Origin of the sequence: Halorubrum distributum JCM 13561 (genome assembly GCF_000337395.1) — an archaeon.
GTDB lineage: Archaea > Halobacteriota > Halobacteria > Halobacteriales > Haloferacaceae > Halorubrum > Halorubrum distributum.
The window spans coordinates 226828-281556 of the sequence record NZ_AOJF01000057.1 but is presented as its reverse complement, the minus strand read 5'-3'; the positions used below and the strand labels follow the sequence as shown (position 1 = coordinate 281556).

Annotated in this window: 60 protein-coding genes, 2 tRNA genes and 2 pseudogenes (1 of these 64 only partly in view); 23 read left to right on the top strand and 41 right to left on the bottom strand. The window is 68.6% G+C overall.

Translation table 11 applies throughout. From position 1 onward, the window contains the following. The 4 genes from C470_RS14785 to C470_RS14770 form a co-directional block, all read right to left on the bottom strand. Positions 1–202, bottom strand: the start of a protein-coding gene (locus C470_RS14785; protein ID WP_004598467.1) for a universal stress protein. 275 nt of this gene lie to the left of the window's left edge; only the first 202 of its 477 coding nucleotides appear in the window; it begins with the start codon at positions 200–202; the stop codon falls past the left edge of the window. Positions 203–302: 100 nt separating this feature from the next. Continuing rightward, positions 303–671 (bottom strand): hypothetical protein, encoded by a 369-nt coding sequence (locus tag C470_RS14780; RefSeq protein WP_008368272.1) that lies wholly within the window; start codon positions 669–671, stop codon positions 303–305. Positions 672–728: 57 nt separating this feature from the next. Then, the gene (gene trmB / locus C470_RS14775) at positions 729–1781 is read right to left on the bottom strand and encodes an HTH-type sugar sensing transcriptional regulator TrmB (protein WP_007997289.1); all 1053 of its coding nucleotides are present in this window, start codon (positions 1779–1781) and stop codon (positions 729–731) included. Positions 1782–1878: 97 nt separating this feature from the next. Next, complete coding sequence (locus C470_RS14770) at positions 1879–2628, bottom strand: proteasome assembly chaperone family protein (RefSeq protein WP_008368270.1); 750 nt, start codon at positions 2626–2628, stop codon at positions 1879–1881. Between the two features lie 140 nt (positions 2629–2768). Here C470_RS14770 and C470_RS14765 point away from each other — a divergent pair, with 140 nt between their 5' ends. The 3 genes and pseudogenes from C470_RS14765 to C470_RS14750 all read left to right on the top strand — a co-directional run. Continuing rightward, positions 2769–3860: a mechanosensitive ion channel family protein gene (locus C470_RS14765; RefSeq protein ID WP_007346046.1), complete on the top strand. Its 1092-nt coding sequence runs from the start codon at positions 2769–2771 to the stop codon at positions 3858–3860. Positions 3861–3904: 44 nt separating this feature from the next. Continuing rightward, on the top strand, positions 3905–5560 hold the full coding sequence (locus tag C470_RS14760; protein WP_008368269.1) for an MATE family efflux transporter: 1656 nt from the start codon (positions 3905–3907) through the stop codon (positions 5558–5560). 340 nt (positions 5561–5900) lie between these two features. Further along, a pseudogene (locus tag C470_RS14750) lies at positions 5901–6185 on the top strand (HVO_A0114 family putative DNA-binding protein); the annotation flags it as partial. Positions 6186–6318: 133 nt separating this feature from the next. Here C470_RS14750 and C470_RS14745 read toward each other — a convergent pair. From C470_RS14745 to C470_RS14725, 5 genes are all read right to left on the bottom strand, one after another. Then, positions 6319–6546, bottom strand: a complete 228-nt coding sequence (locus C470_RS14745) for a DUF7385 family protein (RefSeq protein WP_008368264.1) — start codon at positions 6544–6546, stop codon at positions 6319–6321. Between the two features lie 85 nt (positions 6547–6631). Next, positions 6632–7834: a DUF418 domain-containing protein gene (locus C470_RS14740; RefSeq protein WP_008368263.1), complete on the bottom strand. Its 1203-nt coding sequence runs from the start codon at positions 7832–7834 to the stop codon at positions 6632–6634. 886 nt (positions 7835–8720) lie between these two features. After that, entirely contained in the window at positions 8721–9785 is a 1065-nt protein-coding gene (locus tag C470_RS14735; RefSeq protein ID WP_007346040.1) for a Gfo/Idh/MocA family protein, read from the bottom strand. An 80-nt stretch (positions 9786–9865) separates the two neighbouring features. Beyond that, the gene (locus C470_RS14730; protein WP_004598457.1) at positions 9866–10357 is read right to left on the bottom strand and encodes a hypothetical protein; all 492 of its coding nucleotides are present in this window, start codon (positions 10355–10357) and stop codon (positions 9866–9868) included. A gap of 70 nt (positions 10358–10427) precedes the next feature. Next, positions 10428–12191, bottom strand: coding sequence for a thiamine pyrophosphate-binding protein (locus C470_RS14725; RefSeq protein ID WP_008368260.1), 1764 nt, complete (start codon positions 12189–12191; stop codon positions 10428–10430). Positions 12192–12351: 160 nt separating this feature from the next. On the opposite strand from C470_RS14725, the gene C470_RS14720 reads away from it, so the two are divergent. Together C470_RS14720 and C470_RS14715 are read left to right on the top strand one after the other, a co-directional pair. Beyond that, complete coding sequence (locus tag C470_RS14720) at positions 12352–12636, top strand: DUF5789 family protein (protein ID WP_004598455.1); 285 nt, start codon at positions 12352–12354, stop codon at positions 12634–12636. After that, complete coding sequence (locus C470_RS14715; RefSeq protein ID WP_004598454.1) at positions 12636–13190, top strand: adenylate kinase; 555 nt, start codon at positions 12636–12638, stop codon at positions 13188–13190. Before C470_RS14720 ends, C470_RS14715 begins: the two co-directional genes overlap by 1 nt. Positions 13191–13262: 72 nt before the next feature. Here C470_RS14715 and C470_RS14710 read toward each other — a convergent pair whose 3' ends face one another. Beyond that, the gene (locus C470_RS14710) at positions 13263–15191 is read right to left on the bottom strand and encodes a DEAD/DEAH box helicase family protein (RefSeq protein WP_008368258.1); all 1929 of its coding nucleotides are present in this window, start codon (positions 15189–15191) and stop codon (positions 13263–13265) included. A 112-nt stretch (positions 15192–15303) separates the two neighbouring features. On the opposite strand from C470_RS14710, the gene C470_RS16200 reads away from it, so the two are divergent. Beyond that, positions 15304–15447 (top strand): hypothetical protein, encoded by a 144-nt coding sequence (locus tag C470_RS16200; protein ID WP_004598452.1) that lies wholly within the window; start codon positions 15304–15306, stop codon positions 15445–15447. Positions 15448–15855: 408 nt separating this feature from the next. Here C470_RS16200 and C470_RS14705 read toward each other — a convergent pair whose 3' ends face one another. The 8 genes from C470_RS14705 to C470_RS14675 all read right to left on the bottom strand — a co-directional run bounded on the left by C470_RS14705 (position 15856) and on the right by C470_RS14675 (position 20814). Next, the gene (locus tag C470_RS14705) at positions 15856–16614 is read right to left on the bottom strand and encodes a hypothetical protein (protein ID WP_008368255.1); all 759 of its coding nucleotides are present in this window, start codon (positions 16612–16614) and stop codon (positions 15856–15858) included. A gap of 33 nt (positions 16615–16647) precedes the next feature. Beyond that, positions 16648–17301 (bottom strand): thermonuclease family protein, encoded by a 654-nt coding sequence (locus tag C470_RS14700; protein WP_008368253.1) that lies wholly within the window; start codon positions 17299–17301, stop codon positions 16648–16650. Between the two features lie 325 nt (positions 17302–17626). Beyond that, positions 17627–18208, bottom strand: coding sequence for a hypothetical protein (locus C470_RS15480; protein WP_008368252.1), 582 nt, complete (start codon positions 18206–18208; stop codon positions 17627–17629). 467 nt (positions 18209–18675) lie between these two features. Beyond that, entirely contained in the window at positions 18676–18876 is a 201-nt protein-coding gene (locus C470_RS14695; RefSeq protein WP_008368250.1) for a hypothetical protein, read from the bottom strand. Positions 18877–19195: 319 nt separating this feature from the next. After that, positions 19196–19780 carry a hypothetical protein gene (locus tag C470_RS15870; RefSeq protein WP_152418692.1) on the bottom strand — a complete coding sequence of 195 codons (585 nt, stop codon included), beginning with the start codon at positions 19778–19780 and terminating at the stop codon, positions 19196–19198. Next, entirely contained in the window at positions 19781–20344 is a 564-nt protein-coding gene (locus C470_RS14685; protein ID WP_152418691.1) for a type II toxin-antitoxin system antitoxin SocA domain-containing protein, read from the bottom strand. A gap of 109 nt (positions 20345–20453) precedes the next feature. Beyond that, the gene (locus C470_RS14680; RefSeq protein WP_008368247.1) at positions 20454–20642 is read right to left on the bottom strand and encodes a hypothetical protein; all 189 of its coding nucleotides are present in this window, start codon (positions 20640–20642) and stop codon (positions 20454–20456) included. Positions 20643–20740: 98 nt separating this feature from the next. Next, positions 20741–20814, bottom strand: a tRNA-Tyr gene (locus C470_RS14675). Positions 20815–20975: 161 nt separating this feature from the next. Here C470_RS14675 and C470_RS14670 point away from each other — a divergent pair. Then, positions 20976–21794: a hypothetical protein gene (locus C470_RS14670; RefSeq protein WP_008368246.1), complete on the top strand. Its 819-nt coding sequence runs from the start codon at positions 20976–20978 to the stop codon at positions 21792–21794. Between the two features lie 111 nt (positions 21795–21905). Further along, entirely contained in the window at positions 21906–22496 is a 591-nt protein-coding gene (locus tag C470_RS14665; RefSeq protein WP_008368245.1) for an NAD(P)/FAD-dependent oxidoreductase, read from the top strand. Positions 22497–22552: 56 nt separating this feature from the next. Here the strand turns inward: C470_RS14665 and C470_RS14660 are convergent, their stop codons facing one another. Together C470_RS14660 and C470_RS14655 are read right to left on the bottom strand one after the other, a co-directional pair. Then, positions 22553–24199 (bottom strand): succinic semialdehyde dehydrogenase, encoded by a 1647-nt coding sequence (locus C470_RS14660; RefSeq protein WP_008368244.1) that lies wholly within the window; start codon positions 24197–24199, stop codon positions 22553–22555. Between the two features lie 78 nt (positions 24200–24277). Beyond that, entirely contained in the window at positions 24278–25327 is a 1050-nt protein-coding gene (locus C470_RS14655) for an AI-2E family transporter (protein WP_049908778.1), read from the bottom strand. Between the two features lie 589 nt (positions 25328–25916). Between C470_RS14655 and C470_RS14650 the strand changes: the two genes are divergently transcribed. Then, the gene (locus tag C470_RS14650) at positions 25917–27095 is read left to right on the top strand and encodes an aminotransferase class I/II-fold pyridoxal phosphate-dependent enzyme (protein ID WP_008368242.1); all 1179 of its coding nucleotides are present in this window, start codon (positions 25917–25919) and stop codon (positions 27093–27095) included. Then, entirely contained in the window at positions 27095–27379 is a 285-nt protein-coding gene (locus tag C470_RS14645; protein ID WP_008368241.1) for a hypothetical protein, read from the top strand. The genes C470_RS14650 and C470_RS14645 overlap by 1 nt, the downstream gene beginning before the upstream one ends. Positions 27380–27415: 36 nt before the next feature. Here C470_RS14645 and C470_RS14640 read toward each other — a convergent pair whose 3' ends face one another. After that, positions 27416–28108, bottom strand: a complete 693-nt coding sequence (locus tag C470_RS14640; RefSeq protein WP_008368240.1) for a hypothetical protein — start codon at positions 28106–28108, stop codon at positions 27416–27418. 169 nt (positions 28109–28277) lie between these two features. Between C470_RS14640 and C470_RS14635 the strand changes: the two genes are divergently transcribed. Beyond that, a complete protein-coding gene (locus C470_RS14635) occupies positions 28278–28655 on the top strand; it encodes a translation initiation factor IF-5A (protein WP_004598442.1) in 378 nt (125 codons plus the stop codon). A 6-nt stretch (positions 28656–28661) separates the two neighbouring features. Further along, on the top strand, positions 28662–29516 hold the full coding sequence (gene speB, locus C470_RS14630) for an agmatinase (protein ID WP_008368239.1): 855 nt from the start codon (positions 28662–28664) through the stop codon (positions 29514–29516). Between the two features lie 34 nt (positions 29517–29550). On the opposite strand, the gene C470_RS14625 is transcribed toward speB, so the two are convergent. Together C470_RS14625 and C470_RS14620 are read right to left on the bottom strand one after the other, a co-directional pair. Next, positions 29551–29802, bottom strand: a complete 252-nt coding sequence (locus tag C470_RS14625; RefSeq protein WP_004598440.1) for a hypothetical protein — start codon at positions 29800–29802, stop codon at positions 29551–29553. A 141-nt stretch (positions 29803–29943) separates the two neighbouring features. Beyond that, complete coding sequence (locus tag C470_RS14620) at positions 29944–31572, bottom strand: amidohydrolase (protein ID WP_008368238.1); 1629 nt, start codon at positions 31570–31572, stop codon at positions 29944–29946. 81 nt (positions 31573–31653) lie between these two features. Between C470_RS14620 and C470_RS14615 the strand changes: the two genes are divergently transcribed. After that, positions 31654–32103 (top strand): universal stress protein, encoded by a 450-nt coding sequence (locus C470_RS14615; RefSeq protein WP_004598438.1) that lies wholly within the window; start codon positions 31654–31656, stop codon positions 32101–32103. Between the two features lie 50 nt (positions 32104–32153). On the opposite strand, the gene C470_RS14610 is transcribed toward C470_RS14615, so the two are convergent. Beyond that, entirely contained in the window at positions 32154–33101 is a 948-nt protein-coding gene (locus C470_RS14610) for an alpha/beta hydrolase (RefSeq protein ID WP_008368237.1), read from the bottom strand. A 49-nt stretch (positions 33102–33150) separates the two neighbouring features. On the opposite strand from C470_RS14610, the gene C470_RS14605 reads away from it, so the two are divergent. Then, positions 33151–34533, top strand: a complete 1383-nt coding sequence (locus C470_RS14605; protein WP_008368236.1) for a DEAD/DEAH box helicase family protein — start codon at positions 33151–33153, stop codon at positions 34531–34533. A 15-nt stretch (positions 34534–34548) separates the two neighbouring features. On the opposite strand, the gene C470_RS14600 is transcribed toward C470_RS14605, so the two are convergent. Then, positions 34549–34944, bottom strand: coding sequence for a hypothetical protein (locus C470_RS14600; RefSeq protein ID WP_007997252.1), 396 nt, complete (start codon positions 34942–34944; stop codon positions 34549–34551). Between the two features lie 65 nt (positions 34945–35009). Further along, the gene (gene udk / locus C470_RS14595; protein ID WP_004598434.1) at positions 35010–35708 is read right to left on the bottom strand and encodes a uridine kinase; all 699 of its coding nucleotides are present in this window, start codon (positions 35706–35708) and stop codon (positions 35010–35012) included. 224 nt (positions 35709–35932) lie between these two features. Here udk and C470_RS14590 point away from each other — a divergent pair, with 224 nt between their 5' ends. The 4 genes from C470_RS14590 to C470_RS14575 all read left to right on the top strand — a co-directional run bounded on the left by C470_RS14590 (position 35933) and on the right by C470_RS14575 (position 37707). Beyond that, complete coding sequence (locus C470_RS14590) at positions 35933–36661, top strand: CBS domain-containing protein (protein ID WP_008368235.1); 729 nt, start codon at positions 35933–35935, stop codon at positions 36659–36661. Between the two features lie 66 nt (positions 36662–36727). Beyond that, positions 36728–37291, top strand: coding sequence for a GNAT family N-acetyltransferase (locus C470_RS14585; protein WP_008368234.1), 564 nt, complete (start codon positions 36728–36730; stop codon positions 37289–37291). A gap of 61 nt (positions 37292–37352) precedes the next feature. Then, a tRNA-Thr gene (locus C470_RS14580) sits at positions 37353–37426 on the top strand. A gap of 77 nt (positions 37427–37503) precedes the next feature. Beyond that, on the top strand, positions 37504–37707 hold the full coding sequence (locus C470_RS14575) for a hypothetical protein (RefSeq protein WP_008368233.1): 204 nt from the start codon (positions 37504–37506) through the stop codon (positions 37705–37707). A gap of 40 nt (positions 37708–37747) precedes the next feature. On the opposite strand, the gene C470_RS14570 is transcribed toward C470_RS14575, so the two are convergent. After that, complete coding sequence (locus C470_RS14570; protein WP_049897980.1) at positions 37748–38167, bottom strand: universal stress protein; 420 nt, start codon at positions 38165–38167, stop codon at positions 37748–37750. Positions 38168–38239: 72 nt separating this feature from the next. Then, entirely contained in the window at positions 38240–38776 is a 537-nt protein-coding gene (locus tag C470_RS14565; RefSeq protein WP_007346021.1) for a CinA family protein, read from the bottom strand. Between the two features lie 59 nt (positions 38777–38835). Between C470_RS14565 and C470_RS14560 the strand changes: the two genes are divergently transcribed. The 4 genes from C470_RS14560 (at position 38836) to C470_RS14545 (ending at position 41675) form a co-directional block, all read left to right on the top strand. Continuing rightward, positions 38836–39483, top strand: a complete 648-nt coding sequence (locus tag C470_RS14560; protein WP_004597933.1) for a class I SAM-dependent methyltransferase — start codon at positions 38836–38838, stop codon at positions 39481–39483. After that, positions 39480–40073, top strand: coding sequence for a transcriptional regulator FilR1 domain-containing protein (locus tag C470_RS14555; RefSeq protein ID WP_008368232.1), 594 nt, complete (start codon positions 39480–39482; stop codon positions 40071–40073). Before C470_RS14560 ends, C470_RS14555 begins: the two co-directional genes overlap by 4 nt. Positions 40074–40142: 69 nt before the next feature. After that, positions 40143–40415, top strand: coding sequence for a hypothetical protein (locus C470_RS14550; protein WP_008368231.1), 273 nt, complete (start codon positions 40143–40145; stop codon positions 40413–40415). A gap of 69 nt (positions 40416–40484) precedes the next feature. After that, complete coding sequence (locus tag C470_RS14545) at positions 40485–41675, top strand: PAS domain-containing response regulator (protein WP_004597939.1); 1191 nt, start codon at positions 40485–40487, stop codon at positions 41673–41675. 1 nt (position 41676) lies between these two features. Here C470_RS14545 and C470_RS14540 read toward each other — a convergent pair whose 3' ends face one another. The 5 genes from C470_RS14540 to C470_RS14520 all read right to left on the bottom strand — a co-directional run bounded on the left by C470_RS14540 (position 41677) and on the right by C470_RS14520 (position 46102). Next, positions 41677–42318: a thymidine kinase gene (locus tag C470_RS14540; protein WP_004597941.1), complete on the bottom strand. Its 642-nt coding sequence runs from the start codon at positions 42316–42318 to the stop codon at positions 41677–41679. A 45-nt stretch (positions 42319–42363) separates the two neighbouring features. Further along, the gene (locus C470_RS14535; protein ID WP_008368229.1) at positions 42364–42819 is read right to left on the bottom strand and encodes a hypothetical protein; all 456 of its coding nucleotides are present in this window, start codon (positions 42817–42819) and stop codon (positions 42364–42366) included. Positions 42820–42895: 76 nt separating this feature from the next. Further along, complete coding sequence (locus C470_RS14530; RefSeq protein ID WP_008368228.1) at positions 42896–43960, bottom strand: amidohydrolase family protein; 1065 nt, start codon at positions 43958–43960, stop codon at positions 42896–42898. A 59-nt stretch (positions 43961–44019) separates the two neighbouring features. Beyond that, positions 44020–44799, bottom strand: coding sequence for a class I SAM-dependent methyltransferase (locus C470_RS14525; RefSeq protein WP_008368227.1), 780 nt, complete (start codon positions 44797–44799; stop codon positions 44020–44022). Between the two features lie 31 nt (positions 44800–44830). Continuing rightward, positions 44831–46102, bottom strand: coding sequence for an HD domain-containing protein (locus C470_RS14520; protein WP_008368226.1), 1272 nt, complete (start codon positions 46100–46102; stop codon positions 44831–44833). Positions 46103–46266: 164 nt separating this feature from the next. On the opposite strand from C470_RS14520, the gene C470_RS14515 reads away from it, so the two are divergent. After that, positions 46267–46671: a universal stress protein gene (locus C470_RS14515; protein ID WP_004597953.1), complete on the top strand. Its 405-nt coding sequence runs from the start codon at positions 46267–46269 to the stop codon at positions 46669–46671. A gap of 47 nt (positions 46672–46718) precedes the next feature. Here the strand turns inward: C470_RS14515 and C470_RS14510 are convergent, their stop codons facing one another. From C470_RS14510 to C470_RS14470, 8 genes and pseudogenes are all read right to left on the bottom strand, one after another. Then, complete coding sequence (locus C470_RS14510) at positions 46719–47921, bottom strand: HD domain-containing protein (RefSeq protein ID WP_008368225.1); 1203 nt, start codon at positions 47919–47921, stop codon at positions 46719–46721. Between the two features lie 61 nt (positions 47922–47982). Beyond that, on the bottom strand, positions 47983–48543 hold the full coding sequence (locus tag C470_RS14505; protein WP_008368224.1) for a helix-turn-helix domain-containing protein: 561 nt from the start codon (positions 48541–48543) through the stop codon (positions 47983–47985). 100 nt (positions 48544–48643) lie between these two features. Beyond that, positions 48644–49309: pseudogene (locus C470_RS14500) on the bottom strand (phosphoribosylamine--glycine ligase); the annotation flags it as partial. Positions 49310–49600: 291 nt separating this feature from the next. Next, positions 49601–50071, bottom strand: coding sequence for a restriction endonuclease FokI C-terminal domain-containing protein (locus tag C470_RS16340; RefSeq protein WP_394295047.1), 471 nt, complete (start codon positions 50069–50071; stop codon positions 49601–49603). 476 nt (positions 50072–50547) lie between these two features. Beyond that, positions 50548–51282, bottom strand: a complete 735-nt coding sequence (locus C470_RS14485; RefSeq protein ID WP_008368220.1) for a CBS domain-containing protein — start codon at positions 51280–51282, stop codon at positions 50548–50550. A gap of 457 nt (positions 51283–51739) precedes the next feature. Beyond that, a complete protein-coding gene (locus tag C470_RS15475) occupies positions 51740–52537 on the bottom strand; it encodes a polyprenyl synthetase (RefSeq protein WP_082226709.1) in 798 nt (265 codons plus the stop codon). A gap of 5 nt (positions 52538–52542) precedes the next feature. Next, positions 52543–54042: an MATE family efflux transporter gene (locus C470_RS14475; protein WP_008368219.1), complete on the bottom strand. Its 1500-nt coding sequence runs from the start codon at positions 54040–54042 to the stop codon at positions 52543–52545. After that, on the bottom strand, positions 54042–54641 hold the full coding sequence (locus C470_RS14470; protein WP_008368218.1) for a TetR/AcrR family transcriptional regulator: 600 nt from the start codon (positions 54639–54641) through the stop codon (positions 54042–54044). Before C470_RS14470 ends, C470_RS14475 begins: the two co-directional genes overlap by 1 nt. Positions 54642–54729 lie beyond the last annotated feature (88 nt).

Here is a 54729-nt window from a genome sequence, read left to right as displayed (position 1 = left end):
GCGCGCGGTCGACCCGGCCGATCCGCTCTTCGACCGCGCGCTTGAGGTCGCTGCGCGAGACGCCCCCCGAGCGCTGGTATAAGTCGACGTGGAGGACCGTGAGGTCGGCGCCGCGCTCCTCGGCGATGCGAGCCGCCTCTCGGAGCGTCGCCGCCGAGTGCGACGAGGGGGGAAATCGGACCGGAACCACGACGAGCGTCATGTCAGTCCGGTGGGACCCCCGGCGTAAATACGCTGTCGGTGTGGCGGGCCCTCGCGAGCGCGACACGCACGGCGGGCGATTCGGGGACGGAGCCCGGCCCCTACGACCCGTCTTCCCCGTCTCCGGGTGAGACGACCTCGTCGTCGCCTCTCGGGGCTTCGATCCGAACGGGGTGGCGCGTGTGTCGCGCGTGGGTCCGCGCCCAGCGCCGCGCGGGCCGCTCCGCGAGGAACCGCTCGCCGTCGGGACAGCGGTCGCACCGGGCGACCCACGGGGTCACGCCGTCCGGGTAGTGACCGGTGTGGCGCTCGTGGTCGAGCGCGAACTGCTCGATCGCGTGGCTCCCCGGGTCGAGGTCGTCGACCTCGCGGTCGAGCTCCCACTCCCGGCCGCACCGCTCGCACGAGACGGTCGGTACCTCGCGGTCGTCCTCGGAGAACGCGTCGTCGGAAAACGGGTCGTCGGTCACGAGGTCGCTTCGGGCCGCGCGTACTTCAACGCCGACCCCGGTGGTCCGGACCCCGCCTCACAGCGCGGGCGGCTCGTCGCGGCCGATGACGATCTCCTGGCCCTCGACGTCCTCCAAGGCGGCGACCCGGCCGCCGATCTCGACCCGGCCGTTCTCGGTCTCGACGACGAGCGAGGCCACCTCCTCCGTGTCGACGAACGCGACGTCGACCACCTTCCCGCGGACCGTCACCTCCTCGCCGGTCTCGATGTCCCGCCCCTCGACGCTCGCGTAGAACTCCTCGTCGCCGAACTCGCGGACATCCTTCACCGCGCGGCGGATCGAGGCGTAGCGGCGCGGGAAGGGACGTTCCTCCCCGTCGGCGGCGAGCGTCTCGGCGGTCGTCCACAGGACCGTCCCGAAGAAGCCGGAGACGAGGAAGCCGAGCGCGGAGCGGTTGAAGATGACGCCGTAGCGCTCGCGGTCGTCACGCAGCGCGTCCTGCGTGGCGTACACGGAGTACTCGCCGTCGCCGACCGCGAGGACCGGCGTGGTGATCCCCCGGCGGGCGCGTGCGATGGTCGCGACCTCCAGGTAGTCGAACTCCGTCGGGTCGGGGGCGTTCGACGCGGGCGTGACCAGCAGTTCGACGCTGACGCCCGCCGCGACCTTCGCGGCGAGTTCGTCGCGGAACCGCCGGAGGAGGCCGGGCGTGAGCGACAGGGCGAGCTCGTACTCCGCGTTCTCGATCACCTCTTCGAGGTACCGGAGGATCGTCGAGCGCGACTTCACGAGCGACACCGCCTCGGTCTCGCGGGTCGGCGCGGTGTAGCGCGCCTCCAGCTCGTCGACCATCTCCGCGAACGACGAGCGCAAGTCGCCGAAGGCGTCGTCGGGGTCGACCGCGACGATCTTCATCGGCCGCGACTCGCGGAGCTCGACGAGCCCGCGGTCCGAGAGGCTCCGCACGGTGTCGTACACCCGCGGCTGCGGGATGTCGGTCCGGTCGGCGATGTCGCTCGCCGTCAGTTCCCCGTGCTCCAGCACCGCGAGGTACGCGTCGATCTCGTACTCGCCGAGGTTGAACCGGTCCCCGACGCGGTCGAGGGTGTCGCGGAGATCGTCTGTCATGGTCCGATGAAGGGGGGCGGGGATTATAGCTTTTTACTATGAGCCGAGTTGTACGCGTTTTCGGAGCGTGGTCCTCGCCCCGCCGACGGCCGACCGGTCACATGTACATTCGGTCGTAGCTCCCCTCCGGCTCCCGCTCTTCGATCCGCTCGGCGAGGTCCTCGTAGCGCCGTCGGATCTCCTCCGCGAACGCCTCCAGGGGGGCCGCGTCCACGCCGAGGTCGTAGGTCGCGTTCGCCGTGTCGACGAGCCGCACCGCGGCGTCGACGTCGGGCGCCTGGGCGTGGACCGGCGTGACGAGCACCCCGACGCCGAGCGGGGAGTCGATCCCGCGTTCGAGCAGGCCGGCGTTCGCCCCGTCGAGGAACCCGGACTCCATCGCGGGGACGTCCGGGCCGTCGTCGAGGCGGGCGGCGCGGTAGTCCTCGGTGGCGACGTGGAAGGTGCGGTGGGCGTCGGGACCGTGCGCCACGGGAATGCCCGCCAACACCGCGATCTCGTCGACCTCGTTCGCCTCCGTCCAGTCGAGGAGGGCGTCCGCGAGCAGTTCGCCGAGGAACGGCGGGACGAACTGCTCGGCGACCAGGACGGTGATGTCGCGGTCCGAGTCGGTGTAGAGCCGGATCGGGTGCCGCGGCGTCCCCTTCGTGAACGGCGTGATCGACGGGGCGCCGTCGATCCGGACGTGGCCGGTCTCCTCGAGGTCGAGGTCGTCGACGAGGTAGTCGACGGCGGTCAGGCCGGCGAGCCCGAACGAGGAGAAGCCGGCTATCAGGGTTCCGCCCGGCTCGGTGTCGTGTTCGACGCTGAACCTCGGTGTCGTCGGATCCGCGGGCGGTCGAGACATACCTCCCGTTCGCTCACCCGGGCCATAGTGGTTGCCCCGCGGCTCGCGCTCGGAGCGCCGTCGATCGCTGTGCCCGCGCTCTCGCGGCCGCGACCGGCACGGGGAGAAACGCTTTTTCGGATGGCCGACCGCGAGTTCCTATGGTCTTCCCGGAGGGGACGCCGATCGCGGGAGTCGTCTCGCGGCTCGCCGGCCTCGGCTCTCGCCTCGCAGATCTTCCGGGAGCCGGCGTTCTGACGGTCATCGCGTCGGTCGCGGTCGGCGTCGTCGTCGCCAACTTCGTCGTCCGACTGATCGGCCGGCCGGTCGCGCGCCGCGTGTCGCGACAGAGCGTCGCGCAGACGATCGTTCGCGGGGTCCGGGTGGGGACGATCGGCGTCGCGCTGTTCATCGGTCTCAGCGCGGCCGGGTTCCAGTTCTCGGACCTCCTCCTCGGGACGGCGGTGTTCTCGGCGGTCATCGGTATCGTCCTCGCCCCGCTCGTCGGGAACTTCATCAACGGCGTGTTCATCCTCGCCGACCAGCCGTTCGAGATCGGCGACATGATCGAGCTGGAGGACGGGACGGCGGGGTTCGTCGAGGACATCACGATCCGGTACACGAAGATATTCACCCTCGATAACACCTTCCTCGTGGTGCCGAACGGGACGATGCGCGAGCGCGACGTCACGAACCTCTCGGCCGAGGACGAGCGCACCCGGCGGTCGATCGACGTCCTCGTCACCTACGAGAGCGACATCCCGGAGGCGCGCCGCCGCATCGAGCGCGCGGCGCGCGACTGCGAGGCCGTCATCGACGGCGGCCCCGACATCCGCATCGGCGTGGCGCGGTACATGGCGGGCCCCGACTGTCGGCTCCACGAGTTCGGCGACAACGGGATCCTCCTGCGGCTCCGCTACTGGGTGAAGAAGCCGTACAAGCTGGCGAAGGTCCAGTCGGACGTGAACACGAACATCCGCCAGCGGCTCGGGGATCCGGAGGCGAACGTCACGATGGCGTACCCGCACCGGCACCTCGTCTTCGACGACACCTCCGGCGTCGCGCGCGTCGAGTCCGGGTCCGGGACGCCGAACGGCGTCGACCCCGACGCGCCCGCGGCCGCCGCCCCGGATCTCAGCGACGACGCCGCCACGGACGCGGACCGACCCGGAAGCGACGCTTCCGCGCCGTCGAGCGGCGCCGGAACCCGACGCGACCGGGACGATCGGGGCAGTGGCGCGGCGGAACAGTGACCGGATCGGAAGCCTGATAGAGCGCCACCGGCGTTTGTACGCCAGTGAGCGACGAGCCCGCTGCCGACTCGGACGACCCCTCTGACGACGGTTCGCTCGACGGCCCACCCGACGACGGTTCGCCCGACGGCCCATCCGGCAACCCGTCGGACGGTCCGGTCGCCGGTCCGTCCGGTGGCCCCGGCGACGACGACGGTCCGCTCGACGACGAGTCGATCACCGAGGGGAGCCTCCTCCGGCCGCTGTTCCGCCTCGCGTGGCCGATCGTCGTCATCCAGCTGTTACAGGTGACGTACAACATCGTCGACACCCTCTACCTCGGCCGGCTCTCGGCTGAGGCCGTCGGCGCGATCAGCCTCGCGTTCCCGCTCATCTTCCTCCTGATCGCGGTCGCCGGCGGGTTCACGACGGCGGGCGCGATCCTCGTCGCGCAGTACACCGGCGCGGACGGCGAGGGGTCCGCCGGGCTCGTGGCCGGACAGACGATCTTCACCGTCTCGGTGCTGTCGGTGCTGATCGGTGTCGGCGGCTACTTCTACACCCGGCCGGCGCTCGAGATCCTCCCGAGCGACGCGGACACCGCGGCGACGGTGATCCCGCTCGCGGCCGACTACATGGAGGTCATCTTCGCGGGTATCCCCCTGATGTTCGGCTTCTTCGTCTTCTCGGCGCTGATGCGCGGCTACGGCGACACGCGGACGCCGATGGCGGTCATGTTCGTCTCCGTCCTCCTGAACGTCCTGCTCGACCCGTTCTTCATCTTCGGGTTCGAGGGGAACCCGCTGTTCGGGTGGCTCGCCGCGGTGCCCGGCCTCGGCGCGCTCGACCCGGTCGCGCTGGAGGCGACCCTGCTCTCGGCGACGGGGATCACCGGGATCGGCATTCAGGGCGCCGCGCTCGCGACGATCCTCTCCCGGGGCGTCGCGACCGCCATCGGGCTCTGGATCCTCTTCGGGACGGGCTACGGTCCAGACGTGACGTTCGGCCACCTCGTCCCGGACCTCGATTTCATCCGCGACATCTTCCGGCTCGGGCTCCCCTCCAGCGTCGAGCAGACGACGAGCGCGATGGCGATGATCACGCTCACGGCGATGATCGTCACGTTCTCGCCGCCCGTCGTCGCGGCGTACGGGCTCGGGAACCGTCTCATCTCGCTCGTCTTCCTGCCCGCGATGGGGCTCGGCCGCGCCATCGACACGATGGTCGGGCAGAACCTCGGCGCGAACCGCGCCGACCGGGCCGCCAAGGCGGTGAAGTTCGCCGCCACGACCGGCGCGGGCGTGATGTTCCTCGTCGCGGTCGTCGCCGTCGCGTTCACCGAGCCGATCGTGGGCGCGTTCCTCGGCGACGTGCCGGACGCGCCGGCGACCATCTCCTACGCGGTCGAGTACGTCCGGATCCGGTCCGTCGAGTTCGCCTTCATCGGCGTCTCGCAGGTAATCCTCGGCGCGTTCCGCGGCGCGGGCAACACCAAGACGGCGATGGTCATCTCGATCGTCACGCTGTGGGTCGGCCGGGTCGCGAGCGTGGCGTACCTCGTGTTCGTCGCCGACTGGGGAGAGACCGGCGTCTGGGTCGGCATGGCGCTCGGAAACGTCCTCGGCGCGATCGTCGGGGTCGCGTGGTTCTCGCGGGGCACGTGGACCGAGCGGTACATCGACGACCCTGACCCCGGCGTCGACCCGGTGGGCGACGACTGACGCCCCGGATCAGTTGCGATCCGTCACAAGAGATATATTCCGGCCCAATCGCGCTCGATACAGGGGTAGTAGTCTATCGGCGCTTCAGTAGCATAGAAATGAGCATAAGCGCCGCAAAGACGATTGTGAAGCCCATCACTCCGACTCCGAAAACGTAGTACGGGTTCGTAAAATCGGGACTGTTGAGGAACAGATAGAGGCAAAAACTCGAACCCATCAAGACAATTATCGCAGACTGAATACTCGGATTATACCAGTCTTCAAGCGATTCCCGAACAGTCCCATACATATCAGAATGATAACTCCAATACAGTATATCGTTTGCGGTCGGTAAAACTCCGATAAGTTCGCACACGGTCTCACCCCGCTCCGCCTGAATCTCATCCGGGCCATCGCCGAGGAAGCTCCCGAAAGCATGCGCGAAGCGGCGCGGCTCGTCGAGAGAGACGTATCCGACGTCCACTCTGACCTGAAGCAGCTGGCAGTCCTGGGTATCCTTCCGCTCGAAGAGGGCGGCCCCGGCGGCGCGATACAACCGGTCGTCCCGTTCGACCGCATCGAAGTCCACATCGATTACCCGCTCATCGATGACGGCGATGCCGACAGCGCCCCCGCGAGTGCGTAGTCGGTTCGTCTCAAGCCGGGAGGTTTCTCAGCGATCAATTCGACTCTTCAGCGACCAGCCGTTTCGGGCGAATGTACGTCTGAAGATGGGCTTTCAACGGATCCGGCGCTCCGATAACCGATCGCCTGTGCGCTCAGTGCCTGAACAGGTACACCGCATCGTCGTCGCGGAGCAGACAGAACCGGGCGCCGTCGTTCTCGGGGAACGTCGTCCCCGCCTGTCGGGTGACGAACAGCCGCGAGAAGACGTCGTCGCACACCGGACACGCCATCTCCTCGCGGTTCTCCCAGAGGCTCGTCGCGCCCGAATGGCGGAGCTGCTTCAGTTCGTGGCGGTGGTCGTGGACGTCGAAGCCGGTCATACGGGGGGGTTCGGCGGAAGGGTGTTGAACGTGTCCACGCGAGTCTCAGTTCGGAGAACGGGCGGGACCCGAGGGGCGCGCCCGGTCAGTTCCCGAGCCGCATCGGCTGCGCCTCGCCGTAGGTGAGCGTGCGCCACACCCACTCGACGGGACCGAACCGGAAGTACCGGAGCCAGAGCACCGAGAGGACGACCTGGACCGCCCAGATCCCGACGACGATCCCCATCGCCTCGACCCGGCTGACGTAGCCGAACAGCCCGAGCCCGTGCCCGTAGAAGATCGTCGTCGCGATCACCGTCTGGAGGAGGTAGTTCGTGAACGCGGTCCGGCCGACCGCGGCGAGCGCGCGGGTGACGATCCCCTCGCCGCGCCACCGGACGAACAGGGTGATCAGTCCGACGTAGCCGCCGGCGACGAGGAGGCTCCCGACGTAGTTGAACTGCCGCCAGTACAGCGCGGCGCCCGCGCTCCAGTCGTTCGCCTCGATGTAGGCGACGCCGGCGACGACGATGCCGACGCCGACGACCCCGCCCGCGACGAGCCGCCGGTAGAACGCCGTCGATCGCTCGCCGGTCAGCACGCCGCGCTTGTACAGCGCCATGCCGAGGAGCATGACGCCGCCGACCCGCCAGAAGCTCGACCCGATGAACCCGCTCGTCTGTCGCTGGAACGAGGAGTCGACACGGTGGCTCATCTGGTCGAGCCAGCCGCCGCGGTAGGCGGCTACCTCCTGTCGGATCGCGGCCTCCGCGGGCAGCCACTGCCCGGCGAGCGCCTCGCCGCCGATCGAGACCGCGGCGAACAGCTCGATCGCGGGGATGAAGAGCAGGAATACTCCGGCGAGCCCGGCGAGCCGGCGCGCGTCGAGGTCGCGGACGAAGAGGAGGAAGATACCCGTGAACCCGTACGCGACGAGGATATCCCCGTACCAAAGCAGGTAGGCGTGGAGGAGTCCGACCGCGATCAGCACCGCGGTCCGCCGGAGGTGGAGGCGGACGGCGTCTTGTCCCTTCTCTTCTTTACTCTCGATGAACATGAGGACGCCCGCGCCGAACAGCGCCGAGAAGATGGTGATGAACTTCGACTGCGCGAACACGTGGCCGAGGAACCACGTCCAGTAGTTGAGCCCGGAGAAGTCGCCGTACACGTTGGGGTTGAGCAGGGTCTGCTCCGGCATCGAGAAGACGCGGATGTTGATGACGAGGATGCCGAGCAGCGCGAACCCCCGGAGGGCGTCGAGGCTGGTGATCCGTTCGGAGGGCGGCGTGGGGCCGGGATCGCGGGTCACGAGTTGTCCGACGGAAGAGCGCCCAGCACCGAATAGGTTCCCATCGCGGAGGGGGTCACCGGGGGTCGGGGCGGGCAGCGTCGCTGATCGGGACCGCTACCCTCGACTGGCGCGGTCGGCTCTGTCGAAATCCGATCCGTCAGACAGGTCTCAGCTGAAACAGTCGGTCGATGAACGTGCTTCCTGATCGGGTGCGGGAGTAGGTGTAGTAGGTCGTGAGTGAGTCCATTTATAAATAGAATTGCGGAGTCGCTGTCGGCTATTTATAAGCGAGTGACGCTACTGCGGCGAGTTCCTCCAAAGCCCCAGCCGGCGAGGCGCGCGGAGGCTCGCTGTGCTCCTCGTCACTCGCGTTGCTCGTTCCTGCGGTGCTTACTTCGCCTCCGCGCGCCTCGCCGGCTGCCCCTTTGATTCCCGCCCCACACCGCACAGCACCACCGGAAGACGTTCCTGCTCGCTTCGCTGCGCGGGCTGCGTCTTCCGTGCTCTCGCTCACTCCCTTCGGTCGCTCGCGGGACCGCAGCCTCACACCTCCCCAGCCTCGCGGTTCGCGCTCTCCGAGCGCTCACCGCGTCCCTCGCGGGCTGGCTCGCGGCCTCCGCTTCGCTCCGGCCGCTCGCAGGCGCGCCACCGCNGGTTCGCGCTCTCCGAGCGCTCACCGCGTCCCTCGCGGGCTGGCTCGCGGCCTCCGCTTCGCTCCGGCCGCTCGCAGGCGCGCCACCGCCGGCTATTTATAAGCGAGAGTCGGTGTCGGTCGCGTCCGTTTACGTATCAAACTACCGCGACCGATCTACAGTACTCACTCCCGCTATCGCTCATCTCTCCCCCTATATTGAACGGAACTGGCTGCGAATATATCTCTTAAAGAGGATTTCAAACGGGCCGCTCAGTCCAGCCGGACCGCCGCGCCGGTCTCCGAGGACCGGTAGATCGCGTCGATGACCCGCTGGACGCGTAACCCCTCCTCGACGGTGTTGATCGCGGGCGCCTCGCCCGCGGCGACCGCTTCGAGGAACGTCGCCTGCTCGGCGGCGTGGCCGTCGCCCTCGCGCGTCTCGACCGTCGCGTCCGTGAGGTGGTGGCCGCCGCCGACGCCCGCCTCGTGGATCGTGAGGTCGTCGCTGCCGCGGTCGAGCGTCGCGCCCGCCTCGGTGCCGCGAACGACGAACTCGTCCGTCGCCGGTCGGTTCGTCGCCCACGCGACTTCCAGCGACACCGTGGAGCCGTCGGCCGCGCGGATGAACGCCGACGCGGAGTCGTCGACGTCGAACCCCTCCGGACCGGCGTCGTCGCCCCACATGTGGACGTACGCGTAGTCGTCGCGGCCGCCGAACTCCGAGCGCGTCTCCCCCGAGACCTCCACGACCTCGGGGTGATCGAGGAAGTAGAGGGCGAGATCGATCGCGTGGACGCCGATGTCGATGAGCGCGCCGCCGCCGGCGACGTCGGCCGACGTGAACCACGACCCGCGGCCGGGGACGCCCCGCCGCCGGACGTAGTTCGCCTCGACGTGGGTCGTCTCGCCGAACCGCCCCTCGTCCTGGTAGTGTTTGATCACCCGGACCGGCTCCGCGAACCGGTTGTTGAACCCCACCATACAGAATCCCTCGGCGTCGCGTGCGGCCTCGGCGATGCGCTCGGCGCTCTCGAGCGTGTGCGCCAGCGGCTTCTCCAAGAGGACGTCGAGGCCGGCCTCCAGCGCGGAGGTCGCGTACTCCTCGTGGAAGCGGTTCGGCGTGGTGATCAACACGGCGTCGCAGTCGTCGTAGAGGGCCGCCTCGTCCTCGTAGGCCGGGATGTCGAACTCCTCGTGGAACCGCGCCCGGGCGTCCGCGTCGATGTCCATCCCGGCGACGAGGTTCGCGTCGCGTTCGACCAGCTTCGTCGCGTGGTGGGACCCGATGCCGCCGAGGCCGACGATGCCGACGGCGACGTCGTTCGGATGCGTCATGGGCTGGATTCACAACGAGTGTTGTTAAGGCTCACGTCCGCCCGAACGCCGTGAACCCGACGCGTCGACCAAAGGGTCGCTCAGGCGACCGGGACGGCGGTGGCCGCGGTCACCGCGCCGTCGGCGAGCGTCGCCGCGACGTCGAGCGTCGCGGGCGCCATCGAGTCGACGAAGTCGAAGAGGCCGCCGAGCGACTCCGCGTTCTCGACGAGGCCGTCCCGCGCGTCCAAGAGCGCCCGGAACCGCTCCGGCTCGCGGGCGATCACGAAGCGACCGACGGACGCGCCGGTCCCGAGAAGCGCGAGGAGGGCGAGCGCTCGCGAGATCGCGAGCAGTTTCAACAGGACCGGCAGCGCCAGCGCCAGCGCCAGCGCGGCGACGACACCGGTAACGACCTCCCCGAGGGATCCGCCGTCGGCCAGATCGACGACGCCCGCCCCGGAGAGCAGGACGAAGCCGCCGACGAGGAGCGCCAGCGATCCCCACATGAACGCCGCCAGCAACCGGACCGGGCCGTCGTATCCGTTCCCGGCGTTGTCCGGAACGTCGTCGTGGACCCACGGGTTTCGCATACGGAGACTTCAGAACCAGCGCTGATATAGATCGCTTCAGATCTCCGAAACGCCGGGCGTGAAACGGAAGCTACTCGCCGGGACGCGCGCCCGTCATCCACTCGCTCGCCTGCGGTTCGGCCGGGTCGGTGACGACCTCGACGAGCGCCGGCCCGTCCCGGCCCCGAGCGCGCTCAACGGCGTCTCCGACCGCGTCGCGCTCGCTGACGCGCTCGGCCGGCAGGCCCATCCCCGACGCGACCGCGACGAGGTCGAGGCCGGTCTCCGCCCAGCCGTAGGCGCCCTCGGAGAACTCGTACGAGCGCGACGCCGCCTCGCTGATAATCGCGTAGTCGTCGTTGTTGAGCGCGACGACGGTCACGTCGATCCCCGCCGCAGCGAGGGTGTGGAGCTCGTGGACGCACATCATGAGCCCCCCGTCGCCGGTGAGGGCGACCACGTCGCGGTCCGGGTTCGCCAGCTTGGCGCCGATCGCCGAGGGGAGCCCGGTCCCCATCGTCGCCCACGAGCCGGGGTTGACGTACGACCGCGGTCCCGCGGCGGGGAAAGAGACGAGCGTCCACAGCCGGAACCCGCCCGCGTCGGCGGTGACGACCGCCTCCTCCGGGACCGCGTCGCGCACCGCCGAGAGGACCTCGACGGAGCGGAGCGGGCGGGAATCGCGGTCGTCGCGGTCGTCGCCGCTGACGCCGCCGTCGCCGTCGGTCGACGCCGACAGGGCCGCGAACCGCTCGCGGTCGGCGGCGCGGACCGACTCCGCGCGCTCGGCGCCGGAACGGTCGCGAGACGGCGCGCGCTCGTCGGCGAATTCCTCGTCGAGCGCGCGGAGGAAGCGGTCCGCGTCGGCGACGACGCCGAGGTCGGTCTCGTAGCCGAATCCCACGTCGTCGCCGTCGAGCGTGACGTGGACCAGCGTCTCCGGCATCGAGACGGACCACGAGGCGGTCGCGACCGCGTCGAGGTCGGAGCCGACGACGAGGCCGACGTCGGCGTCCGCGAGGAGGTCGCGGAGCTCCGCGCTCGCGCCGCCGCAGAGGACGCCGGCGGACAGCGGGTGCGACTCGGGGAGCGTCCCTTTTCCCTTATAAGTCGTCACGACCGGCGCGTCGAGGCCCTCCGCGACCGACCGGAGCGCGTCGCTGGCGCCCGAGCGCCTGACGCCGCCGCCGGCGAGGAGGACGGGAGCGCCCGCGTCTGCGAGCAGGTCTGCGGCCTCCGTGACCCCCTCGGCGGGCGGGGACGGCGGCGGGGACGGGTCGCGCTCGCCGACCGCCGGCTGGGGCGTGCGACCCGCGAGGACGTCCTTCGGGATCCCCACGCGGACCGGTCCCTGCGGGTGTTCGCGCGCGGTGCGGATCGCCTCGACGACGGCCGGGACCGCGCCCGCCGGCGAGTCGACGAGGACGTTCTCCTTGACGACCGTGTCGTACGTCTCGGGCGGCGTCTCGTGGATGCCGTCGCCGCCGCGGACCGACCGCTCCGTCTCGACCGCGAGGTGGAGCAGGGGGACGCAGTCGTTGAGGGCGTTCTTCAGCCCGTTCATCGCGTTCGTGTCGCCCGGGCCGGGGACGACGCAGGTGGCGGCCATTTCGCCCGGCTCGCTCGTCTCGGCGTACCCCCACGCCTGGTGCGGGACGGCGGTCTCGTGGCGGGCGACGACGAACCGCGCGTCGCGGTCGGCGAGCGCTCGGTTCAGCGGGAGGGTCTGCTTCCCGGGGATGCCGAAGACGGTGTCGACGCCGCGGTCGAGCATGGCGTCGACGACCGCCTCGGCGACGGTCGGGTGCGGGACGGCGTCCCTGTCGGTCGCGGGCGAGGACTTGTCAGCGTCCATGTCGCGAAGTCACCGGAGTGTGTGTTGAAAGCTTCGCCGGACGACGGCCCGCGGTGGGGTCCGTGCTGCCGGCGGGCGCGCGAAGGCAACGGCCGGGAGGCGCGACGACGCCCCGCGGTACATACACACTTATACTCGCGTGCGTTGTCATATGGTATGGATGCGCTTACCAGAGACGCGGGACCTGTTCGCGAGGAAGCTGGAGTTTCCGGCACCCCGAAGCGAGGTGCTGGAGACGGTCGGTGACACGGAGCTGTCGCCGCCGGGCGGGGAGTCGACGACTATCCGGGCGGTCATCGACCGGTCAGAGGTCGAGACGTTCGACTCGGCGGACGACCTCTACGACACGCTGATGATGCTCGTCGGGGCCCAGTTCATCGGGCGCCGGTACTACGACGACCGCGGCGGGATGTCGGGCGACGAGGAAAACGAGGTGAGCTTCTGATGTCCGTCACGCTCGTGTCGGGGGTCAACGGCGTCGGCCTCTCCAGCGTCTGTCAGGCGGTCAGGCGCGGGCTCGGAGACGGGTACAAGCTGATCAACTTCGGCGACGTGATGCTCGAACAGGCGGCGGCGATGGGAATCACGACCGAGCGGGCCCAGCTCGGCACGCTCTCGCAGACCGAGACGCGTCGCCTCCAGCGCCGCGCGGGCGAGTTCGTCGCCGAGGAGGCGGCGACGACGAACGTGATCCTCTCGACGCACCTCGCGGTCGAGGCGCAGACCGGATACGTCCAGGGGCTGCCGGTCGAAGTGCTCCAGGACGTCTCGCCCGACGCGTTCGTCCTCGTGGAGGCGGACCCGGCGACGATCCTCGAACGGCGACGGGAGAGCGACCGCGACCTCGACGGGATCACCGAACGCCAGATCGACTTCGAGCAGGACCTCAACCGGTCCGCGGCGCTCCAGTACGCGAGAGACCAGAACGCGCCCGTTCGGTTCGTCGAGAACGAGGGGGAGATCGAAGCAGCGGCCGAACGCCTGGCGGACTCGCTCTGACCGCCCGACTCGGGCCGACCCGCACCGCGGGCAGAGGGGGTCGCGTCGGGGGCTGAGGAGTCGCGTCGCGCGTCACTCCGCGACGTTCGTCTCGCGGACGCGGACGCCCTTCCGGCCGAGGTGGCGCATCTGGCGCTGGGCGAACTCCTCCTCGCTCGACCCGCGCGTCGCGAGGACGTAGACGAGCGCGGAGCCGGTCGGGCGCATCGTCCGGCCCGCGCGCTGAGAGCCCTGTCGCCGGGAGCCGCCGAGGCCGCTCGCGACGACCGCTAGCTCGGCGTTCGGGAGGTCGATCCCCTCGTCGCCGACCCGGGAGACGACGAGGACGTCGAGGTCGTCGGTTTCGGTGTCTTCAGCGTCGACGTCCGCCGCCCGGAACCGTCGGAACAGCTCCGCGCGCTCGCGGTGCGGCGTCTCGCCGCTGATGAACGGGGCGTCGAGCGCGTCGGCGATCTCTCGGCCGTGGTCGAGGTACTCGACGAAGACGAGCGCCTTCTTGTCGCGGTGGGCCGCGAGCAGGTAGCGGATCTCCTCGACCTTCGCGGGGTTCTCGGCCGCGAGCCGTCTGCGCTCGCGGCCGTCCGCGGCGGCGTACTCGTTGCGGGCCGTCTCGTCGCGCCACGGGACGTAGCGGATCTCGACCTCCGGCTCCTGAACGAAGCCGGCCTCGAAGAGTGAGTCCCAGTCGGCGCCGATCGGCTGGCCGATCAGGGTGTAGATCTCCTCCTCGCTGCCCGTTTCGCTGACGGGGGTCGCCGAAAGCCCGAGCCGGTGTTTGCTCTGGAGCTCGGCGGTGCGGGAGTAGACGGGGGCGCTGACGTGGTGAGCCTCGTCGAAGCAGATCAGCCCCCACTCGCGGGAGTCGAAGAGGCTGCGGTGGCGGTCCATCCCGGCGATCTGGTAGGTCGCGATCGTGACGGGGCGAACGTCCTTCGTGCCCCCGTGGTACAGCCCGATGTCGGCCGGGTCGACCGTCGAGTGGTCGAGCAGTTCCTCGCGCCACTGGTCGGCGAGCTCGCGTGAGGGGACCAAGATCAGCGTTTCGCCGCCGACCGCGGCGATCGTCGCGATCGCGGCGACCGTCTTCCCGGATCCGGGCGGCCCGACGTACACCCCCGACTTGCGGTCGAGGAACGTCTCGACCCACGTCGCCTGGTAGTCGCGGAGGTCCGTCGTGAGCTCGATCTCGACCGGGTCGCCGGTTTCGAGGTCGCGGTCGTCCTCGACCGGGTAGCCGGCGTCGTAGAGCGCGCGCTTCACCGCGGCGACTGCGTCCTCGTTGACCCACGCCTCGGTGTCGGAGATGGGCGCGCGGAGGTGGTCGTCGGCGAGGTGCTGGTCGGCGACGTTGCCCATCAGGCTCTCCGAGGCGGCTTCGAGGACCACGTAGCCGTCCGCGTGGGTGTACAACCGGAAGCGGTGCGCGCGGCGCCACTGGTCGCGCACCCAGTCTTCGAGGTGTTCGAACCGTCTCGGGAGGACGGAGCGCAGCGCCTCGACGAGCGCGTCGGCGGCGTCGAACGGCGCGGCCCACACGTCCTCCTGCCGGATCCGATAGAGGTAGCCGCGCGTGCCGGGCTCCGTGCCCGTGGTGTCGACGAGGTGCGCGAACTGCGAGAGCCGTGCGCGGGTGTACTGGGTTGGCCGGTCGACGACGATCTCGCGGCGCTCCGGGAAGACGACGACGCGCTCGCGGCTCGCCAGCGCGCCCCAGTCGCGCGGGTAGAAGACGACGGGGTCGGCCTCGACGTCGAGCCGGTCCACGTCGCCGCGGTCGACGAGCGCCGAGAGGGCGTCGCGGGCCGCGGCCTGTGTGGTTCCGATTCGGCGGGCGACCTCGCTCGCGGTCGCGACCGGGCGCTCCTCGGCTTCGAGCGCCTCGTGGAAGCGATCCAAGGAGAGATTGTCGGCGTCAGAGCTGTCGGGGTCGGGAGTCGCGTCGTCGGTGGGAGCGTCGCCTCCGGAATCTTCGCCGGCGTCATCGCCGGTGTCGTCGGTCATCACCGACGCTTCGACCGCGACGCGGAAATGAATAGCGTCACCGGGTGGGCGGTCCGGTCGGCCGGCGCTCGGCACAAAGCATATAGGGCGAATTCGAAAAACGCCCGGCCCCATGCTCGACGCTGAATTCGAAGTGTGTACCGAGTGCGGAAACCTCCACATGGAGGGCGGGGCCGGTCCCCGTGATGTCGCGGAGTGCGCGGTGTGCGGCGGCCGCGTGAGCGACGTCGAACTCGACGACATCATCGGATTATAACTCTCGACGGGCGTTCGGCCGAGTCGATGGCGTGTCCGAGACGGCGGCCCGGTCAGCCGTTTATAAATAGCTGCTACCGTTGACCCGGGAAACACCGCCAAAGCCCCAGTCGGGAGGCCGGCGCAGACGACGTCAGCACCGCAGCGAGTGAGCGGAGCGAACGAGCGAGGAGCGCAACGGGTGTGCGCCGACCTCCCGACTGCCCCTTTGAGTCCCGCCCCGCACCGCCCCGCACAGCTCCTCATACCTCCCCAGCCTCGCGGTTCGCGCTCTCCGAGCGCTCACCGCGTCCCTCGCGCGTGCTGGCTCGCGGGCCGGTGGCCCGCTCGCAGGCACGCGCCACCGCACAGCCGAGCCGTTCGCGAATCGCGTGACTACTCGGGGGTCGTTTATAAATAGCGCCGCCGGCTACCGACCCGGCGACCGCTGCCGACACCGCCGCGAGGTGATCCCCTCCTTCGAGCGGAACCGGCAGCCGCAGTCGGTACAGCGCACGAACGGCTCGCCCGACTCGGTTTCGAGGCGGTGCTGGCCCACCTCGAAGGGGCGAGTCACGGTCCGGGGGCGGATCCGGTCGGGGATCGGCGTCGACGCCGACTCGCTCAGGGCGGCGCGCACGGCGATGGTGTCGACGTCGACGCCGTCCCACCGCGAGGCTTCGAGGGCGGCCTCGCGGTCCGCGACCTCGGTCCAGCCGGTCACGACCACCGGGGAGTTCGTCTCCGTGTCGCTCACGACCACGACGAACCGGACGCCGCCCTCGACCAGCGCGAACCGCCAGCCGTCGGTGCTGTTCCACCGGAGCTGTCCCTCGCGGATCGCGTCGCTCACGGTGCGCGTCGAGACGTACCGGCCCGGCTGTTCGAGCCGCTCGCGGAAGTGGTCGGTGAGCGCGTACAGGGAGGGGTCGCGCACCGGCGGGTCCTCCGGCGTCCGGGCGGCGGCCGCCCCGCCGCGGCGCGAGTCGACCGATCGATACTCCGCGCGACGGTCGAGCCGGTCGGACCGACCGGCCCGTTGTCGGCGACGCGCGGGCGACTCCGGCGGGGGCCGAGGCCGGACGTCGTCCTCGCGGGTCGCGGCGGCCGTCGTGGAAGCGGTCCGACGCTCCGTCGATCCGGGTCCGAGGGGCTCCGCGTCCCCCGACCCGCCCTGTCGGGATGCCACTACGACACCGTATCGAGCGCGCTCTTAAGTGTGTTACGGCGACACAGGGAGGGCGGCCGGGGTAACCCCGAACTCGGGGATCGATTCGCACGCCTCGCCGTCCCCGTCCGCGTCGAGGTTGTGCGGGTCGTCAGGCGACCGGTCGAGGACCGCGTTCGCCTCCGCCCGCGTGTCGAAGTCGCCGCAGTCGTAGTCGCCGTCGTCCGGGAGCGGCGGGAGATCACCGTCGTCGACCTCGCTCGCCTCGGTCGGGTAGTCGGACTCGTCGAACGCCCAGAGCCCCGCCCCGCGCTCCCGCGCGTCCGCCTCGGCCGCGGCGTACGCGTCCCGCTTCGCGAACTCGGTGTCGTACAGCCGCGCGTACCCCTCCGTGAGCAGGCGCTCGTTGAAGTCCTCGCCGTCGACGTACAGCACAGCGAGCAGGCGGCCGTAGCTCCCGCGGCGGTCGCCGCCGGTGACGACCGTGACCTCCTCGCCGGCGAGCTCCGACTCCGCGAACGTCGACGCCTCGAGGCCCCACGCCCGGAGGTGCGCCCGGCCCTCGTCGGTGTCGGGGATCCCCTCGAACTCGTCGGGTGAGGTCGACTCCGCGCTCGTCTCGGGCGTGTCGACGCCGAGGAGCCTGACGGTGTCGACCTCGCCGTTCGGGAACTCGACCTCCATCGTGTCGCCGTCGACGACGCGCACGACGGTGCCGGTCCAGGCCGTGTCGTCCGGGTCGTTTGGGTCGACGCCGTCGGGGTCGTCGGGCGGCGGCGAGTTGAGGTCGGCAGGGGGGGGAGTCGGTGCCGACGTCCGGGACCGGCGCGCCGGCGCAGCCGGCGAGCACGACGAGGAGGACGACCGCGATCGGCCGCCAGCGAACGCTCATACTCACGCGTGGCCGGGAGCCGTGAAAAGTCGGGTGGTGGCGGCCTTGCCTTCACGCTCGGCCGCGATCGAGCGGTTTCGCTGTTACTTTTCAGCGCCTAATATTCTCGGTTCTGTTGTGAACCACTTCTAGAGTTACAGTTCATTCAATCCCTAATGATGTCTCGTCGGGTTCTGATTGAGTAAATATCCACATAGCTCCTGAAGCAAACAGTCCCACATAACTCATCAGCGCAGCGCTTAGCCCGTATGTGATGAGTTCACCACCAGAAATTGGGAGTTGATAGTAGCCACCAGTCTGAAAAACACCGACGAGCGTCACAGCGGTCCCTAATATTGCGGCAAGTATGGATACAGCTGCTGTTTGGACATGTGTCTGACTTCGCCATTCGGAAAGCGTCATCTCAGACGACTTCGGTTCAACCTCAACATCTGGTGGAATAGGCCAGCTTGACTCAGGACGATCGAGCCAGTAAATCTTCCCGTTGTTGACCTCTTGAAGCTGTAGTACGTCCCTCTCATTCAGTTCTTTTAGTCGAGTCCGTACAGTGTCATCACTAACCGATCCTCCGAGGGCAGCGTGCATCTGAGAAACATTATAGAACGGTCGGTCACCAAATTCAAACTCCTCAGCAACTCGTTTCTGTGTCAGGTCTTTATTGTAATTTGGTTCCTCAATTCTGGAGGAGATCCAATCTGGTAATTCATCCTGTTCACTCTCCATAGAGCAAAAACAGCACGGGAGGTCAAAACTTTCCTCCCATTCTACATTCGTCGAAGTAGGTTCCCGAATTGTAGAACCGGATTCCTCGTTTGTCGAACTAAAGAGTTTCAGCCTGTTATAACGGCTCTTACGCCGTTGTAGGTGTTGATGCATTCCAACAGCATCAACATGAGCAGACGAAAGGTGACTAGTGATGACAATTAGTGCCGAAGCACTGCTGGGGTGTCTGGTATTCGTCCTCTTCAGCGTGCTATGGATTTACTTCCGTGGTCTGTCTCCGACAGGATTTTCGGCACAAGCGAACCTCGTAGCGTTCCTGTCGGCTTCAATCGCTGGTGTCGCTGTTTACGTCAACGCAAAATAATACTGGACAGCATACACCACATTCAAACTCTATTTATTCACTCACTTGAGATCAGATAGTTCTTTAATTGCTCAATTTCTTGCTATAATTCTTCAATTTCTCTTTAGAGCGCCTGTTGCTCCAGTTCGGCCTCGATGTACAGCGAGAGGTCCATCCCTCGCCGCGGTGACGCCGGCTCCAGATACTCAGCGGCGCCAACGTTGGCGCACATCATCCCCAGCACTTCGCCGAACGCCTGCTCCGCCTCCGGTCGAAGCATCCGCCGGAAATCCTCCAGTTCCTTCGCGCGCTGCTCAACAATCATCTGCTGCGTCCTACTTGGCGGCACACATGGACGGAGCGGGTGTTTAAATAAAGACATAAGCCATACCCGGTGAGTAAAAGTGAAACATGTCTCTCCAGTCCGCCTATCGCGAGGATCTGCGTGAATTGGTCGCCGCGATCGACGACCACGGGATCTTCCGTCCCGGTGAACGTGAAGCGTGGGACTAGGGGATCGAGCAGGCCGACGATATGAGCGAGCTGATGATGACGGGCGAGGCCCTACACGCGGCGATGGTTGACCGGGACGGCGTTGACAAGGTCGTCAGCGAGCATACTGAAGAGCGGACGCAGGCATTCGTCTAATCAAATAGTCCGTCGTCCACGATCTCCGTCTTAGCGTCTTCGGGCATCAGTTCGTTCAGGTCTTCTTCCATTGATCTAGGGATGTTTCCTTCAAGTAGAAGGTACTCGTCGCCCCACTCTTCGTTAGTGACAGCACATCCGTCTACGTCACCGACGAGATTATACACTGAGCTTTTCACACGTTCTATTTCGAATCCCTGAGCCAAGTAGGGAATCTGAATCTCGAATTTTAGATCCCTACTTGCGGGATCTCGACCACAAAGAGCTGAATCGTAATTGTCCCAGTGATCTATAAAGTGGAAGTACAACTCCTCAATACTGGATCTCTGTCCCTGATCGTTAATACCCGGCGTAAGCTCAAAACAGATAATATCCTGTGTACTACCAGATACGTGGCAAGTTTTCAACCCCTTCAGATTCTTACTCTTGTACTTGCCCTCACGGACCGGATTCTCGATTATTTTAATAATCTGTTTGCGATAGCTGTCAAAATATCCACCGCTTTTCAATTTGTCAACTTGCTCTTCGAATTTTTTGTCCCAATTGACATCCCACGGGGTGTCAGTCGGCAATTCCGACATCTAAGAGCTAAGGAGATTCTCTAAATCAGGGTCATCAACCGGGTCGCGATCGGGCTCGCCGATACGATTACGCATCTCAGGAGGCATGATGACCTCGTCGATATACTCTGCGAAGTCCATCTCCTCCTCTTGGTCAAAGTTCTGCCAAAGCCAAGAGTCCTTAGCGTGTTTGACAAGCTCGTCAGTGGACATCCGACGAGTCTCCTCATGGATGCGGCTGATGAGATATTCTTTTTTCGGCGAGAGATCTCCCCCATCCAGACTAGTGGCATACTGGCCGTCCTCCCGAATCTGGACTCTGCCCTCGGATTTCAGATCGTCCAAAGCCTTCCGCACTACCTCAGAGAACGGACCATACATATACGGGATGAAAGTAGCATCCGTCAATCGCTGGCCCGTTTTCTGAGCAGTGTATATCTCCCCGTAGAAGATTAATTTCTGTATCCGTTTCTCATAGAGTCCCTCATACCGCGAAAGGAACTCCACGATTATCTCCTTTAGCTCCTCCTGATCGTCCTCATCTAGACTCACCTGAGGATCGTCAGAGGGGTTACTGGGAGTCATGTCGTACAACACCTACTCAGCCCGGATGGGGCATAAACTTGGTGTAACTGGCCTATGAAATATCGACCGGAATAAACGCTCTAAAAACGTAATAGGGCCTATTAGCCGATCAAACCTCCAATATTCTAACAAATGAGTGTACGACACGCTTCCATAGTTGATCGAGCGGCGTCGGATACGGCGTCATATACTCGATCACGTCGTCAAGCGCGACCAGCAGACCGATGAACGCGAAGCCCGAGCCGGTCGCCGGGTAGTACGGCCAGATCGACGCGAAGCCGAACAGCGACAGCGCCACGCCCACATAGAAGTGGTTCGGCGCGACACCCGAGCTAATCTCTCGCCAGGAGTAAAGCCGCCAACCGCTCGCTGTCGCTCACAATTGTAGAAATCCAGTCCGCCCTCCCCGAATTGAACGGGGGACAAGTCGATCTACAGTCGACTGCTCTACCAAGCTGAGCTAAGGGCGGTTACCGAAACATAGCCGCCGGATTCGACTTAAGGGTTCCCTTTCAGAGCAGGTGTGATCCGCCGTACCGCGGCCCCGATCGCGGGACTCGAACGCCGCTCTCGTCGCGTCCGGACCGCCTCGCCGCGCGGCAGTTAAGTCGCTCGCGGCGGGAGCGGGGACATGGCCGACGGCGACGACAGACAGGCGACGTTCGGGTCGGACGGGAGCCTCGAAACCGAGACGACGCCGGACGCGACGGGCGAGAACGACTTCGGCGAGCAGAAGGAGGCCAACGAGACCGACGGCGGGTACAGCCGCTACGTCGTCTCCAGCCTCCTCCAGAAGGCGGTCCGGCGCTCCGACGAGGAGGTCGCCGCGTGGGCCGCGTGGGAGCTGGCCCGCTCCGGGTACGCCTGGAACCTCTGGGACCGGCTCAACCTCTACGTCGTCGAGGACCTCCGCGCCGGCGACGAGGTCGCGCTCCTGATCGAGCGCTACGAGGAGCTCGCCACCGAGCGCTGGGAGCCGGACGAATGGAAGGGGCGGCTCTGTGCGGTCCACGCCGCGCTCGCGGCGGCCCGCGCGCGCTCGACCCGCGAGGCGTCGAACGCGGACGCCTACTTCTCCGCGGTGGCCGAAATCCGGGCCGAGGCCCGCGAGCACGGCGAGGAGCCGGCACACGACTTCCCCGTCGGCGACCTCGAACCGGACGGCAAGTTCGACGCCGTCTTCGACGGCCACACCGGCGAGGGGTCGAAGCGCGGGCGCGGCACCCGCTTCTTCAAGACCCACGGCGCGCGCGTCGGCCCGGAGGGAGAAGACGAGCGGAGCGCGCGCTGGCAGCGCCTCGCGATGCTGCTCGACGAGGAGATCGAGTACGACGCCGACGAGCTCGACCGCGCCGTCGAACCGGTCGATCCCGAGGAGCCGTGGGGCGAGTCGGACGCGGACGGCGACGGGAACGACGACACCGGTTCGCTCGACGACTTCACCGAGTGACCGCGACCGACGAGGCCGGCAGCGGCCGCGACTCCAGCGTCGACGACCGCTCCGCCCTCGCCGATCCCCGCTTCCGCCAACGCTTATGAGCCGGGGCGCGTTACTTGGAATATGACAAACGTCGTAATCGTCGGCGGCGGACCCGCCGGCCTGAGCGCGGGACTGTTCGCGAGCAAGAACGGCCTCGACACCACTCTTTTCGACACGGACGGGACGTGGATGCACAAGGCGCACCTGTTCAACTATCTCGGCGTGGGCTCCGTCGGCGGCAGCGAATTCATGGCGACCGCACGCCAGCAGGTCGACGACTTCGGCGTCGACCGCCACCAGGGCGAGGAGGTCACCGGCGTCGACGCGGCCGGCGACGGCTTCACGGTCTCGACCGAGGAGGGCGAGTACGACGCCGACTACGTCGTCCTCGCGACGGGCGCGAACCGCGACCTCGCGGAGTCGCTCGGCTGCGAGTTCGACGACGACGACACCGTCAGCGTCGGCGTCTCGATGGAGACCAGCGTCGAGGGCGTCTACGCGACCGGCGCGATGGCCCGCGCCGAGGAGTGGCAAGCGGTCATCTCCGCGGGCGACGGCGCCGCCGCCGCGCTCAACATCCTCTCGAACGAGAAGGGCGAGCACTACCACGACTTCGACGTCCCCGACACCGCGGCGTCGGTGTTCGGCGACCTGATCGACGACGAGGAGTAACACCCCTTTTCGGCGCCTTCGAGGGCGCGCCGTCGGCTCGATTTTTCTTCTTCCGGTCAGCGACGCGACAGCCGGCGACGGACCGCGTCGAGGCCGCGCCGCGCCCGCCGTCCGATCCCCATCGCGGCGAACGCGGCGCGAACGAACCAGTCGGTCGGGATCCGGTCGGGGAATGTCAGCGGGCCGACCCGCGAGACCCCGACCGTTCGGGCCTCCGTGTACCGCTGAATCCCCTCACGCCCGTGTCGGCGGCCGAGCCCCGAGTCGCCGAACCCGCCCATCGGCGCGTCGTTTGCGCCCCACGTCGCGAGGAACGCGTCGTTGACGTTCACCGTGCCGCAGTCGATCTCGCGGGCGAGCTCCGCGCCGCGCTCGCGGTCCGCGGTCCAGACGCTCGCGTTGAGTCCGTACGGAGAGTCGTTGGCCGCGTCGACCGCGGCCGCCGCGTCGGGAACCGGCGTCACCGCGGCCACGGGGCCGAACGTCTCCTCGCACGCGACCGTCGCGTCCGGATCGACGCCGGTCAGGACCGTCGGCTCGTAGCAGTACGGCGCCACGTCCGGGCGGGCGCGCCCGCCGGTCTCCACGGTCGCGCCGCGCTCGCGCGCGTCCTCGACGTGCGATTCGACCCGAGCCAGCTGGTCGGCGTCGACGAGCGAGCCGAGGTCTGCGTCGTAGTCGTAGCCGGTCCCGAGCGTCAGCGCCTCGGTCTCGCGGACGAACGCGTCGAGGAACTCCTGATATGCGGACTCGACGACGTAGATCCGCTCGGCGGAGAGGCAGAGCTGGCCGGCGTTCGAGAAGCAGGCCTGGACCGCGCCGCGGGCGACCTCGTCGACGTCGGCGTCGGCGCACACGACGAGCGGGTTGTTGCCGCCGAGCTCCAGCGAGCAGCCGATCAGGTTCCGGCCCGCGCGCTCCGCGATCGTCCGCCCGACCGCCGTGCTTCCGGTGAACGCGACGTAGTCGACCGCGTCGATCAGCGGTGCCCCGATCGTCGGCCCCTCGCCGGTGACGACCTGGAAGAGGTCGTCGGGGAGGCCGGCGAGCTCCAGCAGCTCGGAGCACAGCAGCGCCCCGTACGGCGTCTTCTCGTCGGGCTTGAGCACGACCGCGTTGCCCGCGGCCAGCGCGGGGATCGCGTCGCCCATCGACAGCGTGAGCGGGTAGTTCCACGGCGAGATCACGCCGACGACGCCGACCGGCTCGCGCGTGACCGTCGCGGTCGTGATCCCGGGCGCGACGCCCCGGCGTCGCTCCTCGGCGAGCGCGTCGGGCGCCTCGCTCGCGACGTACGAGCAGCCGGTGGGCACGTCGAACAGCTCCTCGACCGCGGTCCGCCGGGACTTCCCGGTCTCGACCTGGAGGACGTCGAGCAGCTCCTCGCGGCGGTCCGCGACGAGCTCGCCGAACCGCTCGACGATCCGCGCGCGCTCCGCCGCCGGCGTCTCGGCCCACGCTTCTTGGGCCGCTCGGGCGCGCTCGACCGCGGCCGCGACGTCGTCCGCGCCGCAGGCCGGGACGCTCCCGATCCGCTCGTCTGTCGCCGGGGCGAACACGTCGATCGCGTCGGGATCGCCGCTCGGTCCGTCGCCGTCGTCCGCGGGCCGCGCTCGCGCCGCGCGGTCGGCGAGGCCGTCGAGTCGTCGCGCCGCGAGCGTCGGCGCGTCGCCGACCGCGGTGGGGGTATCCGTCGAGGACATCAGATACCGAACGGACGGTCGGCGGAGGGAAAGCGGTACCGGCGACTCGTCCCGTCGGGCCCGTTCGACGGGGCCGACTCACTCTCTGACGTCTGTTTCCCGCTCGGCGGAGACCGTCGCGACGGACTCACCCCCGACAGCCTCCGACGACGCGCCGTCCTCGGAGAGCATGTCGATCACCTCGAGCAGCAGCGACACGACGAGGGGACCGACGATGACGCCGACGGCGCCGAGCGTGAGGATGCCGCCGACGAAGCCGACGAAGTAGAGCCCGGGAGAGATCTTCCCGGCCCAGCCCGCGAGACGGGTCCGGATCACCGCGTCGGGGACGAACGCGACGACGACGAGCCCGATCACGAGCACGGCGACCGCCCGCGCGGTCTCCCCGACGAGGAGGTCGCCGGCCCCGAGCGCGACGACGAGGACGCTCGGGCCGACGACGGGGATGAACTGGAGGACCCCCGCGATGACGGCCAACAGGACCGGCGAGCCGTAGCCCAGCACCCGGAACACCGCGAGCGCCAGGACGAACGTCCCCGCCGCGGTCGCGGCCTGAAGCACGTAGATCGAGTACAGCGTCTCTCGCGTCCGCTTGTGGAGTCGAGCCGGGATGTCGTGGTACTCGGCCGGGACGACGCCGAAGACGGCCGTCCCGACCGCTCCCGGACGGTAGAGGATGCCGTACACGAGGAACGTGAACACGACGAGCTGTAAGACGAGCACCGGCGCCGCGCCGGCGACGGCGAGCGCGACGTCTCGGATGAACGCTTCGGCGGCCGCGACGAACGGCGCGATCTCGACGACCGTCTCGAAGCCGCCGAGGCTGATCGGGACGGCGTCGGGGATCCGTTCGAGGATCGCGATCAGCTGCGACCGGCGGCGGTACAGCGCGTACAGCAGCGGCGCCACGAGGAGGGTGGCGCCGAGGAAGGCGATCGCGGTGGTGGCGGCGCACGCGATCCGTCGCGAGAGCCCGTGGCTCACCAGTTGCTGGCGGACCGGGTAGAGGACGTACGCGACGGTGACCGCGAACACGACCGTCCGCAGCACCTCGGCCAGCACGGCCGCCGCGAGCGTCGCCAGAACGACGAGCAGCACCGCAAGCAGCCGTTGCCGGGTGAGAACCATGTGCCTGAGACACTATCGGCGAGCAAAGTCGTTGCGGTGGCCGCGGCGACCGCGAGTTGGTTCTTTTAAATCTCTGCGACCGGCGGCGACAATTGCTTATAAAGAACAATGCGGTCGGCGCGTGCCTCCGAGTGGCCGCCGGAGGCGGCCGCGAGGAGCACGCGCGAGGGAGTCAGTCGCCGGAGCGAAGCGGCGGCGACTGACGAGGCTGGGGAGGTGTGAGGTGCGGTGCGGGGTGGGACTCAAAGGGGCAGCCGCGAGACCACAGTAGGCGACGTAAGCACCGCAGCGAGCGGAGCGAGCGAGGAGCGCAACGAGCGTACTGTGGTCTCGCGGCTGGGGCTTTGGAGGTGTTCATCGCCGATCCGCCAGCAACTGCGTAGAACCGAGCGGTTGGGGCTTTGGAGGTGATTGCCGCCGCTCGGCGGTCAGCTATTTCTAAGCAACCCGTCGAAATTTGGAAGCGTTTCTCGGCGAAGTATCGAAGGCCCATCACGAACACGTCGATCCGCCCCGAGGTTGCCGCCAGAACCACAGCACCGTCACCAGCAACCACAGCACCTAACCTCGCGCCGGCCCGACACCGGGTATGCGCATCGACCCGTTCGGCCTCGAACGCTGGTTCGCGGAGCACGAACACGAGGCCGACATCATGCTGGCCGAAAGCGGCATCCGGTCGCTCGACGCGAGTCGGTTCGACCTCGACCCGGGGAAGCTCGGCTACGTCATCCCGACCAACGGCGACCCCGAGTTCCGGGCGTCCGTCGGCGACCGCTACGACCGGAGCGCCGACGAGGTGCTGTTCACCTGCGGGACCCAGGAGGCGAACTTCCTGACGTTCCTCTCGCTGCTCGGCGACGAGGGCGCAGTCGACGGAGAGCGGGGCGCAGACGGCGAGGGAGACTCTCCGCCGGCTGGCGTCGGCTCCGGCACCCACGCCGTCGTCGTCACCCCCACCTATCAGGCGCTCCACGCCGTGCCGGACGCGTTCGGCGACGTGACCCGCGTCGAACTGGAGCCCCCCGAGTGGGAGCTGGACCCGGACGCGATCGCCGACGCCGCCCGCGACGACACGGCCGTGATCGTCGTGAATAACCCGAACAACCCGACCGGGCAGTACCACGACGAGGCGGCGATGCGGGCCGTCTACGACGTCGCCGTCGAGCGCGACGCCTACCTGCTCTGCGACGAGGTGTACCGCCTGCTCGCCGAGGAGCCGCGGCCGCCGGTCGCGAGCTACGGCGCGCACGGTGTCTCGACGACCAGCCTCACGAAGGCGTACGGGCTCGCCGGGCTCCGGTTCGGCTGGATCGCCGGCCCGGAGCCGGTCGTCGAGCGCGCGTGGCAGTGGAAGGACTACACGACCATCTCGCCGAGCCTGTTCGGCCAGCACGTCGCGAAGCAGGCCCTGGGGCGGCGCGAGGACCGGATCCTCTCGGAGAACCGCGAGCTTGCGGCCGCCCACCGCGAGACGGTCGCGGACTGGGTCAGCGACCACGGCCTCGACTGGCTCGACCCGGTCGGCGTCAACGCGTTCGTAACTGTCCCGGAGGGCTTCGACGACGCGGAGGCGTTCTGCCGGACGGTCGTCGAGGAGGCGAGCGTCGTGCTCGCGCCCGGGGGCCTGTTCGGCTTCCCGGACCGCTTCCGGATCGGGTTCGGGCTTCCGACCGAGGAGCTGGAGGACGGCCTCGACCGCGTGAGCCGCGTGATCGAGGACCACGCGGCGGCCCCCGACTCGGCCGCGACGACCGGAGGTGACGCCTGATGGGACTGTTCGACGACCTCAAAGACGACGTGGTCGAGTTCGTCCGCGACCCCACCGACGAGCAGAAGATTCTGGTGACCGCGGCGCTGTCCATCGCCGTCGCGGACCGCTTCTTCTACGCCATCGACTTCCCGTTCGTCGTCCGGACGACGGCCGCGGTCGGCGTCGGCTTCATCGTGATGTTCGTCGTCAGCTACCTGTACACGGGACAGCTCGTCCCGCCGGACGGGAACGTCGACGACGACGAGGAGCCGGAGGAGTACGTCGACGAACTCGATCCGTAGCCGCGCTCGGTTTTCCCGAGGTCCGTCCGCTCGGCCCTACGTCGCCGCGGTGGTCGCCGCCGCGCCGGCCGTCGCGGCGGAACCGTCGCCGGTCGCGTAGCTGACCGCGTCGCCCCAGTCGACGGGCGGGACGCCGGGGTCGCCGTCGTCGCCGTCGGCCACGTCCTCGCGGAGGTCGCGGTGATCGTAGTCGCGGTCACGGAGCCGGGCCGCGATCTCGGGCGTGACCGCGACGCGTTTCACCGTCCGGCCGACGCCGCCCAGCGACCCGTCGTCGAGCCCGAACTCCACGTCGTACCCGCGGACGTGCGCGTCCTCGAACTCGTCGTGGAGCGCCGCGGCGGCGCGGGCGGCGTGGCGGTACACGCCGTCCCGCCCGGGGTCGGCGGTCGCCAGCGGAATCCGGATCACCGGGACGTACACCGGGTCGCCGTCCTCGCGTTCGGCGACCTCGTGGAGGTTCGCGGCCGACGGGACGTCCGCGCCTTCCCTGACCGGCGCGTCGGTCGGCGTGGGGAGGTCGCCGTCGAGCGCGTCCGCGACGCGGTCGACCCGCTCGTCGCCCGAGCGGTACGCCAACGCGACGATGCCGCCGATGATCATGAGGCCGCCGCCCACGAACGCGCCGGCGACGACGAGACCGCCGGCGGTCAGCGGGAGGGCGGCCCGTGTGGCGGACGGTACGATCGAGATCGGGGCGGCGAGCAGAGGGTGGACGTTCGGGGACACGGGAGACGATGCTTCCGGATCCACTTTGAGTGTTTCCCCGCTGAGCGGTTCGCCGCGCTCGCCGACCGGCCCCGCCGCCTGGTCCCGTGAGGGCGCGCGAACGCCGCCTCGAACGCCGTCCCGACGGCGTTCCAAACCGTTTATACACGCGCCGCGGGAAATACCGCTTATGCCGCGAGAGCAGAAGCAGGTTCGCGAACTCCAGGAGGGCAGCTACGTGATGATGGACGACGCGCCCTGTAAGATCAACCATTACAGCACCGCCAAACCCGGCAAACACGGCAGCGCCAAGGCCCGCGTCGAGGGGAAGGGCGTCTTCGACGACAAGAAGCGCTCGCTCTCGCAGCCGGTCGACGCGAAGGTGTGGGTCCCGATCATCCAGCGGAAGCAGGGACAGGTCGTCAACGTCAGCGGGGACGAGGTCCAGGTGATGGACCTCGACACCTACGACACGTTCACGATGCGGATCCCCGAGGGCGAGGACTTCACCTCGGACGACAACATCGAGTACCTCGACTACGAGGGCCAACGGAAGATCATCGGGTAGTCTGCGATGTTCCCCGGGGCGACGACCGACCGCGAAGCTGCTTCCTACGTGGTCGTCGGCGCTCCGCTCGACGCCACGACCACTTTTCAGCCGGGCACCCGGTTCGGACCGGACCGGGTCCGGCGATTCGCCGAGACGTACGACGACTACGACCGCCGCACCGACAGCCGGTTCTCCGCGCTGGGCGTCTGCGACGCGGGCGATGTACGCCCGTGGGACGACGTGCCGGCGTACCTCGACCACCTCGCCGCCGAGCTGCGGAGCGTCGTCTACGACGACGCGACCCCCCTCCTCCTCGGCGGCGAGCACACCGTCACGTACGCGGGCGTGGACGCCGTCAATCCCGACGTCTTGGTCGTCGCCGACGCCCACTTCGACCTCCGCGAGGCGTACGACGGGAACCCGTGGAACCACGCCTGCGTCACGCGCCGGTGTCTCGACGACCTCGGCGTCGACCGGGCCGTGATCGTCGGCGCCCGCACCGGATCCGAGGCGGAGTGGGACCGCGCGGCCGAGGCCGACGTCGAGGTCGTCGCGCCCGAAGACGCCCGCGGGTGGCTCGACGCGCTCGACGTCGAGGACGAGTTCGGGGAGGACGCCGTCTACTGCTCGGTCGACGTCGACGGCCTCGACCCCGCCTACGCGCCCGGAACCGGGACGATGGAGCCGTTCGGGCTGGAGCCGCGGGAGGTCCGCGACCTCGTCCGCGCGGTCGCGCCCCGGGCCGACGGGTTCGACGTCGTCGAGGTGAACGACCGCGACGACGGGCAGGCGGCGGCGGTGGCGGGCAAACTGCTGCGGGAGTTCGCGCACTCGCACGCGGACGCGGCAGACGACGGCCGGACCGGCGGCTCGGAGTGAGCCGGCACCGGGCTTCGGAACGGCGGGGCGAACCTTACGAGACCTCGGAGAGACGCCGCCGCGCGGCGGTCACCGCTTCCATCGAGTCGATCCACTCGCGGGGGTCGGTACACCAGATGCGGTCCCCCTCGACGCTGACACAGAAGACCGATTCGCCGGAGGGCGACAGCGTGACGCGGTCGACGTCGGGGCGGTCACCGAGGTACGCGTCGATGAGCCGTCGGGCGGTCTCCGCCTCCGACCGGAGGCGGTCCCCCGCGGCGTACTCGATGGCTATCTCTGCCATGCCGTCGAGTTAGAACTACACGATTAATAACTACTGTTTTCTGGCAGCGATTGCGGGTTCCCCGGATCTCGGCCGGGCGCGTCCCCAGATCTCGGCCGGGCGCGTCCCCGGATCTCGGCCGGGCGCGTCCGGGCAGCCGACTCACCTGTCGTCGAACACGACCTCGCCGTCGACGACCGTCAGCGCGACGTCGATCTCGTCGATCGCGTCGCCGCGCTCCCACGGCGAATCGTCGAGCGCGACGAGGTCGGCGCGCTTTCCCGCCTCGATCGTTCCGAGCCGGTCCTCGTCGAAGCCGGCGTAGGCGGCGCCGCTCGTGTACGCCCGCAGCGCCTCGGTGACGGTGAGCCGCTGCGCCGCCGCGGGGGCGGTGACCGCGTGGTGAACGCCGACGAGCGGGTCCATCGGCATCCCGTCGGAGCCGAACGCGAGCTCGACGCCCGCGTCGAGCATCTCGCGGTAGCGGTTCGTCTCCGCGGTGCGCTCGGGTCCCAGGCGCTCCTCGTAGAGGCCGCCCTCCCGAGCCCACTTCAGGAAGTTCGGCTGGACGCTCGCGACGACCCCCGTCTCCGCGAGCCGCTCGATCGCGTCGTCGTCGGCCAGTTCGACGTGTTCGATCCGGTGACGCGTCTCGCCCGGATCGGTCCGCGAGGCGTCCTCGTACGCGTCCAGCACGGCGTCGACCGCCTCGTCGCCGATGGCGTGGGCGGTGAACTGGAAGCCGGCCTCGGTCGCTTCCGCCACCGTCTCGTTCAGCTCGTCGGGGTCGACGACCCACTGGCCGGTCTCGCCCGGGGCGTCCGCGTACGGCTCCGAGAGGCGCGCGGTCCGGCCGCCGAGGCTCCCGTCCGTGTACGACTTGATCGCGCCGGTCTCGACCATCTCGCTCCCGGCGTTCGTGGCGAGGCCGACCTCCCGCGCCGCGTCGAGGTGGTCGCTCCAGTAGTTGATCCGAACGCGGGCGGTGAGCTCGCCCGCTGCGTCGAGGTCGCGGTAGACCCGGGGCGCGTGCGAGTCGCGGACCATGTCGTGGAACCGGGTGATCCCGCGGGCGGCGCAGTGCTCCAGCGCGGCCTCGACGACCGTGCGCGTCTCCGCCGGCCCCGGCTCGACGGCGCGGTAAATCGGGTCGATAGCGGCCTCGAGGAGGACGCCGGTCGGCTCGCCGTCGTCGTCGGTCGGCACCGTCTCGTCGGGGGCGTCGGCGAGCGCGTCCGCGAAGCGGTCGAGCGCGACGCCGTTGACCGCGGCGACGTGCATGTCCTCGCGGAACGCCGCGACCGGGCGCTCCGTCGAGACGCGGTCGAGGTCCGCGCGGGTCAGGTAGCGCGACTCGTCCCACGTCGACTCGTCGTAGCCGTAACCCAGCACCCAGTCCTCCGCCTCCCCGTCGCCGTCCGGCGCCTCGACGCCGCTCGCCTCGGATTCCACTTCCGCCGCGCGCTCTGCGAGCAGGTCGACGGCCGCGTCCGGGGAGTCCGCCGCGGAGAGGTCCGCGTGGACGAGGTAGCGGCCGACGGTGGTGAGGTGGGTGTGCGCGTCGATAAATCCGGGGAGGAGGACGCGCCCGTCGAGGTCGACCACGTCGGTGTCGACGCCGGCGAGCAGTTCCACGTCGTGGGTCCGGCCGGTTCGGACGATTTCGCCGTCGCGCACGGCGACGGCCTCGTGAACCGCGTCGCCGCCGTCGTCTGCGTCGCCGCCCGAACCCGGGTCCGCGAGCGTGTGTACCTCCCCGTTCACGAAGATCCGGTCCGCGGCCTCGGTCATGGAAATTCGGGGGACTCACAGCGTGTTAACCGTTCGGGAAACGGCGACCGATTTATTCGGGCGCCCGACGAACCGCCGCGTATGTACGACAACGTCCTCCTGCCCACCGACGGAAGCGTCGGCGTCGACCGCGCGATCGACCACGCGATCGACGCCGCCGACCGCTACGACGCGACGCTCCACGTCCTCTACGTCGTCGACAGCGACGTGGTGAACGCTTACTCCGGCGACGAGTTCGTCGACGGCGCCGAGGGCGCCGAGGAGACGCTCGAAGAGACCGGCCGCGAGGCGCTCGACGCCGTCGCCGAGCACGCCCGCGACGCCGGCGTGGAGGCGGTCACCGCGCTGCGGTACGGCGTCCCCCACGAGGAGATCCTCCGCTACGCCGACGAGGAGGACGTCGACCTCACGGTGATGGGCTCGAAGACGCGCTCGGGCGACTACCGCCGCATGCTCGGCTCCGTCACCGAGCGCGTCTCCCGCCAGTCGCCAGCGCCGGTGAGCATCGTGAAGACGACCGTCGAGCCCTGACCGGAACCGACGCCCGAGGCGAGCGGCCGACGCCGGCGCCTCGGGGGTGTCTATAAACGGTCTCGCACGTCCGCCGCAACCGCTGAGAGCGCCGCCTCCGCGGCGTCGACGCGATCCGCGAGGCTACAGAACCCGTGCGCCATCGCCGGGTAGTGGCGGTGTTCGACCGCGGTCCCCTCGCGCCCGAACCGCTCCGCGAGCGCGACGCCGTCGTCGCGAAGGGGGTCGAACCCGGCCGTGACGACCGTCGCGGGCGGCAGGTCGCCGAGGTCCGTCGCCCGGAGCGGGACCGCGTAGGGGTTCGCGGCGTCCACCCGACTCCGGAGGTACCGCTCGTAGAACCATCGCATGTCCTCGCGCGTCAGGAGCGGCCCGTCGGCGTTCTCGCGGTAGGAGTCCGTCTCGAAGTCGTGGCCGGCGATCGGATAGAGCAGGAACTGGCCGGCCGGCTCGGGGAGGTCGCCGACGTCGCGGGCGCGGAGCGACACCGCGACGGCGAGCGCGCCGCCAGCGCTCGTCCCCGAGACGCCGATTCGGTCAGAGTCGACGCCGAGCGAGTCGGCGGCCTCCGCGACCCACGACACCGCCGCGGCGGCCTCATCGACCGCGACAGGGAACGGGTGTTCCGGGGCGAGCCGGTAGTCGACGGAGACGACGACCGCGTCGGCGCGGGTCGCGAGCTCGCGGCAGATACCGTCGACGGAGTCGAGCGTCCCGAGCGTCCACCCGCCGCCGTGGAAGTGGACGAGGGCGCGGGATGCTGCCGAGTCATCGACGGCGCTCTCGGACCGATACACCCGGACCGGCACGTCGCCGTGCGGGCCGTCGAACGCGCGGTCGCGGACCTCGGCGACGGGCGGCTCCGGCGGCCCGGAGAACAGCTCGTCCTCCAGGCGTCGGGCGTCCTCGACGGAGAGGTCGCTCCACGCGGGCGGTCCCAGCGACTCGATCTCGTCGATCGCCGCGGCGAGGTCGGCGTCGAGTTCGGCCGCGCGCATACCGGGGCGAGGCGGTGGGCCTTTGTAAGTCGGTCGGCAACTCCGGGCGATGGACGTCCGGCTGACCTACGAGGACGGCACGATCCGAGTCGACGCGGACGCCGACCTCGGCCCGGACGCGCTCCCGCCGCTGCCCGGGGTCGAGACCGACCCGCGGACCGGGACCGGTCGGGCGCCCGCGCACCGCTACGCCGAACTCCGACGCGCGCTCCGAGTGGCGGGCGTCTCGGTCGACGACCAGGTCCTCGACGCGAGCGACCGCGCCGCGAGCGAGGCCGGGCTGGCGGACGCGCTCGCCACCGACTACGACCTCCGCGAGTACCAGCGCGAGGCGCTGGACGCGTGGCACGAGGCGGGCGAGCGCGGCGTGCTCGAACTCCCGACCGGCGCGGGCAAGACCGTGATCGCGATCCGCGCGATGGTCGAGCTGGGCGCCCCGACGCTCGTCGTCGTCCCCACGGTCGACCTGCTCGACCAGTGGCAACGGGAGTTAGAGCGCGAGTTCGACGTCCCGATCGGCCGGTTCGGCGGCGGCGAGCAGCGCCGCGAGGCGGTCACGGTGTCGACGTACGATTCGGCGTACCTGAAGGCGGACGGCGTCGGCGACGCCTTCGAGTTCGTCGTCTTCGACGAGGTCCACCACCTCGGCGGCGAGGGGTACCGCGACGCGGCCCGCCTCCTCGCGGCGCCCGCGCGGCTCGGACTCACGGCCACCTTCGAGCGCCCGGACGGCGCCCACGAGGTCGTCGCCGACCTGGTCGGCGACCGCGTCTACGCGCTCGACGTGGACGACCTCGCGGGCGACCACCTCGCGCCCTACGACATCCGTCGGATCGAAGTCGAACTGACCGACGAGGAACGCGAGCGCTACGACGAGAAGCAGGGGACGTTCGTCGAGTACGTGCGCGACGCGGGGATCACGTTCTCCAGCGGGAGCGATTACCAGGAGCTCGTCAAGCGCTCGGGCAACGACCCGGCCGCCCGCGAGGCGCTCCTCGCGAAACAGGACGCCCGCGAGATCATGATGAACGCCGACCGGAAGGTCGACCGGCTCGGCGAGATCCTCGACCGCCACCGCGACGACCGCGTGATCGTGTTCACGGCCCACACCGACCTCGTCTACCGACTCTCCGAGCGCTTCCTCCTCCCCGCGATCACCGCCGAGACGGGCGCGACGGAGCGCCGCGAGATTCTCGAACGCTTCCGCGACGGCACGTACGGGCGGGTCGTCGCCGCCAACGTCCTCGACGAGGGCGTCGACGTGCCCGACGCGAACATCGCGGTCCTGCTCTCCGGCTCGGGCAGCGAGCGCGAGTTCACTCAGCGGCTCGGTCGCGTGCTCCGCCCGAAGGAGGACGGCGGGCGGGCGACCCTGTACGAGCTCGTCAGCGCCGAGACGGCCGAAGAGCGGGTGGCGAGCCGGCGGCGATAGCCGACCGTCGCCGGCTCACTCCGCGTCGCGGTCCCGCCGAAGCTCCCTGACGCCCAACAGCACGTACGCCGCGCCGACGAGCCGGAGGAACGTATCGAACCCCGGCCGCCACTCGACCGCGTCCGGGTCCTCGTAGAGGAGCCGCGGCGCGATCGCGCGGTACGCCCGCGGAACGACGAGGAGGACGGTTCCGAAGGCGCTGGTGACGTACATCGCCAGGGCGTAGGCCCGGCCGCCGATCAGGGCGAGCGCGACGACGGCAACGCCTTCGGCCCGCAGCGTCGGGCGCGTTCCCCGTCTCGGTTCGACGTCGTCCGGGTTCTCGACGGCGACGCGTTCGAAGGCGGCGACGATACGGTCCGGGACCAGCACCGTGAGCGCACCGAGCGCGCCGATAATTGCTCGGATCATGGTCGGAAATACGCGACGGGGCTCATTAGTCGCCCCCACGGTTCTCTCGCTTTGAGAAGGTCGGTTCAGTCGTCGCCGTCCATGTCGAGCGAGCGCTTCTCGCCCAGCTCCGATTCGAGGCTGCCGCGCTCCCAACTCCTGACCGCGTCGCCCTCGACCTCGGCGCGCAGTTTCTCCTCTAAGAGGTTCACCGCGACGCTGTTGGCGCCCTCCGGGATGATCACGTCGGCGTGTTTCTTCGAGGGCTCGATGAACTGCTCGTGCATCGGCTTCACCGTCGAGAGGTACTGGTCGATGACGCCCTCCAGGTCGCGGCCGCGCTCGATCACGTCCCGGCGGATCCGGCGCAGGATCCGCACGTCGGCGTCCGTCTCGACGAACAGCCGGAGGTCCATCATGTCGTTTATCTCCTCGTCGTACAGCGCGAGGATGCCCTCTAACACGATCACGTCCGTCGGCTCGACCGTGACGCGCTCGTCCTCGCGGTTGTGGATCTCGAAGTCGTACTGGGGCATCTCGACGGACTGGCCCTCCAAGAGGGCCTCCAAGTGCTCCCGGAGGAGCTCCCACTCGAACGCCGAGGGGTGGTCGTAGTTGACCTCCTGGCGCTCTTCGAACTCGAGGTGCGAGAGGTCCTCGTAGTAGTTGTCCAGCGGGATCCGGGTGACGCTGTCGCCGAGGTCGCGGGTGACGAGCCGGGAGACCGTCGTCTTCCCGGCGCCCGTCCCCCCCGCGATCCCGATCACGAACGAGGGAATGGCCATATCGCAGTTCGAACGTCGGAGGGTTTGAACGCTCTCTTTTCCTCGCCGCGTGCGGTCCTCGTCACCGCCGCGCACGTTTCGGCTTCGCCGCCGCGGACGCGACGCGTCTCCCCACCGCACGCCCCGTTTCCGTCCTGCGTGCGAACCGATCGCATGTCTACGACCGGCGCGGATAAAACGCTACCGGGGGCACCTTTTAGCCGGTTGGAGCGGATCCGAGTCGTATGCGAACAGACACCACGGTCCGCGACGTGATGCACCGCGAGTTCCTCGGCGTCAGCGAGTCTGACTCGCTCCCGGAGGCGGCCGAACTGCTGGTCGACGAGGAAACGAACTGCTTGGTCGTCGTGCGCGGCGGCGAGCCGGTCGGGCGGTTGGAGTCCCGCGACGCGCTCGACGCGCTGCTGGACGCGATCGGCGTCTCCGACGAATCGGCGGCGGCGTCCTCTGAACACCTCACCGTCGGCGACGTAATGGGCCCGCCGCTGCCGGCGGTGTCGCCGGACGACTCGCTGGCGGCCGTCGAGGAGCGGCTCGTCTCGGAGGGGGCGGACCGCGTCGTCGCGGTCGACGACGGGGAGGCGGTCGGCGTGGTCACGGACGGCGACGCGCTCGCCGCGGGCGCCCCGCGGACCGGCGCCGGCGCCGAGGGGTTCGGTGACGAGAGCGCGGCCGGCACCCCCCGATCGGAGGGGGCGGTGCTGTCGACCGCGGCCGCCGCGGACTCCGACGCGGAGCGCGGCGCCGAGGCGACGATGGACCCGGAGGCCGCGGAGCGCGCCGCGGCCGCGTCGCGTGACGAGGCCGCCGGCACCGACGGCGGGGCCGACTCGGTCGCGGGCGCGCCGAGCGGGACCCCGACGCAGGGGGTCTGCGAGAACTGCGGCGCGCTCGTCCCCGACCTCGTCACTGCGAACGGGCAGGCGGTCTGCCCGAACTGCCGCGAGATCTGAGCTGGCCTCGAAGCGCCCGGTTCGCCGGCCGGCAGCCTCAACAGGCCCCGAGCCGAAGGCGATCGCATGGGCGAGACGGACGCGCGGATCGAGCCGGCGACCGCCGACGACGTCGACGCGGTCACCGACATGTGGGTGGCGCTCGCGGCCGGCCAGCGCGAGCACGGCGCCACGCTCCGCGCCGAGGCGAACCGCGCGACGGTCCGCAAGTGGGTCGCGCAGTCGGTCGTCACGGGCGACCTGCTCGTCGCTCGCGATCCGAACCCAGCGGTGGAGGCGGACGGCGAGGGCGACCGGGAGCCCCGGCCGGTCGGCTTCGTCGGCTTCTCGCTGGAACGCGGCGACTACGAGCGCGACGCCGTCCGCGGGACCGTCAGCAACCTGTTCGTACTCCCGGAGCGGCGCGGGGAGGGCGTCGGCGCGGCGCTGCTCGACGCGGCCGAGCGCGCGCTCGACGAGGCGGGCGCCGACCGCGTTGCGCTGGAGGCGCTCGCCGACAACGACCGCGCCCGAGAATTTTACGCGGAGCACGGCTACGACCGCCACCGCGTCGAACTCACGAAGTCGCTGGGCGACGAGGGCAGCGAGGAGAGCGGAGAGGACCCCGAACCCGCGGCCGAAAGCGACTGACGCCGGCCGGGTTCGCGGAAAGCGACACGCACACATAGGAGGACCGAGTACGACCGCACGCGCCAGGGGAGCATGGGTGGTTCATGCACTCGACTTGTAATCGAGACTTCCGGGGTTCAAATCCCTGCCCTGGCTTCCCGCGGAGGGGCAGAATCCGATTGCGGAACCGTTCCTCGGACATTTCTTAAGTAGCCCCGACGCCCACGTCGGGTATGGACTCGTCGGACCGCGCGCTGCTCGGCGTCGCCGGAATCGTCGGCGCGCTCGTGATCGCGGTCGCGGTCGCCGGCGGTGCCCTCTTCGGCTTCGACGAGTCGGTCGCGCGCCCCCTCCGCCTCCTCGCGGTCGAGCCGCTCACGTGGATCGTGATCGCGGCCCTGCTCGTCGCCGTCGTGGGGAACGCCTACATCGAGTAGCGACCTGAGCGCACGCGCCGACTCCGAGCGGGAACCCGCCTCAGCGCACGACCGTGACCGGCACCGGCGACCGCTGGAACACCGTCTTGGCCACGTTGCCGACGAGCAGGCGGTCCGCGAGCGACCCGCTGTGGGTGCCCAACACGACGACGTCGAACTCCTCGGCGTGCTCGATGATCTGGCGCGCGGGCCGTCCCGCCTCCACGATCGTCTCGATCGCCGCGTCGTACTCGGCGGCGATCTCGCGGGCCCGCTCGAACACCGGCTCGGCGGCCTCGCGGATCCCCTCCTCGCCGTCGTCCGACAGGGCGATCCCCACCGCCTGTCCCATCATCGGCGACGCGCCGCCGACGACGTTCAACACGGTGATCTCGGCGTCGGGGTGGCCGTCGAGCGCGTACCGGAGCGCGCGCTCGGAGAGGTCGGAACCGTCCATCGCCACGAGTACGCGCTCTATCATACTGGCAATAGGCGCGGGCAGCAGATAAACGCACGTGGTGGTGTGGGCCGAGCGCCTCGGGCGACCCCGCGCTCACCCGTCCGCGTCCTCGACGCGCTCACCGCCGACGTCCTCGATCGCTCGGACGAGCGCGTCGAGCGCGCGCTCGGCCGCGCACCGCTTCACCGCGTCGCGGTCGCCGTCGAGGACGGCCCGCTCGGCTCGGACGAACGACTCCTCGGTGCCCCACGGCGCGGCGTGCGCGACGCCGAACCAGACGAGCCCGACAGGCTTCTCGTCGGTGCCCCCGGTCGGGCCCGCGATCCCCGTGGTCGCGACCGCCCAGTCCGCGTCGGCTCGGTCCCGCGCGCCAGCCGCCATCTCGCGGACCACGGGCTCGCTCACGGCGCCGTGAGCGTCGAGCGACTCGCGGGAGACGCCGAGCAGCTCGCGCTTGGCGTCGTAGGTGTACGTCACGAACCCGCGGTCGAAGTAGGCGCTCGCGCCCGGCACGTCCGTCACCCGCGACCCGACCAGCCCGCCCGTGAGCGACTCCGCGGTCGCGAGCGTCTCGTCGCCGTCCGCGAGGAGCGCGTTCAGCCGCGCCGCGGGGTCCGTCGTGTCCTCCATGCTCCCTACACCGGGCGGTCGCCCCTGAGGTTTACGCCCCGTGGCGTCGAAAGGCGAGCGTGACCGAAACCGACTGGGACGAGCGCTTCGCGTCGGGCGAGTACCCGCGCGCGCCGGAGCCGTCCCCCGTGCTTCGCGCCTACGAGCCGTCGCTGCCGGGCGGCCGCGCGCTCGACGTCGCGGCCGGCACCGGCCGCAACGCGGTGTTCCTCGCGGACCGCGGCTACGACGTCGACGCGCTCGACGCCTCGGCGGAGGGGCTCCGGATCGTCCGCGAGCGCGCCGCGGAACGCGGGGTCGCCGACCGAGTCGAGACGGTTCGGGCGGACGTCTCGACGTACGGGTTCCCGACCGAGGCGTACGACCTCGTGGCGATGAGCTACTTCCACACGCTCGACCGGTTCGCGGACCTCGTCGAGTCGCTCGCGCCGGACGGCTACCTCTTCGTGGAGGGGCACCTCCGGTCGGCGGCGCCGTCGCCGTCGGGGCCGAGCGACGACCGGTACCGGTTCGCGGCGAACGAGCTGCTCCGCGCCGGGCTCGGGCTGAGCGTGCGGTACTACGACGAGACGACGGCGGAGCGCCCCGGCGACCGCCGGCGCGCGACGGCGCGGCTGCTCGCACAGAAGTCGAGCGGCGGCCGGCAGTCGTATCCGACGCGCCCGGACGAGCCGGCTCGGTGGCCGGCCGGGGAACGAGACGCGTGAGCGACGACGGCTCCGCGTCGCCCGCGGCGGTCCTCCGATCGGTCGTGGCGCGCGCGGTCGACGCCGACCTCGCGGAACTCGACGGGCGGATCGCTGTCGTCGAGCGGGGGAGCCAATCGACTCGCGGGGAGGCGGCCGGGAGCGACTCCGCGACCCCCGCGGAGCGGCTCGCCGAACTCCTCGGCGAGGCGGACAGCGTCGTCGCCGTCGTCCCGCGGCTCGACGCCGACCTCGCCCGTCGGCTCAACGCGTCGCTGAAGGTCGGAGACGGCGGAACGGACGGAGGGACCGACCCCAGCGCGCCGCGGTCGGCCCGCGTCGTGTTCACCGGGTCCGCGGCCGACCGCCTCTCCGGCGCGACGGGACCCGTCGTCAGGCGCGCGCTCGCCGACCGCGGCGTCGACGCGTACCGCCACGACGGCGAGTCGCCGGTGGCGGTGGCCCTCGGCGACGACCGCGCAGCCGTCGGCCTGATCGACGACGCCGGCGTCGCCGCGCTGCTGTGGACGCGAGACCCCACTGTCCGCGAGTGGGCGGCCGCGACCTGCCGACGCTACCTCGACGCGGCCGAGCCGGCGAGCGGCGGCTGAGCGCCCCGAGCCCGACCGCCCGCGACGGTCCCCGCTCCGCTTTTGAGGGTCGGCGCCGAAGGGGGTCGCATGAAAGCGCTACTGCTGTTGGCGGCCGGAATCGGCGGACTGCTCGAAGCCGTCGCGCCGCGGCGCGCCGTCGCGCTCTGGACGCGCGCGCTCTACCGGAACGCCGGCGAGGCGGAGCCGCGCGACTGGACGTACGCGGCCGCGAAGGCCGAGGGTACGCTGGTCGCCGCCGCGGCGCTCGTGGGGCTGTTCCGGCTCGCGACCGCGGACGACGCCGCGGCAGGTGACGAGGCGGACGGGCGCGACGACGACGCCGACGCGGACGCGGCGTGAGCCGATAGGCTGCCGGCGTCGCCCCGACCCACCCGAACGTATATCTGGCGGCCCTCGGTACAACTTCGCATGTCGGAGCCTCCCGTGGACTCCGGGTCGGAGGACGCGTCGACGGTTCGGGTGCTTCACGTCGACGACGACCCGGACTACCTCGATCTGACAGCGACCTACCTCGAACGGATCGACGAGGCGTTCGAGGTGAGCTCCGAGACGGACGTCGGCGACGCGCTCGACGCGCTGGAGACCGAGCCCATCGACTGCGTCGTCTCGGACTACGACATGCCCGGAACGGACGGGCTGACGCTCCTCCAGCGGGTCCGCGACCGCGGTATCGAGGTCCCCTTCGTCCTGTTCACCGGGAAGGGGAGCGAAGAGATCGCGAGCGAGGCCATCTCGGCGGGGGCGACGGATTACATCCAGAAGGTCGGCGGCAACGACCAGTACGAGGTGCTGGCCAACCGGGTGCGCAACGCCGTCGACCAGCACCGGTCGCGGGTCGCGCTCGCCGCCAGCCAGGAGCGGCTCTCGCGGTTCATCGACCAGTCGCCGCTGGGGACGATCGAGTACGACGCCGACTTCCGGATCGTCCGGGTGAACCCCGCCGCGGAAGAGATCCTCGGCTACGACGAGTCCGAACTGCTCGGCGGCACGTGGCTCCCGTTCGTTCCCGAGCCGGAGCACCGACACGTGGCGGCGCTCGAACGCGACCTCCTCTCCGATAAGGGCGGCTACCAGAGCGTCAACGAGAACGTCCGCAGCGACGGCGAGCGGATCCGCTGCGCGTGGCACAACCAGGTCGTGACCGACGCCGAGGGGGCGGTGATCGGCGTGTTCTCGCAGTTCGAGGACGTCACCGAGGCGGAGGCGCGCAAACGTGAGATCGAACGGTCGAACGCCGTGCTGTCGACCGCGCTCGACGCGCTCCCGGTGGGGATGCTCGTCGAGGACGCGGACCGACGGGTGATCCGAGTGAACGAGCGGCTGTACGAGCTGTTCGGCGTCGAGGGCGACCCGGAGGCCGCCGCCGGCCGCGACTGCGAGGCGCTCGCCGCCGAACTGAGCGAGCGGTTCGCCGACCCGGAGGGGTTCGTCGAACGGATCGAGCGGATCGTCGGGAGCCGGCGCCCGATCGACGGCGAGCGGCTCGCGCTCGCGGACGGGGACACGCTGATTTTGACCTATCGGCCGATCGACCTGCCGGACGGAGACGGTCACCTGTGGGCCTACCGGCGGGCGCGTTCGTCCGAGCGAGCAGACTGATTCAGTCGTTCGCGGAGTCGGCCTCGGCGCTCTCGAACGGGCGCTCCTCGTCGGGGCGGTCCCCGGTCAACAGCACGTGGCAGTCGCGACACCGCGCCTCGTAGGACTCTTCGGCGCCGACGAGGATCGTCGGGTCGTCGACGTGTGCGGGCTCGCCCTCGATGAGCCGCTGGTTCCGGGAGGCGGGCTCGCCGCAGACCGAGCAGATGGCCTGCAGCTTGTCGACGTACTCGGCGGTCGCCATGAGCTGCGGGAGGGGATCGAACGGCTCGCCGCGGAACGTCTGGTCCGTCCCCGAGACGATCACGCGGCTGCCGCGGTCCGCGAGGGCGTTACAGACCTCGATGAGCGCCTCCGAGAAGAAGTTCGCCTCGTCGATCGCGACGACCTCGGCGGGGTCGTCGTCGAGGATGTCGAGCGGGCCGTCGCCCTCGTTGTCGACGACGGTGGCCTCCCACTGCCGGCCCGTGTGGCTGCCGATCGTCGCCTCGCCGTAGCGGTCGTCGATCGCGGGCGTGTAGACGGCGACCGACTGGCCGGCGATTTCGGAGCGCCGGAGCCGCCGGAGCAGCTCCTCCGTCTTGCCCGAGAACATCGACCCGGAGATGACCTCGATCCACCCGGATCGAGTGATGGCGTGCATACCCGATCGGGCCGGAGCCAGCGACTAAACCGTTTCTCTCCGGGGTCAGAACCCGGTCGCGACCGCGACGGCGACGGCGGCGACGAGGATGTACGTCGCCGCGGAGACGGCCCAGTCCCGCCGGATCGGTCCGAGCCGCTGGCGCGGGAGCCCGCGCGCGCGCGGGAGCGGGACGAGCGCGAAGAAGCCGACCATCAGCGCGAACTGCGCGACGCCGGCGACCACCACTGCGACGGCGACCCCGACGCCGAGCGCCGCCTCCACCGCCGCGACGAGGCCGACGAACAGCAGTCCCGAGCCGCCGCCGGCGACGTAGTGGACCCACGTCGCCAGCCGCTCGGGCGCGTCGTCCACCGGGGTGTCCGTGAGCACCCCCGCGGCGACCTTCGGCGCCGTCGCTCCCTCGGGGAGCCGCGCCATGGCCACGTCCATCGCCAGCGTCGCCACGAGTCCGACGACCGGCCCGAGCGCGAGGCCGGCGAGCAGCGAGAGCGTCGTCATGGGAGGAGGGAGGGACGGAAGCGGTTTCACTCCGTCGGCGGCGGAAACGGGTCGGGAGCCCCGAGCCGTCGGCGCCTCAGTCGTCGCGCGGGACGACGGGCTCGCCGCCGATCACGACGCGCGAGACGTCGGCGTGGCCGGCGCGCCTGACGACCGCGCGGACGAGGTCGCGCGCACCGGCGAGGTTGTCGGAGTCGCCGTCGAGGACGAGCAGGTCCGCGTCCGCGCCGGGCTCGATCGCGCCGCGGTTCAGCCCGGCTATCTCTGCGCCGTTGACCGTCGCCATTCGCAGTATCTCCCGGGCGGGGAGGTCGGACAGCTTCGCCGCGAACTCCATCTCGCGGAACATCGACGGCGAGTCGGTCATCACGTTGTCGGTGCCCAGCGCGACCGTCGTCCGCTCGGCCAGCTCGCGGAGCGGCGGGACGCCGACGTTCGTCACGAGGTTCGAGCGCGGGCAGACGACCACAGGCGTGCCGCGGTCGTCGAGCCGTTCGAGGTGGATCCCCTCGGCGTGGACCATGTGGACGAGGAAGTCGGGATCGAGGTCCATCGCGGCGTTGATGTCGTCTGCGTCGCGCTCGCCCGCGTGGATCCCGAACAGCTTTCCGGCCTCGCGCGTCGCCGCCCGGACCGCGTCGAAGTCGGCGTCGCGGGCGCCGGAGGCGCCGTACCCGTCCGCAACCGAGAGCACGTCGGGGTCGTCGCGGCCGAAGACGACCCCCTCGATCGCGCGCTCGCCGAACCCGACCCCCTCGCCCGCGAGCGCGTCGCGGAGCGCGCTCACGCCGTCGACGCCGCCCTCGCGGAACTCCAGGAACGTCCCCGTGCCCGTCGACTCCATGTACCGCAGGGTGCGCGCCATCGCGGCCACCTTCTCCCCGTGGTCCGCCGCCCGGAGGAGGCGGTGTTTCAGCCCGTCCGGCGGCGCGACGAGCTCGTCGAGCGAGAGGCCCTCGCCCGCCTCCTTGGCGATCGAGTCGCCGATGTGGGTGTGCGCGTTGACGAACGCCGGGAGGATCACCTCGTCGCTCTCGACGGACTCCTGCTCGACCCGGACGATCTCGCCGTCCGCGACGACGACCCGGCCCTCGACCGGCTCGAAGTCGGGGCCGACCAGCACCGTCCCCTCCAGATGCATACCGGAGGCTCGCCAGCCCGAGGTTAAAACGTCACGGGAAGCAACCCCGCTCGGCGGCCTCAGCGCCCGTCGAGTCGGGCCCAGAACCCGAGCGTCTCGGGGAGGAGCGCCCGCGGGGCGGCGGCCGCCGCGGCGTCGCCCTCGCTCGTCGTCTCGCCGTCCTCGGGCTCCGGTTCGACGACGCGCTCGACGGCGAACCCCGCGTCCACGAGGGCGCGGTGGAGCTCGGAGACGGTGCGGTCGAACGCGACCAGCTCCGCGTCGTACGACTCGTCGACCTCGATCTCCCGCCGAGGGGACGCGTGGTACCCCCGGCGCGGGCCGCCGCCGTCCGGGTCGATCAGCTCCCGAAACGGGTGCATCACCGCCATGTAGAACGCGCCGCCCGGCCGGAGGACGCGGCGCGCCTCGCGCACGGCGGCGTCGAGGTCCGCCACGAGCTGGAACGCCGCCTCCGAGAACGCCGCGTCGAAGGCGTCGTCGGCGAGCGGGACGCCGGTCGCGTCCCCCTGAACGAACTCGGCGTCGACGCCGTAGTGGTCCCGGAGGCGCCGTGCGTGTCGGAGCTGCTCCTCCGAGATGTCGACGCCGACGGCCCGGCCGGCGCCCGCCAGCGCGGTGCCCACGGTCCCCTGTCCGCCGCCGCAGCCCAGCTCGACGACCGCCGCCTCCTCGATCGGCGGCGGATACTCGGCGCCGGTGGCCGCGTGGCCGTCGGAGTCGAACGGGGTCGGCGCGGGCGGCGATCCCCCCTCGTCGGTGTCGGCGTTCCACAGCGCTTGGAACGCGTCGCTCCACTCGTTCCAGAGGCGGCGGTTCTCGCGGTGCGCGTCGGTCACGCCGGCACGTCGAACGGGGTCGGCATAAACCTCACTCGAACTCGTCGAGCGTCGTCGGCATCGCGCCGCGCACCTCGGTCACGAGCCCGTCGGGGTCGAGGCCGAGCACGTCCGCGGCCGCGCGGCCGACGCGGTCGGTCGCCGGCTCGGGGGCGTACACGCCGAGGCGCCACTGGTTTCGCTGCGCGGTCCGGAGCGCGGAGACCAGCGGCGACTGCCGTTCGAGCCGCCGTATCTCGCCGTTGACGGTGACGCGCGCGGTCGACTCGCGCATCGTCGGCTCGGGCGGCACGTCGAGGATCACGTGATCGCGGGCGACGCCGGCCTCCGCGGCGATCTCGCGTTCGAGGGCGGTCTCGGCCGCGCGGTCCGCGTCGTGGACGCGGTCGGGGACGTCGTCGTACTCGGCCCACACCGCCAGCTTGTACAGGTCGCGCTCGTCGTAGCGGCGGGAGAGCTCGGCGGTCGCCCGGCAGTCGCGGACCGCGGCGAGGAAGTCGTGGTCGTCCATCCGGCGCAGCTCGGCGGCCGTCGTCGCGGTCGCGTCGAGGAGCTCGCTCGCGGCCCGGCGCAGCATCGCCTTCGAGATGCGCGCGACGTGGTGGGTGTAGACGACCGGGTTCATCAGCGCGCGGGCGAGCAGGAGGCTCTCGGCGGTCTGGACGTTCCCCTCGTCCAAGACGAGCTCCGGGCCGTCGCGATCGGGTCCGCCCCCGCCGTCGCCGTCCGCGCCAGCGCCGCGCTCGACGAACGTTAACTCGCGGACGAACCGCTCGGTGTCGATGGTGCCGTACGGGACGCCCGTGTGGTAAGCGTCGCGCACGAGGTAGTCCATCCGGTCGACGTCGAGCTCGCCCGAGACGAGGCCGGCGTACGAGCCCTCGCCGGCGACGATTTCGGCGATCCGGTCCGGGTCGAGGTCGTGGTCGCGCAACACCTCGCCGACCGCGCCGGTCGCGAGCAGCTCGTCGACGTCGTCGTGGTACTTCCCGGTGCGGCGGTGGGTGAGCGATTCGAGGTTGTGGCTGAAGGGTCCGTGACCGACGTCGTGGAGCATCGCCGCCGCCTCGATGCGGTCGGCCCGTTTCCCCTCGATCCCGAGGTGGTCGAGCGCGCGGCTCGCGAGGTGGTAGACGCCGAGGCTGTGTTCGAACCGGGTGTGGTTCGCGGAGGGGTAGACGAGCTGGACCGTCCCGAGCTGTTTGACGTGGCGGAGCCGCTGGAGGGCGGGGGTGTCGACGAGGGCCGCGGCGACACCGTCGATCTCGATGTGGTCGTGGACGGTGTCCTTGACCGTGATCATGCGTTTGCCTTCGGCGGCACGGGATAAAAGGCTGGGAGTGTCGCCCGTGTCGGGGGAGCGGCGCCGCGGGCCGCTGTCCTCGCGGGCCGACTCTGCCCCCGACCGATTCCGTCGCCCGCGAATTTGCGGCACGATTTAACATCCGGCCCCGCGAACGGTCGCGTATGTACGACGTACTCATCGGCGTCGGGCTCGACGACGAATCGCGGGCGACGGCACAGGCCGAAGCGGTCGTCGACCTGCCGGGCGACTCCGACGAGGTGACCGCACACCTCTGTCACGTCTTCCAGGATAACCCGGAGGGGGCGTCGGTCCACCAGCTCGGGACCGTGCGGCGCGCCCGGGAGATCCTGGAAGACGCCGGCGTGAACTGCGTCCACCACGAGGCGAGCGGCGATCCGGGCGAGGAGCTCATCGCTGCCGCGGACGCCGCCGACGTCGACCTCATCTGCGTGTCGGGCCGCAAGCGGAGCCCGGCCGGCAAGGCGGTCTTCGGTAGCACCACGCAGACGGTCGTGTTGAACGCGGACCGACCCGTGTTGACCGTCCCGGTGTCGGCCGGGGACTGAGTCGACGCAGAAGCGGCGGGCTCGGGGGCCGACGTCGCCCGCGACGCTCAGGCAGAGGGCCGTCCCGTCGCGCGCAGTCCCAGAACGTCCCGCGCCGCGGCCGCGACGGCGTCGACGCGTTCGGCCGGGCAGTAGACGCCGAGCGTCCAGCGGCGGCGCTCGGCCGCCCGGAGCCCGGTCACGAGCTCGGAGGCGTCCTCCAGCCGCTGGGGGACGCCGTCGACGACGACCGCGGAGCCGGCCTCCTTGAGCGCCGGGCGCGAGGGGATGTCGACGAGGACCGCGTCGCGGTCGACGCCGACGGCGTCCGCGATCTCGCGCTCGGCGGCCCGCTCCTCCGCGCGTCCCGCGTCGACCGTCCCCGCCGGCACCTCGTCGATCCCGGCCCAGACGGCGCGCTTGTAGAGGTCGCGCCGCTCGATGCGCTCGCCGAGCCCCGGGACGCGGTCGCGGAGCGCGACGAGGAGGTCGTGATCGGCCATCCGGCGGAACGCCTCGACGTCCGTCCCGGTGCGGTCGAGGTACCGCTCGCAGGCGCGCTCCAGCATCGCGCCCGCCACCCGGGAGACGTGGTGGCGGTAGACGACGGCGTTCATGAGCGAGCGCGCGACGAGCAGGCTCTCGGCGGTGGCGACGTTCCCCTCGTCCAAGACGAGGTCGGCGGCCGCCCCGCTCCCGTCGCCGCCGATCAGCCGGAGCTCGGTGACGAGCCGGCCGGTGTCGACGGTGCCGTACGGGACGCCGGTGTGGTGGGCGTCGCGCACGAGGTAATCCATCCGGTCGACGTCGAGCTCGCCCGAGACGAGGGGGCCGAGCGCGCCCTCGCCGTCTATCAGGGCGGCGACGCGCTCGGGATCGAGCCCGTTGCGTTCGAGGACCTGACAGACCTCGCGGTCCGCGTCGGTAAGCAGCCACCGCACGTCGTCGTGGTCGCGCCCGGTCGCGCGCCGGATTATCCCCTCGGTCTGGTGGCCGTACGGCCCGTGCCCGACGTCGTGTAGCATCGCCGCGGCCCGGACGTGCGCGGCCGTGTCGTCGTCGACGCCGAGCCCCTCGATCGCGCTGCGCGCGAGGTGGTAGACGCCGAGGCTGTGCTCGAACCGCGTGTGGTTCGCGGAGGGGTAGACGAGCCGGACCGTGGACAGCTGTTTGATGTGTCGCAGCCGCTGGAACGCCGGCGTGTCGACCAGCTCGGCGGCGACCTCGCCGAGCCGGACGTGGCCGTGGACGCTGTCCTTGATCGCCTTCATTGGCGGACGGTCGCTCCGCGCCGGATTGGTCGTTTCGCCTCGGCGACGGGGTGGACGGAAGTCACTCGTCGACGACGTCGATCCCGAACCGCTCTTCGAGCGCGCGCACGACGGACCCGCCCACGTTGGCCGTCGCGGCCCGCCCGTCCTCGACCGCGAGGAGGTCGTCCTCGTCGACCCCGAGCTCGGCGGCGACTTCCTCGACGGTCAACCCGGCGTCCTGTCGCGCCTCGGTGACGACGTCGCCGTAGCCGGAGACGAGGTACGGGAGGCGGTCCGCCTCGTAGCTCGTCCCCTCCTCCTCCCAGCGCTTCGAGTCGCCGGTCGCGGAGTCGTACATCTTCGCCTGCTTCCGGGCGAGCTCCTTGTTCCGGCTCTCGGTCGCCCCTGAGCCCGAGTCGCCGCCGGCACCGCCGGGGCTCCCGCCGGAACTGCCGCCGCGCGACCCGCCGCCGCCGCTCGGCGCGTTGCCGGCGTCGTCGTGGGGCCGGCAGTTCGAGCACACGAGCAGCTTCGCGCCGGCGACCGTCGCCTTCCGGAGGTCAGTGGTCTCGCGACCGCAGAGCTCGCACGCGTCGCCGTCGCCGCCGCCGCCGCCGCCGCCCGTCGAGTACTTCGGCATACCCCGTGTAGTGGTCCGGACCGTTAAAAAGTCGTGGAGGCGGGGCTCGTCGCGGCCGCCGTCGTCGACACCGCTCCGGAGTCGTCTCTCGCGGCGGGGGTCACGGGCCGAGGTACCCCCACACCTGAAGGCGGTCGCCGTCGCCGTCGACCCAGCGCTCGCCGATGTCGTCGCGGTAGTACATGTTGGGCATCACGACGTCGTCGATCCGGCCGTACGCCTGTTCTCGCGCCGCGCCCATCGTCTCTCCCTTGCCGGTGACGACGACGGGCATCCCGCTCTCGCCGGCGACGCGCCACTGGCCGTCGACCTGTTTCGTGTCCTCCAAGTGGATCCCCGTTCGGTCCTCGGTCTCGAAGACGACCGCCGCGTTCCGGGAGTTCTCGTCGTACGTCTGCTCGTCGTCGAACGGGAACGGCGGCAGGACGACCCTGACGGCGACCTGGTAGCCGCCGTGGACCTCGGGATCGGGCTTGTTCCCGTGCGCGAGGTCGCGGAAGAACTCCGCGGTGGACGACTCGATCGACTCCTCCTGTAACGCGATGGTCGGATAGCCGAACCGCGGGGTGAACTCCAGCGGGTAGATACCCGTCTCGTTGACGATGCAGTTGATGTCGATGCTGCCGACGTACCCCTCGTCGGAGAGCCATCCCTCGATCTTGCCGAAGGTCTCCTGGAACAGCCTGTTTTTCCCCGCCCAGAACATCGAGGTCCCCATCTCCCCGGTCGACGGGCCGATGTTTCCCGGGAACAGCTTCTTGTGCTCGCAAACGTGAGATCTAATATGGATTTTAAAATCAAAATACGGTATTTCAGGCTTCCTATCGCTGAAATTCCCGATATAAGGTTTTCAGCCTGATTTCCCCTTAAGTACCCCTCAGGGAAGAAATCACGATTTCAGAAATCGTAATTTCCGACACAGAGAGAAACCGCTGGAATACTCTGGGGCCCACCGATGACTACGAAACCGTGTAGACATATGTGACGATGCTTCATCCTTCAAGAGGTTAGATCTACTCACTACTGAGAGAAGTGAGTAGCAGGGAGTGGCGATAATTTAAAGGAATTCGTCGACGGTGACGTCTCTCCAGTCGGGGAGGACGTTGTTAAATTCCTCTCGACGGAAGATGCCGTCTCTCGTTCCGAACACCGCCCGGATATCATCCAGATTCAGATACGGTTCCCGGAGACGAAGTACCATGAGTTCCTCAAGTAGCTCAGCGCTAAGGAATACGATACTCTCTACGGCGGTTGTCTCTCTAAGCTCGCGGAGCGTGCCCTGATCGGGATTGGTGAACGTCGAGGATACGATGGCGAAGTAGATGCGACGAACGCCTTGATCGCGCAACTGCCGGGCGTGCGTCTCGATGTACTCTCGAATCGCTCGGTCGTCCGTGGCGATAGAGTAGCCGTCACCGCGGACTTTCGCGTCATAGATGATGGCGTAGTCGTTTCGAACGGCGGTAGCGATACCGTCGGGCTGACGACCGGAGCCCTGCCCGAGTTCTTCGACGTCGAAGCCGAGGATTCGAAACGCGTGGTGGAGTTTCTCTTCGAAGACGACCGCTAAATCTCTGTCCTGCTTCTCGTATTCTGCTTCAATCTCACTGTCTCGCTCTGCGACAGCGCTCAGGTCAGAGACGATAGGTGGGAGGAAGCTAGCGCGAACGTCTTCTTCCTGCGTTCCTCCCGTCGAATCTTCTGTCTCTTCCTCATCTGCTTCCCACTCTGGGCGGAGTTCTTGCTCCCAGTAGATCGCATTCGAGATGTCTCGGTAGTCCCAGTCGGAGTCGGTCGTTTCTGTGGCACGGTCGATTAACGCGTCCAGTGCTTCGATGAACTCGACGTAGTCTTCTCCGTATTCGCCATCCTGAACGAACCGGTCGTGATCTTCTAAGTAGAGTAGTTGAGACTGGCTCTCTCAATGCATAGAGCCCAGGCCAGTTGCTCGATTTGCCGTCAAGCCGTATGATACTCAGGACCCCCCGCGCACGAACTCAGAAGTTACACGGAGGAAAAGTACGACTGACCGAAACGAAGCAGGTCTCGGTCAAATTCGTCCGGGTCGTCGACTCGAAAGTGGAAGAGCTGATTACGCATATCTCCGATTTCAAGCACTAGCTCGCGAATTACGTCCTGTTGATCATCGAAGAGTGATTCAAATTCCCCCCAGTGAATCGAGATGAACTGTGCGTAGTGTGCGTAACTGCAGTGCTCGATTGACGCCGGTGTTGGTAGTGGGTGTTCCTCGTCGAACGTTTCGGCCAACTGCTCCGACAGCGAATCCCCAAACACTCGCGTGAACATATCACGCAACTGCATCTCGATCGACTCAATCAGCAGAAACGGTTCGAGCATCTGTTTCAGTCGCGTCAGGAGGTCGTAGTCGGTCAGAATCCGCCACTCGTCGTCTCGATTGACCACGATGTACGTGTATTCTGCGAGCGAATCGAATACGGCGAGGAGGTTCTCATCTTCGCTGATGGTGTGTGCATCTTCGACGGCCGCTCCGACCGAGATCTTATCGAGCGTTTTGTGTCCGACCTCCAGCCGCTGGAATGCAAGGAGGGTCCGGACCACGGACCTGTAAGTGACAATCCCGACGAGTTCGCCGTCACGTTCGACACCGATCTGGGTGTAGCTGTTCTCGAACATCCGACGGAGCGCCGATTCGAGCCCGAGGTCATATTCGACGGTCTGGAGGGTGTTTTCGATGGGCAGGTCAGCGATTGTGTACATGGATGCTCAGAACGTTGGCCCGTAGCTAACTATGCGTTTCCGTCCGTATCCAAACGACCGCTTTGTCCAGGTAGTATTCGATGTCTCTAGGTGTTGGTCGGTAAGATGCGTCTCCGGATAGACGATCCGGATATAGTACGAGGACTCCTACGGTCGCTGCTGTTCGTCACGCAAGCCCAGGACACACCTGTCGTCCTGAACGAGACCTATGATGAGGTTGAGGAGGCACTGATAGACACGGTTATCACTGGATTGTTCGCAGATGAATCGATGTCTTCTACTGTCTGATACGGAAATTCAGGTTAGTGAACGGTGAGTATTCGCCTACCGCGCTCAGCGGTTATAAAGGGAATCCACGCTGAATGTCCCGCATTTCAGGGCGTGGTAGGTTACAGTGTGAATCTGTCAGGTACCCGTGTCATTAATTGAGTGCGTCGTAATTAGTAGCTCAGCTCTGTTAGTCGTGTACCGTTACAGTCACATCGGCGAACTCTTGTAGACGCGTTACGTCGACAGTCTCTGACAGGGTGTCGAGAGCCAGAGCAGCCTCATCTCGCCGCTGTTCTGCATACTGACGGAATTGTGACTCATCGAACGTGGGCGGGACAACCATCGCCTCGGTTGGATCCATATCGAGCACGTAGTTGATCTGTCGGGCGGTACTGAGCCCGCGACCGAGTCGTTCGCAGTGTCGGCGAACCGGTTCGTCGACACCAGCCAGTGTCGCTCCAAGGGCCGCCGCACCTTCACCGAGACTCCCCGCAGTGTCATCGAGAAATTTCGCTTGGTTGTGGTCTGTGAATCCGGCCGCGGTGTAGGTGCGCGCAAATGCCTCCGTGACGGTTTCGAGAGCTGTCGTCAGTATCTCGAAACACTCACTCGACGAAGAGTCGGGTCTTGAACCGAGTGACGAAAATGCCGCTGTATACAGATAATCCCCGGCCAGCAGTGCCGCTGTCGGATCCAGCGTAAGCGAATGCGCGTGTTTATTAGTGAGAGTGAGGAGTAGCCGATTTCGGAGACGAACGTATCCCCGGAGTAATTCGACTGCGGCGGCGTAAGGAAGGACATCCTCACAGTCCTGGTGATCTGACAGTGAATCGTATACGGTCACCACCAACTGTCCGTACCACCTGTCGGGGCTATCGTCCAGTACATCGTGAACGAGCGGGGGGTTGGCCTCGTCCGCGGTGCTGAGCACCTGTTTAAAGTGGCGCTCGATCTGTGAGGGGTGGACAGGCTCTGTGTCAGTCATAGGTTTCAGTCATCACCTGCTGCTGTCTCGACACTGGTCTCGTCGATGTCAACTTTGGATTCGGTCAAGTCACTCTCGCGCCACGTGCCGCGCCGGTACCATGCATAGGCGATGATCGCTCCAACGACGTTCGAAATCGCGAACGACAGCCAGATTCCGCGCTCACCGAGCGGTCCAGAGGCGATCCATGCAATCGGGAACCGGATAATCCCGAGCATCAGCACGGAGATCGCCGCCGCGGTGAGCGTCTTGCCGGCACCGCGGAAGCTGCCCGTATAGGCTCGCATAATCCCGATGAACCCGAAGGTCAACGCGACGTAGCGAAGGAACTGCGCGGCGATGTCGACGACCTCGGGGTCGGTCGTGAACACGTCGGCGATGGGTGCCGCGACGAAGAAGACAACGACCCCCGCGACCGTGAGGACGGTGAAGAGCACTTTCGACGCCAGCCCTGCCGCTTTTTCGACACGGTCCGGCTTGTCCGCACCCATATTTTGGCCTGTCATTGTCTCGACTCCCCGAGCAACCGCGATGGCGGGGAGGAAAATAACCGAGAAGACCCGCGTGCCGATACCGTAAGCAGCGACGACCGCGTCCGGGAACAACGCGACAATGAACAGCAGCAGGTTCATCGACAGCGCTCGGCCCATCCCCTCAATAGAAGCAGGTAACCCGATCCGGACGAGGCGTCGCAGATAGGAGAGGTTCGGAACCATATCACGGATGTGGATCTGGACGCCGCGTGTCCCTCGGAACATGACTGCAAGGCCGACGACCAGCGCGAGCCCGCGGGAAAAGACAGTTGCAAGTGCCGCACCAGTAATACCGGAACCCGTGTAGCCAGTTACGGCGAATAGCGTGGATTCGAGACTACCAAGTCCGAACATCCCGAAAACGGGGTTGTTCTCGAACCCAAAGATTAGGAATGGGTCGATGACGATATTCAGGACGACCGACCCGAACATCACCAGCATCGGGGTGATGGTATCACCGTACCCTCGCATTAGCGCGATGAACACCGCGAAACCGAACATAAACAGCAGCCCCAGTGAAATGACCTCCATGTAACTCGTCGCTAGCGGCAGGACGTCCTGTGACGCGCCCATTACTGCGAGGAAGTCTTCGATGGCGAAGTATCCGATGGCGCCGAGGATCACCGATGCGATGACTGCGAAGGTCACGGTTTGAGACGCCGCGTACTCGGCTTCCCGCTCCTCGTCAGCGCCCGTGAACTGGGCGACGAGGACGCTTCCTGCGACTGAAATCCCCATTCCCAGTGAGATAAGCAGGAACACCATCGGGAACGCAAAACTGATCGCCGCTAGTGCATCGGTGCTGTACTGGCCCAGCCAAAACGTGTCCGCCAAATTGTACGCGGTCTGGAAGAGGTTCGTGACGACGATCGGCATCGAGAGAAAAAACAGTGGTTTCGCGATTCCACCCGATGTGAGGTCGAACTCTTCTGGGCCCTTGAAGAGCGAACCAATACGGCTGAACAACCCCATTACCGTCCAACCTCCGGTTGCTCGTCGGCGAGGAGATGTCGCTCGATGTATCTGGTCATCGTATCGTAGAGTTGGTCAGAGGACTGGTTGATTGTGACATGGCGAGTCTGTGCGCCGGTGATTGTCGTTGCGAGGAATTCTGCGTCGCGGGCTGGCTCGATGTCGTCGTCGAACTCACCGTCGTCCATGCCAGCCGCGAGTATTTCTCGCAACTGTTCGATCAGGAACTCATCGAAATCGGTGAGACGTTCCTGTAGAGTCGAATTGTACGGGGCCTGTGCCTTCAGTTCGAGCATTGCGGTTCGGAACTCTCTCAGAGGCGGCTCAGCGTCGGTAGTCAGTAGAACCTGAAGGAGCTCTTCAAGCTGTTCGTTGGGCGTATCTCCCTCGGGAGAGTCCACTCGGTCGGTAAATCGCTCGTACAGGTCGTCGAGGAAGGCAACGAACAACTGGTCTTTTGAATCGTAGTGGTAGTGGATGGACGACTTGCTGGCGTCTGCTTCGGCAGCGATATCCTGGAGTGTAAGATTTGCGTAGCCATGCTCGCAGAGGGCACGGTACGTGGCGTCCAGGATCTCAGTGGCTGGGTCGTTTGCCATGTAGTCGATATTTTACTTACTAACCGGTTAGTCAAAAGACTTCGGGAGTACAAAACTCAACCGGGGGCTATCGATACTTTCGTCCAAC

Coding starts and splice junctions, on each gene's coding strand:
- trmB (WP_007997289.1), bottom strand. CDS start 1,781: ATGACAGACGATCTCCGCGACACCCTCGACCGCGTCGGGGACCGGTTC.
- C470_RS14770 (WP_008368270.1), bottom strand. CDS start 2,628: ATGTCTCGACCGCCCGCGGATCCGACGACACCGAGGTTCAGCGTCGAA.
- C470_RS14765 (WP_007346046.1), top strand. CDS start 2,769: ATGGTCTTCCCGGAGGGGACGCCGATCGCGGGAGTCGTCTCGCGGCTC.
- C470_RS14745 (WP_008368264.1), bottom strand. CDS start 6,546: ATGACCGGCTTCGACGTCCACGACCACCGCCACGAACTGAAGCAGCTC.
- C470_RS14735 (WP_007346040.1), bottom strand. CDS start 9,785: ATGACGCATCCGAACGACGTCGCCGTCGGCATCGTCGGCCTCGGCGGC.
- C470_RS14730 (WP_004598457.1), bottom strand. CDS start 10,357: ATGCGAAACCCGTGGGTCCACGACGACGTTCCGGACAACGCCGGGAAC.
- C470_RS14725 (WP_008368260.1), bottom strand. CDS start 12,191: ATGGACGCTGACAAGTCCTCGCCCGCGACCGACAGGGACGCCGTCCCG.
- C470_RS14720 (WP_004598455.1), top strand. CDS start 12,352: ATGCGCTTACCAGAGACGCGGGACCTGTTCGCGAGGAAGCTGGAGTTT.
- C470_RS14715 (WP_004598454.1), top strand. CDS start 12,636: ATGTCCGTCACGCTCGTGTCGGGGGTCAACGGCGTCGGCCTCTCCAGC.
- C470_RS14710 (WP_008368258.1), bottom strand. CDS start 15,191: ATGACCGACGACACCGGCGATGACGCCGGCGAAGATTCCGGAGGCGAC.
- C470_RS16200 (WP_004598452.1), top strand. CDS start 15,304: ATGCTCGACGCTGAATTCGAAGTGTGTACCGAGTGCGGAAACCTCCAC.
- C470_RS15480 (WP_008368252.1), bottom strand. CDS start 18,208: ATGGAGAGTGAACAGGATGAATTACCAGATTGGATCTCCTCCAGAATT.
- C470_RS14695 (WP_008368250.1), bottom strand. CDS start 18,876: ATGATTGTTGAGCAGCGCGCGAAGGAACTGGAGGATTTCCGGCGGATG.
- C470_RS15870 (WP_152418692.1), bottom strand. CDS start 19,780: ATGTCGGAATTGCCGACTGACACCCCGTGGGATGTCAATTGGGACAAA.
- C470_RS14685 (WP_152418691.1), bottom strand. CDS start 20,344: ATGACTCCCAGTAACCCCTCTGACGATCCTCAGGTGAGTCTAGATGAG.
- C470_RS14670 (WP_008368246.1), top strand. CDS start 20,976: ATGGCCGACGGCGACGACAGACAGGCGACGTTCGGGTCGGACGGGAGC.
- C470_RS14665 (WP_008368245.1), top strand. CDS start 21,906: ATGACAAACGTCGTAATCGTCGGCGGCGGACCCGCCGGCCTGAGCGCG.
- C470_RS14660 (WP_008368244.1), bottom strand. CDS start 24,199: ATGTCCTCGACGGATACCCCCACCGCGGTCGGCGACGCGCCGACGCTC.
- C470_RS14655 (WP_049908778.1), bottom strand. CDS start 25,327: ATGGTTCTCACCCGGCAACGGCTGCTTGCGGTGCTGCTCGTCGTTCTG.
- C470_RS14650 (WP_008368242.1), top strand. CDS start 25,917: ATGCGCATCGACCCGTTCGGCCTCGAACGCTGGTTCGCGGAGCACGAA.
- C470_RS14645 (WP_008368241.1), top strand. CDS start 27,095: ATGGGACTGTTCGACGACCTCAAAGACGACGTGGTCGAGTTCGTCCGC.
- C470_RS14635 (WP_004598442.1), top strand. CDS start 28,278: ATGCCGCGAGAGCAGAAGCAGGTTCGCGAACTCCAGGAGGGCAGCTAC.
- speB (WP_008368239.1), top strand. CDS start 28,662: ATGTTCCCCGGGGCGACGACCGACCGCGAAGCTGCTTCCTACGTGGTC.
- C470_RS14625 (WP_004598440.1), bottom strand. CDS start 29,802: ATGGCAGAGATAGCCATCGAGTACGCCGCGGGGGACCGCCTCCGGTCG.
- C470_RS14620 (WP_008368238.1), bottom strand. CDS start 31,572: ATGACCGAGGCCGCGGACCGGATCTTCGTGAACGGGGAGGTACACACG.
- C470_RS14615 (WP_004598438.1), top strand. CDS start 31,654: ATGTACGACAACGTCCTCCTGCCCACCGACGGAAGCGTCGGCGTCGAC.
- C470_RS14610 (WP_008368237.1), bottom strand. CDS start 33,101: ATGCGCGCGGCCGAACTCGACGCCGACCTCGCCGCGGCGATCGACGAG.
- C470_RS14605 (WP_008368236.1), top strand. CDS start 33,151: ATGGACGTCCGGCTGACCTACGAGGACGGCACGATCCGAGTCGACGCG.
- C470_RS14600 (WP_007997252.1), bottom strand. CDS start 34,944: ATGATCCGAGCAATTATCGGCGCGCTCGGTGCGCTCACGGTGCTGGTC.
- udk (WP_004598434.1), bottom strand. CDS start 35,708: ATGGCCATTCCCTCGTTCGTGATCGGGATCGCGGGGGGGACGGGCGCC.
- C470_RS14590 (WP_008368235.1), top strand. CDS start 35,933: ATGCGAACAGACACCACGGTCCGCGACGTGATGCACCGCGAGTTCCTC.
- C470_RS14585 (WP_008368234.1), top strand. CDS start 36,728: ATGGGCGAGACGGACGCGCGGATCGAGCCGGCGACCGCCGACGACGTC.
- C470_RS14575 (WP_008368233.1), top strand. CDS start 37,504: ATGGACTCGTCGGACCGCGCGCTGCTCGGCGTCGCCGGAATCGTCGGC.
- C470_RS14570 (WP_049897980.1), bottom strand. CDS start 38,167: ATGATAGAGCGCGTACTCGTGGCGATGGACGGTTCCGACCTCTCCGAG.
- C470_RS14565 (WP_007346021.1), bottom strand. CDS start 38,776: ATGGAGGACACGACGGACCCCGCGGCGCGGCTGAACGCGCTCCTCGCG.
- C470_RS14550 (WP_008368231.1), top strand. CDS start 40,143: ATGAAAGCGCTACTGCTGTTGGCGGCCGGAATCGGCGGACTGCTCGAA.
- C470_RS14545 (WP_004597939.1), top strand. CDS start 40,485: ATGTCGGAGCCTCCCGTGGACTCCGGGTCGGAGGACGCGTCGACGGTT.
- C470_RS14540 (WP_004597941.1), bottom strand. CDS start 42,318: ATGCACGCCATCACTCGATCCGGGTGGATCGAGGTCATCTCCGGGTCG.
- C470_RS14535 (WP_008368229.1), bottom strand. CDS start 42,819: ATGACGACGCTCTCGCTGCTCGCCGGCCTCGCGCTCGGGCCGGTCGTC.
- C470_RS14530 (WP_008368228.1), bottom strand. CDS start 43,960: ATGCATCTGGAGGGGACGGTGCTGGTCGGCCCCGACTTCGAGCCGGTC.
- C470_RS14520 (WP_008368226.1), bottom strand. CDS start 46,102: ATGATCACGGTCAAGGACACCGTCCACGACCACATCGAGATCGACGGT.
- C470_RS14515 (WP_004597953.1), top strand. CDS start 46,267: ATGTACGACGTACTCATCGGCGTCGGGCTCGACGACGAATCGCGGGCG.
- C470_RS14510 (WP_008368225.1), bottom strand. CDS start 47,921: ATGAAGGCGATCAAGGACAGCGTCCACGGCCACGTCCGGCTCGGCGAG.
- C470_RS14505 (WP_008368224.1), bottom strand. CDS start 48,543: ATGCCGAAGTACTCGACGGGCGGCGGCGGCGGCGGCGGCGACGGCGAC.
- C470_RS14485 (WP_008368220.1), bottom strand. CDS start 51,282: ATGTACACAATCGCTGACCTGCCCATCGAAAACACCCTCCAGACCGTC.
- C470_RS15475 (WP_082226709.1), bottom strand. CDS start 52,537: ATGACTGACACAGAGCCTGTCCACCCCTCACAGATCGAGCGCCACTTT.
- C470_RS14475 (WP_008368219.1), bottom strand. CDS start 54,042: ATGGGGTTGTTCAGCCGTATTGGTTCGCTCTTCAAGGGCCCAGAAGAG.
- C470_RS14470 (WP_008368218.1), bottom strand. CDS start 54,641: ATGGCAAACGACCCAGCCACTGAGATCCTGGACGCCACGTACCGTGCC.